A 56,126-nucleotide genomic window follows, 5' to 3' on the forward strand; every position below is an offset into this window, starting at 1 on the left:
TTGCGTTCTTCCCACTGCAAACTGGGCCAGCGACATCGAAGCACGGCCTTTGGCCTCCAGGTCGGTGCGGTTGATGTAACTGAAACGTTCACCCCGCCATGTTTTGTCGAAGACCACGATAGCGCCAGCAAAAAATGCGCTGGTGGGCTGCTGCTTTTCGTCTTTCGGCACGAACCATGTAGGAAGATCGAAACCAATTCGGCCACGGATGAATGTGACGTGATCTGCCTCTTCCGGCCACCACGTTTCACTCGTTGCAGACTTAATGAGAAAAACGTACCGACCACCCTTTTCTCGCATTGCCATAGCGTGGTTAATGATGTGGGTCATTCCGGTGACGGCCTGCTTGTCGTGGTACTGAGAGCGGCTGTAAGGCGGGTTGCCAAACCCGGCACCGCCAAGTTCTGCCAGACGCTCTGACCAATCCTGTGTCAGGGCATTATCTTCAGCCGTGTACCATGCTGGGCACTTCGCGTTGCTGTCGTCGGCAAAAAGGTCCAACACCAGAGGGCCGAACATCGCATTGATCCCCCAGAACAACAGATCCGGAGTGCGCCATTGATCGCCGACCTCTTTCAACTCGTGGGTTGGTTTAGAGCGCAGTTGAGCCAGCGCGCGGCAATATTTGTTATCAGCATTCATGCTCATCATTTCGCTCCCCTGAAGCCAGCTGGAATGGCTTTATCTGGTCCACCAAATTTCATCGGATCATGCTTACGGATTGAGCCCCAGTACTGTCGTTCTGGACGTCCTGCTGCGTTCCACTTATTTGCGGATTGCAGGTAACCAGGGAATTTTGATGGCAGAAACAGCGTTGTAGGGCGCAGATATTCGGCCATTTTCAGATCCTCGCCCCACTTCTCGACGCTGTAATCCACCACCAACAGCAGCTCATCGGGCGTAAACCCATCAGCCAGGCGAGCCCGGATGTTTTCCAAGGATGATTTGCAGACCTGATACCGTGATCCGGTGGTCTTGTTCAGATGTGATAAAACCTGCTTCGCCTGATCGGTGATAACCACCACAGGGTCGGGTTGCGCAGCAACCGGACAAGAATGTTTTTTATCTGATGGATCAGTAGTTGTATTTACTGACGGATCCCCCCCAGATTCTGACGGGTGAAAACCGCCTTTCTCATCGTTTTTTGATGCCTCAGATTTTGATGCGTCGGTTTTTGAGGCATCAGATTTTGATGCGTCAGAATCTGACAGGTGAGAAAAGGCAGCAGCCTGCAATTTCGCAACATTGAGCTGGTAAACGTTCGATGCATTTCGGTTGCCTTTACGGCGCTGCTGGCGGGTTAACCAACCATCTTTTTCCAGCTGAGATATGGCTGTGCGAACCGTGCTCTCACCTGCACCAATCTGGCGCGCGATGGTAGCGATGGAAGGCCAGCTAACCCCTTCATCACTGCTGAAGTCTGCCAGACGCGCCATGATGGCAACGCTGGATAGCTTCATACCAGAAGCGGCACAAGCATCCCAAACGTAACCCGTTAATTTAGTGCTCATGGTCGTCCTTTAACTCTGTAAACTTGCGCTTGAATTGTTCGAGCGGGCTGAAACATTCGTGGATATAACCATCCCGCAGGTAGATAACTCGTTGAGTCTCTGGCTCCCACCGGATAACCCGAACGGGGATCCCTCTGTGGTCTTTGAACCTTCGGTTAACTTCGCGCATAAGCGTTTCGCCTTCCTGTAGTAAACCCCCACAATTGCGACCGCCCGACTGTGGTTACATGGCACCCAGCGGTTTGCTATTCTGCGTTCATACCGAAACAACGGAGCGCCCGGTACCGGGATCATCCTCAGTTGCGGTAAACGGTTAAAAGCCGTTAAACTGGTCATGCGGATTACTTCTCCATACAAGATTTGTCTGCCACGACGCCCGGAGCTGCACACTCGCGGGCGTCACTCTTTTCCGGCGCACAAAACACACGGAAAAGCAGCGTCAAATGTTCCTGCCACTTAGCCATCACCTGATAGCTGTTCTCTTCGATCTGGGCGCGTTCCTGAGCATCAATAACGCCGTCAGCGGTAGCTTTACGAACGTATTGTGAATGCCTGCCGATCCACTCAACTGACTCCATGAGACGCTGGTTGATATCGCCGTTCTCAATCTCTTCAACATCAGCCAATGGCACAAAAACACCGTTCGAGTGACGTGCAATAGCGTTCGCTATGTGGTTTGAACCACCAGCACGTTGAAGCACCATCGCCCAACCGAGCGGGAAGATCTGATCGCCATCGGTACGCAGCCGGTTAAACAGCGCGTTCTCGGTCACACCCAACCACTCAGCAGCTTCTGAATATCCGCCAGGAAGCTCGGTGATCGTTTTTTTGATTGCGGCCACCAGCCAGGCTGGCTGCTTATCTACTTTCCATTCAGGTTCTATACCCACGGCTAGGTCCTCCCTTCTGTGGTTATTTCTGATCGTTAGGCGTTGTATTCTTGCCATAACGTTCTGGGTTGAATTCCAGTTCACCAGCAGTTCGATACGCAGCTTCAGCAGCTCGTCCTTTAGGGATTAAGCGTCCGGGGCGATTACGCCACTGGTAAACGGCCTCACTGGTGATGCCAAAAAATTCGGCAACTTTCTCAGTGCTGCCGAAATGTTGTTCAATCTCGTCGGTTGTCATGAAGCCTCCTTAGCTAAGTTTGGTTAGATATTAATAACCAATCTAACTTTGGTCAATAAAAACTAAGATTACTTAGTCTTTTTTAAATTTGGTGCTTTCATGGAAACGGTTGGTCAGCGCATTAAAGCCCTACGCAGGGTTACAAAAACCTCTCAAAAAGAACTGGGTAAGTTCTGCGGGGTTAGTGACGTAGCGGTGGGTTATTGGGAAAAGGATGTGAATATCCCAAACGGAGAATCGCTGGTTAAGCTGGCTAAATTCTTCAATACATCAATAGATTACATTCTTTACGGCACTGAATTTGAAGGTACCCTCATAACTAAAATGAGGCGTGTGCCCGTGATTTCCTGGGTTCAAGCTGGGCAGTTTACGGAATGTAAGGCCGCTGATTTATTCAGTGATGTTGATAAATGGGTTGAAACATCACTACGCATTGGGGATAGCTCGTTCGCTTTAGAGGTCAAAGGGGATTCAATGACCAATCCAAATGGCCTCCCAACAATCCCTGAAGGGGCAACCGTTATTGTTGATCCAGATGCCGAACCCCTTCATGGCAAGATTGTTGTTGCGCGTATTGATGGCACTAACGAAGCGACTGTTAAAAAACTGGTCATTGATGGCCCACAAAAATTTTTAGTCCCACTAAATCCTCGCTACCCCAACATACCGATCAATGGTAACTGCCTCATTATTGGCGTAGTTAAAGGCGTTCAGTACGAACTCTAATCCCTTCCCGCTCTTCCTCTAAGCATCAAGCTAAGTTTAGTTTGATGTTTTCACTTGACCAATAAACTAAGTTAAGTTAGATTTTTTTCTGTCGACACCAAACCACCGCGCCTGATGTGGTTAAAAGCAGGCCAAAGCAATAAGACGTGATCCCTGTTCTGGCTGCTCACTTTCCCCTTGAGGGTGACAGCCAGCTTTTTAAGGGCACAACAGGCGAGAGCATTGCTGATTATCGGACTGCGTGAGACGCGACGCGGTAAAGCAGGTAAACAGTGCTCTCACCGTTGTGGTGAATGCACAGGCTGATGTGCAGCGGACTATTAACCCGCGCGGGGCAATGGCAAAACCATCCCGAAAGTTGGAGATCAGCACCGACCAGCACAACACAACATGAAAGCGCATTCCTCTTTTCCTGATGGGGATCGGTTTGTTACCTGGTGGAGTGCGCTTCCAGTTGTGGTAATGCGGCTCTGCGCACGTGACGAGGCCAACAAGTTTTTATTTCAACTATTGAAATGAATACGTTTCTTGAGGTGTAGCGTCGCCGGTTCTGGCCGGGCCGGCAGGTGGAGGCACCACCGCCACAACAAAATCATTGCTGTGTGTAGTCTTTGCCCATCACATCGGTGGGCACCTTTTTTACACAAGAGACAAGGGCATCACCGGGCGACGGGCTCATTCCCCAATCCACCCGGGCGCTATGGAAATGGACCTCCTACCCATAGCCAAAGCGCAGGTGCCCTTTTCTGTTGTGTATGGAGAAGTTCCACTGGCGGTGGCAGCCGCCTCACAGAGGGTTAAACCATGAGTAATGACCGCATGACTGTAGTGCCCGATTTCCTGGGCGAACTGGATGCCGGCGTGTTCATGAACAAGATCGCGGCAGCTTTAAACACTACCGCGCTTGGCGTTCTGAACAACGGTACCAAAGGCAAAGTAGTCCTCACCTTTGATATTGAGCGTATGGGTAACTCCGTCGAAGAGAAGCGCGTCAAGATCAAGCACAAGCTGAACTACGTCACCCCAACCCCGCGCGGTAAAGCCTCCGAAGAAGACACCACCGAAACACCAATGTGGGTTAACAAAGGCGGCAAGCTGACCATCCTGCAGGAAGATCAGGGGCAGCTGTTCGGGATCAACGGCGGCGTTGACGGAAAGCTTAAAGCGGCACAGTGATCCGCAGCAGACAAATCACTGACATCCCTATGACCACATATTAAGGAAATTTTATGTCCCAGATTTTAGACGGCAATGCCCTGCAGCAGGTGAAAGACCTGGTTCTTTCCGGTTACCACCTGGATGCAGCAAAAGTTACGGCATGCCCGACAGCCCTGCTTCCTGAAGGGATTCACGTAGAAAGCCTCGAGCGTTTCGAGTTTGAGCGTTTTCGCTTCCGTGGCGCCATGACCACAACCAGTATTCCTGACTTTGTGCGTTATGCAGCTGGCTATGCCAACGAAGCTGAACCAGCGCGATGCTTTATCGATGCTGACAACATGACCGCACGCTCCGTGTTCAATATCGGTACGCTGGCTAACCCTGGCCATGCTGATAACGTCGCCTCAATCACACTCAAAAAAACAGCACCATTCCGAGCCCTGCTTCAGGTGAACGGTGATCGTCTGGGCCAGAAAGAAATTGCTGAATGGCTGGAGGACTGGGCCGACTTCCTGAGCGCATTTGATGCCGAGGGGAATGTGTTGTCCATCGCGCAGGCAGCTGGTGCTGTTCGCCGCGTCAACATTAAACAAGTCTCAGAATCAGCTCATGAAGACGAAGATTTTGGCGGCAAAAAGTCCCTGATGCAGAGCGTTGAAGCCAGCAGTAAAGATGTCATGCCAGTGGCCTTTGAGTTCAAATGCGTGCCATATGAAGGCCTGGGCGAACGCCGCTTTAGCCTTCGTAACAGCCTGCTTAAAAGCGGGGAACCGGTGTTTGTACTTCGCATCGTTCAACTGGAAGCCCAGGAAGAAGCTATCGCCAACGAGTTCCGTGACCTGCTGATCGAGAAGTTCACCGACAAGGCGGTTGAAACCTTTATCGGTAACTTTAAAGCGTAATTTCTCTGCATTAAATCCCCGGCGCCGCGGGGATTTATTGAAGCGTAATTCCCTTTATTAATCGCCAATGGCGAGGGATTCGTACAACCAAAAACTGGCGCAGGTGCAGCTGCCAAATATGGAGAAGAAAATACGATGAGTTATATCCAGACACTTTCAGGTAAGAAATTCGATTACCTCAATTCAACCACTGACGACGTAGAGATCGAGGATATTGCGACCGCACTTTCCCACATCTGCCGCTTCAGTGGTCATCTGCCGGAATTTTACAGCGTGGCCCAGCACTCGGTACTGTGCAGCCAAATTGTGCCGCCAGAGTTTGCCTTTGAAGCTCTGATGCATGACGCAGCTGAAGCCTATTGCCAGGACATCCCTGCCCCCCTGAAAGCATTGCTTCCAGATTACCGTCGCATTGAAGAGCGGGTAGAACAGCTGATCCGGGCCAAATTCAGCATCATCCCTGATATGTCAGCGTTAGTGAAATACGCCGATCTGGTGATGCTTGCCACGGAACGCCGCGATCTGGATATCGACGACGGCTCACTCTGGCCTTGCCTCGAAGGTATTCCGGCCAGCGACATTATCCAGATCGTTCCTCTTCGCCCAGGCCAGGCATATGGCTTGTTCATTAACCGTTTCAATGAGCTTACGGAATCACGCGCATGCCTCGCATGAAGATAAAAGAACTGGTAGCCGCAGCCCATGCTGCGGCGGGGAAACTGCCACCAGCAGAAGCCTCTCTGATGCGTGAGGTAGCCACTCGCCTGGACGTTACATTTGCCGCCTTGACGGAATCGATGGACCAGCGAATGAGCCTTGACGCCGAAATTAACCATCTTCGTCAGGAGTCCGTCCAATGACCACCAACAAATATGCGACTCTGCGCGGCACAATCGCCAGAGCCAAACGCCACGACTGCCAGAAGGTAGTGATGCGCGTGACGTTAGCTGAAGAGGTCCTCGATCAGCTGTCAAATGCTGAAAAGCAGATAGCGGCGCTGGCTTCAGAGAATGCGGGGCTGAAAAAGTACATCTGCGATGAGTGCTACGTCGAGAACATCAAAACTGGTGCAAAAAAATGCGCCGGGCTTGGTATGCCTGATACCCCAGCAACCGACGCTTTCCTAGATGAAATGCGTGCCGACGCTATCAAATCCGCCCTCAACGCTTGTTCGGAGTGCCTCGATAGAGACTGCATCATGGATTCGAACGGCATCAGTTATGAAGATTCTGCACTCCGTGAAGCGGGTGCTATGGCACTGCATGATGCGTTACTTCGCCAGGAGCGTGCCGTATGAGTTCAGACATCATCGATCAGGCAAACGAGCTGGTAGAGCACCGCCTGCAGCTGGCCATACAAAAACACCGTATTGATCAGAATGCAGTCTCTGCAGAGCACTGTTCTGAATGCGGAGAGGACATTCCTGAGGCGCGCCGGGTTGCAATGCCTGGCTGCAAAACGTGCGCCAGTTGCCAGGAAGTTTTAGAGCTCATGATTAAGCAGCGTAAGGGGTAATCGACAATGGCGATAAACCAGAAAATAAAAACCCATACCGGAACCATCATCACCAAAGATGGCGAGAAAACCGTGCAGTTGCGCGAGACTCCAACGACCTGGTGTGTTGGCCGCACTGAAACCTACCGGAAAGAAGATGGCCGCCGCAGCGGTGCACCGCTGACATCACGCCGTTTGATTCTGAGCAGCATTAAGCCGATCGAAGGTGGTGCAGCATGAGCAAATCACTAAATGCACGCTGTATTCGCCGCTGGAAAGTTGAGTTTAAAGGCCGTTGCGATTCTAAGGTGAGCCCGTGGTGGCGAAAACGCGATCTGCGCGGTTATATCCGCGAGTGCGCGCTGACAACAGCTGACTGTATGGTTGAGAGCCGGGCTGAAGATAATGCCAGGATTGCTTTTTACGGTTACACACATGGCTGGTCGCCTGAATTCTCCTCCTGGTACGATGAACGCCGGGAGGCATTCCAGAAAGAAGCTCGCCGTCATCTTAATGAGACCGCCACCAATGACGAAATCGACGAAGAAATTCAGAACGAGCTGGAGGCCTGGAATGACTAACAGCCCAATGAGTAACATCGACAAACAGGCGCTGCGTGAAGCGGCAGCGACCGCAAAAATCGCTGGAGAAGCACCGATTATGCCGTTCGACCAGCGAATCACTGCGCTGAACGACTTTATGAAGCATTGCACTCCCGACACCGTGCTGGCGTTGCTGGAAGCCGCAGAGAAGCAGATAGTGCCAGAAGAAATGCCAAAAGGTCTGGCTGGTCAGATTGTCAGTCTGCTGGCGCATAACATCGGGGATAAATTTTTGGCACAGAAAATCTGGAACGCCTGCCGCACCGCCATACATCAAAGTGCCGAAAACACCGAGTCGCGCTGCACCATGCAGCCCGCGTCAGCATTGGATTCTTTGCCCCAAAATGCCGATTCGCGCTGCAGCAACTCTCCGGTGTTTCCGGATGGTTGGGTAATAGTGCCTGTCGAGCCGACAGAGGAAATGCTTGCAGAACTCTGCCTAGTTAAAGGTTGGACGGCCCGAGCGCTTAATGCCCGGTACCAAGCAATGCTCGCCGCAGCCCCCAAGCCGGAGGCCTGATGCCCAGTAAACTCAAACAGCGGCGCCTGCGCCGCCTTAAGGCCGACCTGGCCTGGTGGCGAGACGAGGCAGAGGATTGCCGCTCCCGCCTGCTGGAGCTGGCAGGGGAAATCGATAGAGTACGAGCACAGATCGTCAGAGTACCAATGCCGGTGGTTGTCCCCTCGGCTTTAATCGCAGAATTAGCAATGGAGAAAGCAGTTGAACGACTTAATGATTGACCTCGAATCAATGGGTAAAAAGCCAAACGCGCCGATCGTCTCAATTGGTGCCGTCTTTTTTAACCCTCATACAGGTGAGCTTGGCCAAGAATTTTATACGGCCGTCTCGCTTGAAAGCGCAATGGATCAAGGGGCGGTACCGGATGGAGAAACGATTCTTTGGTGGCTAAAACAAAGCCCTGAAGCGCGCTCAGCTATTTGCGTTGATGATGCGATGCCTATCACTGATGCACTGTCGGAACTTAGCCATTTCATTCACCGGCATGCATATAATCTCAAATACATGAAGGTCTGGGGTAACGGGGCCACCTTTGACAATGTGATTCTGCGCGGAGCTTACGAACGCGCCGGACGAATTTGCCCGTGGGAATTTTGGAACGATCATGATGTACGCACGATTGTTACCCTCGGTCGCAGTGTTGGTTTCGATCCGAAGCGTGACATGCCTTTCATTGGCGATGTTCACAACGCCCTGGCTGATGCGCGCCATCAGGCAAAATATGTGTCAGCAATTTGGCAGAAACTTATCCCTGCCACCAGCACCAACGAGTAAACCACTCAGCCCGGGTGCAGCCGGGCTTTATGGAGAAGGAAACCATGGCAAAGCTAATGAAAGCGAGTCTCTGGAGTAAGCGCGAATTTACCAAAGACTCCATTCCTGACAACCGTACAATTAAACGTTGGGTCGAAAACGGATTACTCATGGGAAGGATTGTAGATGGTTCAGTTTTTGTCTATGAAACCGAAAAGTGGGGAATTGACTCAATTGTTAATCAGGCGGTACGTCAGTTAATAATTGAGGGTTGACCATGGCAGCAAGGCCACGAAAAAAAGAATACCGCCACCTTCCTGATTATCTTTTTTTTGATAAAGATCGTGGCGTGTATAAGTTCACGCTTATAACTGGGAAAAAGAAAACTCTCGGTTCGGATCGAGTAATGGCTATCGCCATCGCCCGAGAATATAACCTGAGGATGCGCCCTGAAAATACACCATCGATAGATTCATTAATTCGGGAATCTGGAGGGCTGAATGGTGAAGCCCACCCGTTTTCTGAACATGTTGATCGCATTATGGAGAGAGCGATCAAAGATGAGCAGCCGTCAAAAAGCACACTTGACGATTGGAATAATGATGCCACCAGGGTTAAAGAATTTTTTAATAACATACCCGCATGCGACATTGAGCTTGAGCACGTAAATGCCTACATACGAAATTACCATTCTGAATCGTCGGCCAATGTTCAGAACCGAAAAGTTAGCTTCCTGAAAAAGCTATTCTCTTATGCTGTTGATGAATCGCTAATGATGGATAACCCTGCAACACGGAAAAAAATGCGGCGTGTCGATAAAAAGGTCCGCCGGCGACTTACTTTGGAACAGTTCCTGGCCATACATGCAGCTGCTGAACCTTGGCTGAAGACTGCAATGGACCTTGCAATACAAACTACGCAAGCGCGCCTGGAAGTTTCCCGGATCCGGTACTCGATCAAGGAACCTAAAGAAGGGGTTTGCGGCTGTGTATGGTTCGATCAGGAAGAGGCTGGCATATTCGGAACGCTTTACATTCATCGGCAAAAAGTGCAGCACAAAGAGGCCTCACACGTTGCAATTCCGATCGGCAGGGCCCTGAAAGAGATCATCGACAACAGCAGAGACAATGTGGCCAGTCCTTATGTTGTTCACCGACTTCTGGAAAAGAGAAGCAATCCGATAAGCAAGGAAGTTAACCACCCAACACAGGTGGCCCCTGATTATTTGAGCAGGGCATTTTCAGAGCTGCGGGACCGGATAGGTGTAGCGGCAGAATTACCTATCAAAGAAAGGCCAACTTTCCACGAGATTAGAGCGCTGGCGGCTCATATTTTCGAAAGACAAGGTATCGATCCGCAGGCAAGGATGGCCCATAGTGATGCAAAATCGACAAAAATTTATACCCAGAACCATGTTGAATGGGTAGAAGTTCCTCATGCTGAAATTGTCTTTAAAGCCGGGTGATGTATGGGGAAAAACCTACCCGTAACTCATTGATGTATATAGTGCGGATTTTGCAAAAAATGCACTGTTTGCATATACAGTCAAACATGCCGTAGCACCAGTATTTACAAGGGTTGCAGCGGCTTTAACGCAGTGACATGGGGTGTCGGGGGTCGGAGGTTCAAATCCTCTCGTGCCGACCAAAAACACACTGAAAACCAGCCTGATGGCTGGTTTTTTATTTCGCCTCGTCCGGCGTTTTGCGCAGATACACTAGCGTAGTCAGACAAATCACCGCTCCGGCATAAAACGTATATTCCGCGCCAAACGATTCCCATATCGCGCCGGCTCCCACGCTGGCGATTAATAATCCCACGCCGCTTACCAGACTAAAAATACCGAAAGCCGTGCCGCGCAGATCGGGCGGTGCGGTTTTAGCGATCATTGCCGCCAGTAATCCCTGGGTCATACCCATATGTATTCCCCAAAGCGCGACGCCTAAAATGACTCCCATCCAGTGGCTGCTCAGCGCCAGAACAACATCTGCACCAATCAGCACCATTAGCCCCCACTGCAGAAGTCGGGTGTGGCTCATGCCATCAGAAAGTTTGCCAAAAGGGTAAGCCGAGAGGGAATAGAGTACGTTCATGACCACCATCACCAGCGGAATAAGGGCCAGAGGAACGCCCGACTGCTGCGCGCGAAGTACAAGAAAAGCCTCGCTAAACCGGGCAAGCGTGAACACTGCACCAAGGCCAATCACCCACCAGCACGCTTTCCCCAGCCGCCTTAAATTCTCTCGTTTAATGGGATTAGTACGTTTATGTTCGAGGGGAGTTTTCGGCTCCTGAAGGCCAAAATAGAGCAAGGCAACTGAAAGCAGACCGGGGATAAGAGCTATCCAGAAAACAGTGCGAAATTCATTGTCCAGCAACAGCATTAAGCTCACGGCCAATAATGGACCAAGAAATGCGCCTGTGGTATCCATTGACTGACGCAGACCATATGCCGCACCGCGCATTTCCGGCGGCGTGACGTCTGCAACCAGCGCATCCCGCGGTGCACCCCGTATTCCCTTCCCCGTACGGTCCATGAGACGTGCGCCTAAAACCATCCCGGAAGAGGACGCTAATGCGAAAAGAGGTTTGCTTAGCGCCCCCAGTCCATACCCTAACAGGGCCAGCCCCTTACGTTGACCCAGGTAGTCGCTGATCGCCCCCGAAAAGACCTTAATAAAAAGCGCAGTGGCCTCCGCCAGCCCTTCAATCAGGCCGATAAACAGCACGCTCGTACCGAGGGTGGTCATCATAAAAAGTGGCAGCAGGCTGTGAATACTCTCTGACGAGATATCCATCAGCATACTGACGCCCCCCACAACCCAGACGCCTTTGGGGATCTGACTGAGCACTGGAAATCTGGAACGCATCTACCGCTCCTGCTTTAAAAACAGTTGCCTGAATGCTTACAGGATAGAATATCGCGGATTAAAAAAACCTGAGGAGAGTGGGATGAGACCATAAAAAAAGCCATCCGGCAGGATGGCTTAGCTATTGCGAGTCCGCGCTTAATGCTTCTCACGTCCGCCCAGGAAGAAAATGCCCAGCGGGATGGCCAGCAGAACGGTGAACACCAGGCTGTAGACGAAGATCATCGCCGACTGCAGGACATACATGCTGGTTGTCCAGGCAGAGAGGGGGATATTGTACTGTTCGATAACGCCAACAATGGTTGCCCGCCCCACGCACGCGGCAGCAATCATAAATACGACCAGCAGCGCCAGGAGGAACTTGCGGCCTTCAGGCGTTTTCAGTTTTGCATGAACCATCTCTCTTCCCTTTTACAGATGAATAACAATATATAGGGTCTAAAATAACACGAACTGGCACCCGACTCCATACCAGCATAAACAACCACTAAAAAGGCAAATTAAAAGCGCATAACGCTACTGATAGTGAAAATGTAAGTAAATAACACCGGTCATTCATCGTTGTTATGTTAACCTGCGCAGGATCGTTTTGACATAAAGGAATGACAATGAAAAACGCACCTAAATTTGCCATCGCCCTCATCGCCGCCGCGTGCGTCAGCAGCAGCGCTTTCGCCAGCGAAACCCCAAAACAGCAGCCGCTGGAAAAAGTGGCTCCGTACCCGCAGGCGGACAAAGGGATGAAGCGTCAGGTGATTCAGCTGCCGGTTCAGCAGGATGAAGCGAACTTTAAAGTGGAACTGTTAATTGGCAAGACGCTGGAAGTGGACTGCAACCAGCACCGTCTGGGCGGTCAGCTGGAAAGTAAAACCCTGGAAGGCTGGGGTTACGACTATTACGTCTTTGACAAAGTGACCTCTCCGGTCTCCACCATGATGGCCTGCCCGGACGGGAAGAAAGAGAAGAAATTTGTGACGGCGTATCTGGGCGACAACAGCCTGCTGCGCTACAACAGCAAGCTGCCGATCGTGGTCTATACGCCTGAAAACGTGGAAGTGAAGTATCGCGTGTGGAAGGCGGACGAGAACGTCGGACAAGCGGTAGTACGTTAAAAATAAGTCGGGTGGCGGCTTCGCCTTACCCGACCCGGAAAGGGTGCGCTCTGGTGCCCTCACCCCACCCCTCTCCCACCGGGAGAGGGAGAAAACACTAAAAACGGTAACGGATGTTACCGTTTTGCTTTTACCTTACAGCGCGATATCCGCAACCGGTTTGTTTTCCGGCTGAGGCTTCAGCTCCGCTTTTGGCGCAGCATCCGCAGCCTGTGGCTTGATGTATTGCAGCTGCAGTACGCGGCTGGTGTATTCAAGCTCCTGCTCCGTGGCGCTCACGTTGCCGTTCAGCTTCGTGCCGTAGGATGGAATAATGGTTTTCAGCTTCGCCTGCCATTCCGGGCTGGCGACTTTGTCTTTAAACACTTTTTCCATCAGGTGCAGCATGATTGGCGCAGCGGTAGACGCGCCCGGTGACGCACCCAGCAGCGCGGCGATGGTACCATCCTTATCGCTCACCACTTCGGTACCCAGACGCAGCACGCCGCCCTCTTTCGGATCGCGCTTGATGATCTGTACGCGCTGACCCGCCTGCCACAGACGCCAGTCTTCTTTTTTCGCCTGCGGATAGTACTCTTTCAGCGCCTCGAAGCGGTCGTCGTCAGAGAGCATCACCTGGCTAATCAGGTATTTCACCAGGTCGAAGTTATCCAGACCCACGTCCATCATCGGCTTGACGTTAGAGGTGGTTGTGGCGCTGAGCAGATCCCACAGGGAGCCATTTTTCAGGAACTTCGTGGAGAAGGTCGCGAACGGCCCAAACAGCACCACGCGTTTGCCGTCAAGCATACGGGTGTCGATATGCGGAACAGACATCGGCGGTGCGCCAACGGAAGCCTGGCCGTACACTTTTGCCAGATGACGATTCACCACTTCCGGGTTATCGGACACCAGGAACTGGCCGCCCACCGGGAAGCCCGCGTAGTCGTCCGCTTCCGGAATACCGGACTCCTGCAGCAGCTTCAGCGCCGCGCCGCCCGCACCGATAAAGACAAACTTCGCCTTGATGACGTGCTCGGCTTCGTTGTTTTTCAGATCGGCGACGGTCACGCTCCAGCTGTTATCCGCGTTGCGCTTGAAACCGCGCACTTCGGTGCTGAGCTGCAGGTTGAAGTTCTCTTTTTTCTTCAGAGACGTCACCAGCTGACGGGTAATTTCACCGTAGTTAACGTCGGTACCAATTTCGGTACGGGTCGCCGCCACTTTCTGGTTCGGGTCACGACCTTCCATGACCAGCGGAGCCCACTCTTTAATCTGCGCGTGGTCTTCAGAGTATTTCATCCCGCGGAACAGCGTGCTCTGCTGCAGAGCGGCGTAGCGCGCGCGCAGGAAGTTGACGTTCTGCTCACCCCATACAAAGCTCATGTGCGGCACGGTGTTGATGAAGGAGTGCGGGTCGTGCATCACGCCGCTGTTGACCTGATGAGACCAGAACTGGCGAGAAACCTGGAATGCTTCGTTGATCTCTACCGCCTTCTCGATACTAATGGAACCGTCCTTTTTCTGCGGCGTATAGTTCAGTTCCATGAGTGCCGAATGTCCGGTACCGGCGTTATTCCATCCGTTCGAACTCTCCTGCGCCACGCCATCAAGGCGCTCGACCATGGTCATAGACCAGTCCGGCTGCAGTTCTTGCAGATAGGTTCCCAGCGTGGCGCTCATGATACCGCCACCAATTAAAAGGACGTCCGTTTCCTGCTCTTTTGGTGCGTCAGCTTTCGCCGCCATGGAGACGGTGTTAAGCCCCACGGCCAGAGAAAAGAGCATGGCAGTCATTTTTTTCATAATTTATGCCTTAGTGTAAAAGTGCTTGATGCGTGGAAATTGCAGGTGAAAAAAGCTGCGGGGGCACGGTAACAACTTTTAAATATTGTTTAAAGGTTACGAAATTATTGTAATTGTGAAATTTAATGATGGATTGTTTGTGAGGAATTATCGATGCGTCTGGTAAAGCACGGTTTTACTGGCTAGTATGTTGCGTTTTGCGATCGCGCGCACGGAAGCCTGCCCTAACCAGCGAACTGTTATGTCCTTACCCCATTCTGCCGTATCCCCCGAAGACCGCGTAGCCAACGTGCTGCGTTCCCCAAAGCAGCTGACGCGTGAAACGCTGGCAGGCGTAATTACCGCCCTGGCGCTGATCCCCGAAGTCATCTCATTTTCGGTGGTGGCGGGCGTTGACCCGAAGGTCAGCCTGATCGCCTCCGTGGTGCTGTGTCTTGCCCTGTCTGTACTCGGTGGTCGCCCGGCGATGGTCACGGCAGCGGCCGGTTCCGTGGCGCTGGTCATTGGCCCGATGGTGCATCAGCACGGCGTACAGTACATTCTTCCTGCCGTGCTGATGGCGGGCGTGATTCAGATTCTGTTTGGCGTGCTGGGCATGGCAAGGCTGATGCGCTTTATTCCCCAGTCGGTCATGACGGGGTTTGTTAACGCCCTGGGCATTTTGATCTTCTTCGCTCAGGTGCCGCATTTCTGGAGCCGAAGCCCGCTGATTGTGGGCCTGTTCGTGATTACGCTGCTGATCGTGCTGTGGGTGCCGCGCTATCTCAAAAGCATCCCTTCCCCGCTGATTGCGATTGTTGTGCTTACCGTGTTCACCGTTTCAACCGGTCAAATCCTGCCGACCGTGGGCGATGAAGGCTCCATGAGCGGCGGTTTGCCGGGTCTTACCGAGCTGCTGGTCCCGCTCAATGTGCAGACGCTGAGCATTATCTGGCCGTGCGCGCTGAGCATCGCGTTTGTCGGCCTGCTGGAATCCCTGCTGACGGCAAAGCTGGTGGATGAGCTGACTGCGACACCGTCAGGTAAACGCCGCGAAAGCATTGGATTAGGCGTCGGCAATATTCTGGCCGGATTTTATGGCGGGATTGCAGGCTGCGCGATGATCGGACAAACCATCGTCAACGTGGAGATGGGGAAAGGTCGAAGCCGCATTTCAACCTTTGCGGCGGGCATTGTGCTGCTGATCCTGGTGACGGCGCTCAGCGACGTGATGGCCAAAATCCCGATGGCGGTGCTGGCAGGTATTATGGCAATTGTTGCCGTCAAAACCTTCAGCTGGCACAGCCTTCAGCCAGCCACGGTGAAAACGGCCCCGATTGCAGAAACGGTCGTCATGCTGGTCACCGTTGCCGCCACGGTATCAACCGGCAATCTGGCGATTGGCGTGCTGGGCGGGATTATCGTCATGGCACTCCTCCCCGCCCGTATTAAGCGTCGGCTTAAAGCAGAAAAATCGTCGCCAGCCCAAGAAAAATAAAGAAACCACCGGTATCGGTGATGGCGGTGATCATCACGCTCGACCCCACCGCGGGGTCGCGCCCCAGTTTGGTCATCGTCAGCGGGATAATCACGCCCATTATCGACGCTACCAGCAGGTTCAGCACCATCGCCAGCATCATCACGCCGCCCAGGGCCATATCGTCGTACAGCCACCAGGTGATGCCGCCCATAATCCCGCCCCACACCAGGCCGTTAATTAGCGCGACGCCCATCTCTCTAAAAATGAGCCACGAAAAGTTACCTGGCTGAATATTTTCCAGCGCAAGGGCGCGGACGATCATGGTTATAGTCTGGTTTCCGGTGTTGCCGCCAATTCCGGCCACAATCGGCATCAGCGAGGCCAGCGCCACCAGCTGAGAAATGGTGTGTTCAAACCCGTCAATCACCCGGGAGGCGATAAACGCGGTACACAGGTTAATGGCCAGCCACGCCCAGCGCGTTTTCACCGCCTTGCCGACGGAGGCATGGACGTCATCTTCGGCGCTGATCCCGCCGAGCGCGCGCAGGTCGTTGTCGGTTTCTTCGTAGACCACATCAACGATCTCATCGATGGTCAGACGCCCCATCAGTTTGCCGACAGAATCCACGACGGCGGCACTCACCAGGTCGTCACGCTCGAAGGTACGCGCCGCTTTCTCCGCGTCGTCTTCCGGGGAGAAGACCATCGGCTCGTTTTCCATCACCTCGCTCACCTTCCGCTGAGTGCTGTTGAGCAGGATGGTTTTCAGCTCCAGCTCGCCGAGCAGGGTTTTATCCCGGGAGGTGACAAACAGCTTATCGGTGTTGTCCGGCATTTTGCCCAGGCGACGCAGGTAGCGCTGCACGGTGCCGAGCGTCACGTCCGGTCGCACCGTGATAACGCCGAACTCCATGATCGCGCCGACGCTGTTTTTCTCGTAGTGCATCACCTGACGCACGCGCGCCCGCTCCTCCGCAGGCAGCGACGCCAGCAGGCGACCGGTCAGGTTTCGCGGCAGGTGCTGAACGAGGTAAATCTGCTCGTCGATATCCAGGGTTTGTACCGCGTCGAGAATATCCCGGTCGCTCATCTCGTCGATCAGGTCGTCCCAGACGTTTTCGGAGGCCTCAAGCAGCACCTGCCCGCGCTCGTGATCCTGCACCAGACGCCACAGGGCGTGACGTTCTTCTGAGGGAAGCGCTTCAAGGGTATCCGCCAGATCCGGCGGGGGTAAATGAGCAACCAGCGCACCTACCTCAGCAATATCGTCGGCCAGGGTGCCGACATCATATTGCTCAGCCAGGGTGAGTTTGCCTAATAGCGTAGAAGTGACCGCTTTATCGGTCGTGAGAAGCCAGATGAGTCGCGCGCGCTCCTGGTCACGCTGTCTGGCGCTGTTTTTCTTTAATACCGACATCAATCATAAATCCATTAAATGAGTTGGGGTTAAGCATAGCGCGGGGATATGTAAATAAGAATAAACAACGGGACGGGATGGAGAAAAAAGCGTCATTACGACCACGATCTATCCCCTCTCCCTGTGGGAGAGGGTTAGGGTGAGGGTGAGGGCATCAGGCCGTACGCGCTACCGCGTCACGCGATGCCGCGTCGCGCTCTTCACCGGTCAGCTCGCTCAGCTTGCCGTCGCGCATCTCCAGCAGGCGGTCAGCATGTATGAAGTAGTGATCGTCATGGCTGATGGCGAAAATGGTTTTGCCCATCTCCTGCATCAGCGGCAGCAGCACCTGATAAAACTCGCGGCGGAAATGCGGGTCCTGATCGGCCGCCCACTCGTCCAGCAGGATGATGTCACGCTCTTCCGCCAGCGCCAGCAGCAGCGCCACGCGCTTTTTCTGCCCTTTGGAAAGCTTCAGATTGAGGATCTTCCCATCCTGTAACTCCAGCTTGTGCGACATCTGCAGCTGCGCCAGCCATTTTTCCACCAGCGCAGGATTGGCCTGTTGCCCTTCCGGCCCCAGCAGCCGATCGAACAGCCAGACGTCGGTAAACACCGCCGAGAAAAGCTTGCGGTAATCCTCGGGCTTCTCCGCGCTCAGCGCCTTGCCGTCCAGCAAAATCTCGCCCGACTGCGGCTGATAGAGTCCGGTCAGCAACATCGCCAGCGTAGATTTACCGCTGCCGTTGCCGCCGATGAGGAACAGCAGTTCACCGCGCCGGATCGTCAGGTTGACCGGCCCCACGGAGAAGGCGCTGTCCTGATAGCGGAACGTGACGTTACGCAGCTCCAGCGTCTGCCAGTTCGGGAAGGCCTGCGGGCGCGGGAATTCGGCTTTAAACGGCGCGAGATCGAATTTTTTGAGCTTATTAAATGCCACCTGCGCACTCAGCAGGGTGGGCAACGCGCCGACCGCCGAGAGCAGCGGCGTGCGCAAAAACAGCAGCGTCAGCGAGTAGGTTGCCGCGACGTTGGTGTCCGCCCAGCCTAGGCCGTTTGCCATCCAGAATACCAGGCCAATGGCACCCAGCATCATAATGTTTGACCAGTTCACCGCGCTCAGGTGGAAGGTATCGGCGCGAATAATATGATGGCGGTACTCGCGCGCGTCCGGGATATAGAGATGATTAAAGATATGCTCGGCGCGCTCGCGGTTCAGGGTGAGCTCTTTGCGTCCTTCCAGTACCGTCTGGTAATCGTTATAGAGCTTATCTTCGGTTTCGCGCAGCACCGCCATGTGTTTGTAGACGCGCGACACCAGCATAAAGCCGCCCCAGATGGTAATGACAATCCACAGCGCGGTCACCGCCAGCATTTTGCTGGAGAGCCAGGCGAGATAAGCGGCCGAGCCAAAGGTCAGAATGATCCCCTGCACCAGCTCCGGCAGACGAACGAACGCAATGGTAATGGCGCGAACGTCGCTGGTCAGCCCCGCCAGCAGGGAAGCGCTGCCGAGCTGCTCAACGCGCTCTACCTGAGTATCGAGGATCCGCTTGATAAACTCACTGCGCAAACGGAAAACGAAATGGTGCCCGAGCGCGGTCAGCGCCAGCTGGGAACCGAGCGTAACCGCCATCAACAGGAGCAGCAGGCCGAGAAACTCCGGCAATACGGAGAGCGAGGTGTCGACCATTTCAATCAACCGCACGTTAATAAACGCGATCAGGCCAATACCCAGCGCGGCGCTGGCAAGGCTTAACGCCATTACTGCGATGAAGGGCCAGCGATACTGACGCCAGACAAGGAGAAGTAGTTGCATGCAGGCAATCCGGACAATAAAAATCAGCCAGCAGTGTAAACTGCCCTGCGCGGACATCAAGAATAATTCTTATTTTAGTTTACTGTACCCCGCCTGACGGAAGGTCAGGTTAAAACGATACTCGCCCGTGAGCGGGTGGACTCCGGGCTTCAGCGGCTGAATGCCGTGATAGTAAAGCCGCGACGCCCTGCCCCACACCACCACATCGCCATGTTCCAGCATGATGCGCTTGAGCGGGTCGTTGCGGCGCAATCCCCCAAACTGGAAGACGGCAGGCAGACCTAACGATACCGAGACGATAGGCGCGCGCAGATCGGGTTCATCCTTGTCCTGGTGCAGCGAGAGCTTCGCGCCGACGGCGTAGCGGTTAATCAGGCAGGCATCCGGCCGAAAGTCAGGATACTCAGCTGCTACGGCGGCCTCGTGGCAGAGCGCCTGAAAAATAGCAGGCATCGGGGGCCACGGCTGGCCGGTAGCGGGATCGTTCGGGGCATAAAGATAGCCCCGCTCATTCGTCGCCCAGCCCAGTTCGCCGCAGTTGGCCATGGCCACCGACATGGTATAGCCGCCCGGCGTCACCATATGGCGAAACGGCGAAACCGCCGTCACCTCGTCGATACCGGCAAGCAGCGCCGCCGCACGGGAGGTTGCAAAGCGGCGTAGGATCACCGCCCCCGGCGCAAGCGGCTCCTGCCAGGGTTCAGCATCCGCAAAAAGATCGAGCATTATCCCTCCTGGCGTTTCGCCTCACGTTTCAGTAATCGCGCTTTTCGCGCCGTCCCCCAACGGTAACCCGACAGCGCGCCGTCGTGACGAACCACGCGATGGCAGGGGATCACAATCGCCAGCGTGTTTGCCGCACAGGCTCCGGCAACGGCGCGTACCGCATTGGGTTGACCAATCGCCTGCGCCACCTGCTGGTAACTTGCCGTTTCGCCGCAGGGGATGTTGCGAAGGGCCTGCCAGACGCGCTGCTGGAACGCGGTTCCGCGAATATCCAGCGGCAGCGCAAGCGGTACATCGCGGTTATCAATACTGGCAATCACCTGCTGGATCCGCCGCGCGAAATCCTCTTCCAGCGGCGCATGCGCTGCTTTTGGAAAATGCGCGGCAAGCTCTTCGGCTAATTCCGCATCGCTGTCACCCAGCAGGATCGCGCAGATCCCCCGCTCGCTTTCTGCAACCAGACAGCGTCCTAACGAACAGTCGCTGATGGCATAACGCACTGCCGCATCCCCTTTGCGGTACTGCCTGGCCGTCATGCCCAGCGCATCGTTGGCTTTGCGATAATAGCTGCTGCTGTCGGGAAACCCCGCCGCCAGCACGGCGTCGGTAACTTTGTCTCCCTGTGCAAGCGCGGTGCGCAGGCGCTGGCCTCGCGCCGCCTGCTGCCAGGCCTTTGGCGTCATGCCGGTCACGGACTTAAACAGACGGTGGAAATGGAAAGGACTCATGGCCACCTGCTGCGCCAGCCCCTCCAGGGTTAGCGTGGGTTCCTGCTCAAGAAGACGGCAGGCGTGTTCCACTTTTGCCAGCTTCTGCGCCTGCGGATCGCGTTTGTCCGGCATGCAGCGCTTGCACGGGCGAAACCCTGCCTGAACGGCATGGCGGGCATCGGGATAAAAGCGGACGTTTTTACGCAGCGCGTGGCGGGCGCGGCATGACGGGCGGCAGAAAATACCCGTGGTCTGCACGGCGAAGACAAACTGTTCGTCAGCGAGCGGATCGCGGGCCAGCACGGCCTGCCAGCGATCCTCATCGGTAATAAAGGTTGAGTTTCTCATTATCGGCTCCTCTTGTAAGCATACATAGAGCCTGCCTGAGTGCCACTGATAAAAAACCCGCAACCTTGCTTTTTAATTTTTGTCGCGCACCAGGAAGCTATTGAACTGCGGCGAGCTCCAGGTTTTAAACCCGTCGCCCTCTTTGGTGATCATATAAACCGCCAGCCCTTCCTGACGGACCACCTCTTTGGCTTTTTCCGGGCCGAGAACCATTAATCCGGTATCCCAGGCATCCGCTTCCAGCGCGGTGGGGGCAATGACCGTCACCGAGACCAGGTTATGCGTGATGGGACGGCCGGTCTGTGGATCGATAACGTGCGATATACGCTTCCCCTCAAGCTCGTAATAGTTACGGTAGCTTCCGGAAGTACTGATCCCATGTCCGTTGATATCTACTATCGCCTGCACGGCATTTTGCCGATCGGTCGGCTTTTGAATCGCTACGCGCCACGGCTTATCGCTGGCGTTCATCCCCCGGCTGACTAACGCGCCGCCCACGGAGACCAGATAGCGGGAAATGCCTTCCTGGGCCATCAGCGCTGCAAGATGATCCGCCGCATAGCCTTCCCCTACCGTCGACAGATCGACAAACAGATCGGGGATATCTTTTTGCAGGTACTGTTGCCCGTACTGATTGATCACCGTCAGATGCTGCAGCCCTGTCCTGGCGCGGGCGTCATCAATGGCCGCCTGCTCAGGGATGGTCACCGGCTGTTTGTTAGGGCCAAATCCCCAGAGGTTTACCAGCGGTCCGACGGTCACATCCATCGCGCCGTTGGTTTTATAACCCACGCGTATAGATTCGGTCACGATATCGGCCATCGCCTCGCTCACCGGCCACAGGGAGGTGCTGGTGGAGAGGTTAAAGCGCATCAGCGCCGAGTCATTTTTATAGGTTGAGAGCAGCTGATCGTCGGCGTCCAGCTGCGACTGGATTTTGCCGCGAAGCTCATCTGTGCGTGTTTTATCGAGGTTCATCACGCTGACGCGCCAGAAGGTGCCCATCGTTTTGCCTTCGAGCACCGTTGCGGCGGGTGCGTCGGCTTTCGCCACGGGCGCGGAATCGTCACACGCGGTCAGGAAAAAAAGCATAGCCAGAAAGCTGGCGCGTAAAAAAGTCATGTCCATTCATTATTATCCTCATGCCAGGGCGGCAAGAGTACACCAAAACGGGTGAGTTGTGAGAATCTGCGAGACACAAAAAAGGGGCCATCAGGCCCCTTACGTCACACGATGAAGCGATTAGAACTGGTAAACCAGGCCCAGCGCGACGATATCGTCAGTACCGATACCCGCCTGACGGGTGAATTCATTTTCATCAACCAGGTTGATTTTGTAATCCACGTAGGTGGACATGTTTTTGTTGAAGTAGTAAGTCGCACCAACATCAACATACTTCAGCAGATCCTGATCGCCGTAACCTTCGATGTCTTTCCCTTTAGACTGCAGGTAAGCCACGGATGGGCGCAGGCCGAAGTCGAACTGGTACTGAGCAACCACTTCGAAGTTCTGCGCTTTGTTAGCGAAGCCGTAAATGTCGCTGCTGCTCTGAGAGTTGCCGAAACGCGTTGCGTTGTAGGTCTGGGAGTATTGCGCCGCAAGGTAGATGTTGTTGGCGTCGTATTTCAGACCACCAGAATAGACTTCAGCACGATCGCCTTCGCCCTTCAGCGCCAGGTTAGCGGTGTTGTTCTGGTCAGCGGTACGTTTGGAAGAAGACATAGCACCACCGATGCTGAAGCCTTCACCCAGGTTATAGGTCACGGATGCACCGTAGCCGTCGCCGTTCTGTTTCAGCAGGCTACGACCGGTGTCGTTTTCACCGCTTACGCTGCCGTTTTTACCCTGATACTGCAGGGCAAAGTTCAGGCCATCCACCAGACCAAAGAAGTCCTGGTTACGGTAGGTCGCCACGCCGTTAGCACGGGACTGCAGGAAGTTGTCCGCACCGTAAGTATCGCCGCCAAATTCTGGCAGAACGTCGGTCCAGGAGGTTACGTCGTAGATTACGCCGTAGTTACGACCGTAATCGAAAGAACCCGCGTCAGCGAATTTCAGACCCGCGAACGCCACACGCGTCCAGGCCTGGTTGTCACTTTCAGAGGTATTGCCCTGGATCTGGTATTCCCACTGGCCGTAACCGGTCAGCTGATCGTTAACCTGAGTTTCGCCTTTGAAGCCAAGACGCATGTATGTCTGGTCGCCGTCGGCACTCTTGTCGTCAGAGAAATAGTGCAGACCATCGACTTTACCGTACAGATCTAATTTGTTGCCATCTTTGTTATAAATTTCGGCCGCATTTGCTGCGCCTGCCACCAGGAGTGCTGGTACCAGGAGGGACAGTACTTTAACTTTCATTTTATTAACCCTCTGTTATATGCCTTATAATTGCCACTGCTTACTGGTTAACCCTCATTAACCAGTCGGCAATTTCATTCTCCGCAAAATTACAGAATAATCCAATGCGAATATGATACGAAAACTTTGAAGATGTTTCATTTACCCATCAACATGTTTCGAAATGTGAATATCAAGGAACTTTTACAAAGCACAAATAGCTTAGAAAATTAGCACTTATAATCAAACAGGAAAATCACCACATAAACATCAATTAGTTACAATAAAATCCGTTACAGCACTGAATGACAAAACAAGATCTCGCCTAATCTCTAAAATAACTCTCGCTATCATCATTAACTTTATTTATTACCGTCATTCAGTTTTGAATGTCTGTTTATCCCTAATTGAACCGGATGCTCCGCATTCGGTTTTTTTTTACCTTTCTTTACGTAAATTCTCTTTTTTTGTGCTACCGCCCCGTAATTGTAACGACTATTAACTAAATTCACGTCGGGTATCTTTCGAAATCCATCCATTGGTACAAAACTTAATTTCTTGTTAATTCGTGCTATTCTTTGATTGCGCGGGCTGATTATTTGTACGCGTATGGCGAGTTTGTACATGTTTACTGCATGCATCACCGCCGATATTGTCCCGTGAAAAAGTCGCCTCATCCCGGACAGTCGCGCTGGAAATTCAGTTATTACCCTTTATACTGCCCTATCGCCACAGAGCACGACCATAACGGGTTAAAGATATCAATGAGTCAGACTGAAACTACCGCCCCGAGCAAATTCTCCCTTCTTCCCGGGAGCATCACCCGTTTCTTTCTTCTTTTGATCGTTGTGCTGTTAGTCACCATGGGGGTGATGGTACAAAGCGCGGTTAACGCCTGGCTGAAGGATAAGAGCTATCAGGTCGTGGATATCACCCACGCCGTGCACAAGCGCATAGATACCTGGCGCTACGCCACCTGGCAGATTTACGACAATATCGCGGCAGCCCCGACCTCCTCGTCCGGAGATGGACTTCAGGAGACGCGGCTTAAGCAGGATGTCTATTATCTCGAAAAACCGCAGCGTAAGACCGAGGCCCTTATCTTTGGCTCTCACGACAGCGCGACGCTTGAGATGACGCAGCGTATTTCGACCTATCTGGATACCCTCTGGGGGGCCGAAACGGTACCGTGGTCGATGTACTATCTGAACGGTCAGGACAACAGCATGATCCTGATCTCAACGCTGCCGTTAAAAGATCTCTCATCCGGCTTTAAAGAGACAACCGTGGGCAGCATCGTCGATTCCCGCCGGGCAGAGATGCTGCAGCAGGCGAACGCCCTTGATGAGCGTGAGAGCTTCTCTTCCCTGCGTCGTCTGGCCTGGCAAAACGGCCATTATTTTACCCTGCGCACCACGTTCAACCAGCCGGGGCATCTGGCGACGGTAGTGGCCTTCGATTTACCGATTAATGATTTAATCCCGCCGGATATGCCGCTCGACAGCTTCCGCCTGGAGCCAGACAGCAGCACCCAAAACATGCGTGCGGCGTCCGACAAAGAGGCCGCAGAGAGCGTATCGATCTCCTTTAACGGCTCGAAAATCGAAATTGCCTCATCGCTGAACTCGACCGGCATGCGTCTGGTGTGGCAGGTGCCGTTTGGCACGCTGTTGCTAGATACCCTGCAAAATATTCTGCTGCCTCTGCTGCTGAATATCGGTCTGCTGGCGCTGGCGCTGTTTGGCTATAGCACCTTCCGTTTCCAGACGGGGCGTCAGAGCGACGCCTCTGCGGTTCCGGCCGGCACCAGCAATGAGCTGCGCGTATTACGTGCACTGAATGAAGAGATTGTTTCCGTGCTGCCGCTTGGGGTCTTGGTTCACGACCAGGAGGCGAATCGTACGGTGATGAGCAACAAAATTGCCGACCATCTGCTGCCGCATCTTAACCTGCAGAACATCACCACCATGGCGGATCAACATCAGGGGGTGATTCAGGCCACCATCAACAATGAACTGTACGAGATCCGTCAGTTCCGCAGCCAGGTGGCTCCCCGCACGCAAATCTTCATTATTCGCGACCAGGATCGTGAAGTGCTGGTCAATAAAAAGCTCAAGCAGGCGCAAAGGCTGTATGAGAAAAACCAGCAGGGGCGCGCCGCATTTATGCAGAACATTGGCGATGCCTTCAAGCAGCCGTTAAAAACGCTGGCGACCCAGGCGGCGGCGTTAAACACCTCTGAAAGCCACCAGCTTGCCTGCCAGGCCGATTCGCTGGTCAGAATGGTTGATGAGATCCAGCTGGCAAACATGCTGGAAAATGATTTCTGGAAGGGAACGCCAGCCCTCTTCTCCATTCAGGACCTGATCGATGAAGTGGTGCCGGAAGTGCTGCCCGTTATTAAGCGCAAAGGGCTGCAGCTGCTGATCAATAACAATCTCCCTGCGAATGACGAACGCCACGGCGATCGCGAAGCGCTGCGCCGCATTCTGCTGATGATTATTCAGTACGCCGTGACCACCACGCAGATCGGCAAGATCACCCTTGAAGTCAGCACCGAGGAGTCAGCAGAAGACCGTCTGACGTTCCGCATCCTGGACACCGGGGAAGGCGTCACAACAAGTGAAATTGATAATCTGCACTTCCCGTTCCTGAATGACACGCAGAGCGATCGCTACGGCAAGGCCAATGCCCTGACCTTCTGGCTGTGCGATCAGCTGGCGCGTAAGCTCGGCGGCCACCTGAATATCAAAGCCCGTGAATCCCTCGGCACCCGCTATTCTCTGCATGTGAAAATGGCGGCCAATCCGCAGGAAGAAGATGAAGAACGTCTGCTGGATGACGTCGTGGTGATGGTCGATGTGACCTCGAACGAGATCCGCAATATTGTCGTTCGTCAGTTAGAAAACTGGGGAGCAGCCTGCATCACCCCGGATGAAAGACTTGCAAGTCAAGAATTTGATCTGTTTTTAACTGATAATCCGTCTAATCTTACTGCCTCCGGCTTGCTTTTAAGCGATGATGAGTCAGGCGTGCGGAAAATCGGCCCTGGCCAGCTGCGCGTCAACTTTAATATAAACAATGCGATGCAGGAAGCTGTACTACAACTAATAGAAGAGCAGCTGGCGCAGGAAGAGATAACGGAGTCACCGTTAGGCGGCAACGAAAATGCCGAGCTTCACGCCAGCGGATACTATTCACTCTTTGTTGATACAGTACCAGATGATGTTAAGCGGTTGTATACTGAGTCCGCTGCGAATGATTTTGCAGCGCTGGCACAGACAGCACACCGGCTTAAAGGGGTGTTTGCCATGCTTAATCTGGTTCCCGGCAAGCAGTTATGTGAAACGCTGGAACATCTAATTCGTGAGAAAGATGCCTCTGGCATTGAAAAATACATCAGCGACATTGACGCCTACGTCAAAAGCTTGCTGTAGCAAGGTAGCCTTATACATGAACAATATGAACGTAATTATTGCCGATGACCATCCGATTGTACTGTTCGGTATTCGCAAATCACTTGAACAGATCGAGTGGGTGAATGTAGTCGGTGAATTTGAAGACTCTACAGCACTGATCAATAACCTCCCAAAGCTTGATGCACACGTGCTCATTACCGATCTCTCCATGCCTGGAGACAAATACGGTGATGGGATCACGCTCATCAAATACATTAAACGTCACTTCCCGGATATCTCGATCATTGTTCTGACCATGAACAACAACCCGGCGATCCTGAGCGCGGTGTTGGATCTGGACATCGAAGGGATTGTGCTGAAACAGGGCGCCCCGACCGATCTGCCAAAAGCGCTCGCTGCGCTGCAGAAAGGCAAGAAGTTCACGCCTGAGAGCGTCTCTCGTCTGCTGGAAAAAATCAGCGCGGGTGGCTACGGTGACAAACGCCTGTCCCCGAAAGAAAGTGAAGTTCTGCGCCTGTTCGCAGAAGGTTTCCTGGTGACCGAGATTGCCAAGAAGCTGAACCGCAGCATTAAAACTATCAGCAGCCAGAAGAAATCAGCGATGATGAAGCTGGGCGTGGACAACGATATTGCCCTGCTGAACTATCTCTCCTCCGTTACGCTGAGCGCAACGGACAAGGATTGATCCCGGACGGGTGTGCGGCCTGATGCCCTCACCCCGTCCCTCTCCCACGGGGAGAGGGTGAAAAGCGAAAAGGCCCTTGCGGGCCTTTTTTATATTCTGGTTTTTCTCACGCGATCCGCGTAAATCGACAACGTCTGCTTCAGCACGTCCAGCGTCACCGGTTTCGACAGACAGCTGTCCATGCCTGACTCCAGACAACGCTGTTTCTCTTCCGCCAGCGCGTTCGCCGTTACGCCCACTACCGGCAGCGTCAGGCCAAGCTGTCGGATGCGCTGCGTCAGACGGTAGCCGTCCATGTTTGGCATGTTGACGTCGCTAAGCACGATATCAATATGATTTTTACTCAGCACGTTCAGCGCATCCACGCCGTCATTAGCGGTTTTGCACTGGTAGCCCAGCGATCCAAGCTGGTCAGCCAGCAGGCGACGGTTAATCGGATGGTCATCCACCACCAGAATCATCATATCGTCATTTACCGACGCCAGAGACTCCGGTGACGGCAATCCACCCGCGCCGTCGCGCTCTTCCAGCTCCACTTTGTAGATGCGCGCCAGCAGGCTCAACAGCTCGTGCGGCGTTGCAACGCTGTGTACCCATTCCCCAGGCGCACGCTCGACAGGAATACCGATGTGGCGACGGCAGAAGAGCACCGACCCTCTCCCCTGCCACGGCTGCTCCGGCATCTCGTCAGCGATCAGCACATCGTCCACGTCCGGCGTTTGACCTTCATAGCGACACACCCTCACGCCGCTGTGGGCAAGCAGCGCCGTCAGGTAGTCATTCAGCGAGGCGTTATGCACCGCCAGCCAGCAGCGCTTATCGCTCAGCCCGTCCACCGTCGCTTTTGCCGGATACTGCGCCGAATAGAGCGGAATACGGATGGTGAACTGGCTGCCCATGCCGGGCTCGGTATCCACGGAAATATCACCGTCCATCATGCTGACGAGCTTCTCACAAATCGCCAGCCCCAGTCCGGTACCCTGGAAGTTACGCTGCACGCCGGTCCCGACCTGGAAGAACGGGTCAAACAGGCGAACCACTTCCTTCGCCGGGATGCCGACGCCCGTGTCGCGAACGCGAATGCTCAGGTAATCCCCCGCCCGGCAAACGTGCAACACGATACAGCCAACGTCGGTGAATTTGATGGCGTTGCTGAGCAGGTTAGAGATGACCTGCTGCAGGCGCATCGGATCGCCGTGCAGCGTCAGCGGCACGTCCGGTTCGATAAAGCAGTAGAGCCCCAGCTGTTTACGCACCACCAGCGGCAGATAGTTGGCGCTGATGTGGTTCATGACCTCGCGCGGCGAGAACTCCCGCGGCTCGATTTTCAGCTGTTCAGACTCGATTTTAGAGAAGTCGAGAATATCGCTGATGATTTTCAGCAGCAGGCTGGAGGAGTTGTTCATTGCCGTCACCAGCCTGTCGACTCCTTTCGGTAATTCTTTCGTCTGCAGCAGATCGAGGTTACCGATGATCCCGTACAGCGGCGTTCGCAGCTCGTGGCTGACGGTGGCAAGGAACATGGATTTCGACTGGCTGGCCTGCTCCGCGGCCTGCGCCATCTCCTGCAGCGACTCTTCCATCTTCACGCGCGCGGAGACATCCACCAGCACGCAAATCGCCACGTTTTCATTGCGATAGCGGGAATGCACAAAGCTGATCTGCAGGTTGGTGTGCGTGCTGGTGAGCACGTCGACAAAGTTAACCTGCTGACCGCAGATAATTTGCGTCAGCCTCTGGCGGTCTTCGTGCGTCAGCATGTTCAGGTAGTTATGCGCCAGCTCGTTACTCAGGATGTTGGTTCCGTCCTGGGTACGCAGAATACAGATCCCCACCGGCGCCGACGCGACAATCTTCCGGTTAAACTGCTCGTGCTCCTCCAGCCGCTGGGCGTCGCTTTCGGCCGGAATAAAGATTTTCCGCTCGTACATGCGCGCCAGGGTGAACAGCGCCCCACCCGCGATCAGGTTCAGCAGAATGGCATTCATGATGAGAATGCGTATCCGCTCAAGCACCATATCCACCGGCAGTGAATAGACAATACTCAGCGACGAAGGCGGCAGGCTCTTCTTCAGCACCAGTTCGCGGAAGCCCGAGGTATAGCCAAACCACGACCGCTCCTGCATCCAGTGCGGTTCGACGTTTAACCGGTTATCCGGCCCGGCGAGTGAGATCAGCTGATGACCGTTTTCATCCAGAATGGTCACCCCCATAGGCAGGCTGCCCGGGGTGAAAAAGTTTTCCATGCGAATGGTCTGCTCAATCCCCAGCAGCGCCTGCAGGCGATTGCCCAGATACACCGGCGTCAGGGCGTAGAAATAGCCCACGCCCGGGCGCGGGCCCTGGCTAACCCAGAAGATGTTATTCCCGCGCTCGTCCTGCGGCGCATTGCGGTATTTCACAATACGTTCATGCAGGCTTTTCAGCGCATCGTCACGCTCAACGGGCACATCCCGCAGGCCAAAGTCAGCCATGCAGAGATTTTCACTGCCAATCAGGAATACGCGGTTCAGGTCATAGGCGGCGGAGAAATTGTCGCGCCAGTAGCGCATAAACCAGGCAAGGGATTCCAGCGACCCGCGCCAGGTATTGCTCATGGTAGAGCAATCGGAGTCCGGGAACAGCGGCTGGAAGTCCGGGACTTCGGTATTGTCATTCCGCCCGCGAAGCGCAAGGATGCCGTTTTCCGCCGTCAGGCGATTTTCGGCGATATACTTCAGCTCCTTCATCACGTCAGACGTTCGCTGAATGTAGCGCTGGGCCTGGTCGGAGCTTAAGTTAAACTCCTGGCGGATCTCCGCTTCTTTCTGGTGCAGCGCGTTAACGATGTAAAACACCGAGAACAAGGCCACCAGCAGCCAAAGCAGGAGCGCCAGCGCCCGAAACAGATAGCGTGAAACTTTCAGCGTAGTACGAAAGGAGACGAGGTATTTCAAGGGGGCGAGGCTCCGCCGTCGGGGTAAAAAGAATGTGGTTAAGGTAGCGGTAAACGCGCCAGGTCGCAACGTTGACTTATCTGCTTGTGCAAAAGAAAAGGGCCGGAAACCGGCCCTTTTTTGCATCAGGAGACATTACTCGTCAGCGTCATCCGCTACGTCATCGTCGGTGTCGGCTTCCGGCGCGATATCATCATCGCCTTCCGCAACGCTACCGTCGATGGAATCGAGCTCTTCGTCATCCACCGGCTCAGCAACACGCTGCAGACCCACCACGTTTTCATCTTCCGCTGTACGGATGAGGATCACGCCCTGGGTGTTACGCCCCACCACGCTGATCTCAGACACGCGGGTACGCACCAGCGTACCGGCATCGGTGATCATCATGATCTGGTCGGCATCGTCTACCTGCACCGCGCCCACAACGGAACCGTTGCGCTCGGTCACTTTGATAGAGATAACGCCCTGCGTGCCGCGAGACTTGGTTGGGTATTCCCCTTCCGCCGTACGTTTACCGTAACCATTCTGCGTCACGGTCAGGATAGCCCCTTCACCGCGCGGAATAATCAGAGAAACAACGCTGTCTTCGCCAGCCAGTTTGATACCACGAACGCCCGTAGCGGTACGACCCATCGCACGGACAGCGTTCTCTTTAAAGCGCACCACTTTACCGGCCGCAGAGAACAGCATCACTTCATCAGAACCGGAGGTCAGATCTACGCCGATCAGCTCGTCGCCTTCGTTCAGGTTCACCGCGATAATACCGGCGGAACGTGGGCGGCTGAACTCGGTCAGCGCGGTTTTCTTCACGGTACCGCTGGCGGTCGCCATAAAGACGTTCACGCCCTCTTCGTACTCGCGTACCGGCAGGATGGCGGTGATTCGTTCGTTCGCTTCCAGCGGCAGCAGGTTAACGATTGGACGGCCACGCGCGCCGCGGCTCGCTTCCGGCAGCTGATAAACTTTCATCCAGTACAGACGACCGCGGCTGGAGAAGCAGAGGATCGTGTCATGGGTGTTCGCCACCAGCAGGCGGTCAATAAAGTCTTCTTCTTTAATACGAGCTGCAGACTTGCCTTTACCGCCACGACGCTGTGCTTCGTAGTCGGTCAGCGGCTGATACTTCACATAGCCCTGGTGAGACAGGGTGACCACCACGTCTTCGCGGTTGATCAGATCTTCAATGTTAATATCAGAGCTGTTCGCGGTGATTTCGGTGCGGCGTGCATCGCCGAACTGATCGCGGACCAGCTCCAGCTCTTCACGGATCACTTCCATCAGGCGCTCTGCGCTGCCCAGGATATGCAGCAGTTCAGCAATCTGTTCCAGCAGCTCTTTGTATTCGTCGAGCAGTTTTTCGTGCTCAAGGCCGGTCAGTTTCTGCAGACGCAGATCCAGAATCGCCTGAGCCTGCTGTTCAGTCAGGTAATACTGACCATCACGCACGCCGAATTCAGGTTCCAGCCACTCTGGACGCGCTGCGTCATCGCCCGCACGTTCCAGCATCGCGGCGACGTTACCCAGATCCCACGGACGGGAAATCAGGCCGACTTTCGCTTCCGCCGGGGTCGGCGCACGACGAATCAGTTCGATGATCGGGTCGATGTTGGCCAGCGCAACCGCCAGCGCTTCAAGGATGTGCGCACGGTCGCGCGCTTTGCGCAGTTCGAAGATGGTACGACGGGTCACCACTTCACGGCGGTGACGCACGAACGCGCTCAGGATCTCTTTCAGGTTCATGATCTTCGGCTGACCATGGTGCAGTGCAACCATGTTGATACCGAAGGAGACCTGAAGCTGAGTCTGGGAATACAGGTTGTTCAGCACAACCTCACCCACCGCGTCGCGTTTGATCTCAATCACGATGCGCATACCGTCTTTGTCAGACTCGTCACGCAGCGCGCTGATGCCTTCAACGCGTTTTTCTTTTACCAGCTCGGCGATTTTTTCAATCAGACGCGCTTTGTTCACCTGATACGGGATCTCGTGAACAATGATGGTTTCACGGCCGGTTTTAGCGTCCGCTTCCACTTCGGCGCGGGCACGGATATAAATCTTGCCGCGGCCGGTGCGGTACGCTTCTTCAATACCGCGACGACCGTTGATGATCGCCGCCGTCGGGAAGTCCGGGCCCGGGATGTGTTCCATCAGCCCTTCAATGCTGATGTCTTCATCGTCGATATAGGCCAGGCAGCCGTTAATCACCTCGGTGATATTGTGCGGCGGAATGTTGGTTGCCATACCGACCGCGATACCGGACGAACCGTTAACCAGCAGGTTCGGGATCTTGGTTGGCATCACATCTGGGATGCGCTCGGTGCCGTCGTAGTTATCGACGAAATCAACGGTCTCTTTTTCCAGGTCGGCCATCAGCTCATGAGCGATTTTCGACATACGGATTTCCGTATAACGCATCGCCGCAGCGGAGTCGCCGTCGACTGAACCAAAGTTACCCTGACCATCTACCAGCATGTAGCGCAAGGAGAATGGCTGCGCCATACGAACGATGGTGTCATAAACGGCGGTATCACCATGCGGGTGATATTTACCGATAACGTCACCGACGACGCGGGCAGATTTTTTATAGGCTTTATTCCAGTCATTGCCCAATACGTTCATGGCGTATAGTACGCGACGGTGTACCGGCTTAAGGCCATCGCGGACGTCCGGCAGCGCACGGCCAACAATGACCGACATCGCATAGTCCAGATAGGAGCTCTTCAGCTCTTCCTCGATGTTAACCGGTGTAATTTCTCTCGCAAGGTCGCTCATCTAACCGCTATCCCTCTACTGTATCCCGGATTCAAAGGTCGCAAATTATAACACAGCCGAGGTGATTGAGGTAAACCTATACGCTTTATTCACGGGGATTGCCTGATATACTCCTTTGTCTTGCTAAATAAGGAGTAAAAGCGCCCATGAATGCCGAAAAATCCCCGGTGGCTCACAACGTTGACCACGAAGAGATTGCCAAATTTGAAGCGGTGGCGTCCCGCTGGTGGGATCTCGAAGGTGAGTTCAAACCGCTGCATCGCATTAACCCGCTGCGTCTGGGCTATATCGCGGAGCGTTCCGGCGGTCTGTTCGGTAAGAAAGTGCTCGACGTCGGCTGCGGCGGCGGCATCCTGGCTGAGAGCATGGCGCGCGAAGGGGCGAATGTTACGGGCCTGGATATGGGCTTTGAACCGCTGCAGGTTGCCCGCCTTCACGCGCTGGAGTCCGGCATACAGGTGGAATATGTGCAGGAAACCGTGGAAGAGCACGCGGCAAAACACGCCCATCAGTACGATGTGGTGACCTGCATGGAGATGCTGGAGCACGTTCCCGATCCGCAGTCGGTGGTGCACGCCTGTGCAAAACTGGTGAAACCGGGCGGCCAGGTCTTCTTCTCAACCATCAACCGTAACGGTAAAGCCTGGCTGATGGCCGTCGTCGGCGCGGAGTATGTGCTGCGCATGGTGCCGAAAGGGACGCACGACGTGAAGAAATTCATTAAGCCTGCGGAGTTGTTAGGCTGGGTTGACCAGACGTGGCTCAAAGAGCAGCACATCACCGGCCTGCACTACAATCCGCTGACCGATAAATTCAAACTCGCACCGGGCGTTGATGTTAACTATATGTTGCACACAACCGCCAAAAACGACTAACGTCATTCGTTATTCTTATAAAGATTGCGCGACATCATGTTGCGCAATTCTGACCTCCCGTTGAAGAAATCAGCACTCGATCAAATTTTGAATTTTTTTTCTTAATTATTGACATGTCTTCCAGGCCTTACAGTACGAGGACTTAGCCTTTTTTACCCTTTCACAACCTCAATTTAACGTCAAAATCAACCCTTGTGCTGAAATGATTCGATACTAGAATACTCACCATATAGCGTTTATCTTATCGCAAACCCCCTATATGTAGTATTTATCCACAGAGTTAGTCACAAGACGGATCTGTGGATAAGCGGGGGATATTTTTTATTTCACGGACAGGTAAAACCCACATGAATCAGAGTCTGCTGGTGACAAAGCGCGACGGTACTACCGAGCGTATCAATCTGGACAAAATCCATCGAGTTCTCGACTGGGCAGCAGAAGGACTGAACAACGTATCTATCTCCCAGGTTGAACTGCGTTCTCACATTCAGTTCTACGACGGTATCAAAACGTCTGATATCCACGAAACAATCATTAAAGCAGCGGCAGACCTCATCTCCCGCGAAGCACCGGATTATCAGTACCTCGCTGCACGTCTGGCGATTTTCCATCTGCGTAAAAAAGCCTACGGCCAGTTTGAGCCGCCGAAGCTTTACGATCACGTAGTCAAAATGGTTGAGCTGGGCAAATACGACACGCATCTGCTGGAAGACTATACGGAAGAAGAGTTCGAGCAGATGAACGGGTTTATCGATCACTGGCGCGACATGAACTTCTCCTACGCGGCGGTGAAGCAGCTCGAAGGCAAATACCTGGTTCAGAACCGTGTAACCGGTGAGATCTACGAAAGCGCCCAGTTCCTCTATATTCTGGTGGCCGCCTGCCTGTTCTCTAACTACCCGCGTGACACCCGTCTGGAATACGTGAAGCGTTTCTACGATGCGGTATCCACGTTCAAGATTTCTCTGCCGACGCCAATCATGTCTGGCGTGCGTACCCCAACCCGTCAGTTCAGCTCCTGCGTACTGATCGAGTGTGGTGACAGCCTGGATTCCATCAACGCCACCTCCAGCGCCATCGTGAAATACGTTTCCCAGCGTGCCGGTATCGGCATCAACGCCGGTCGCATTCGTGCGCTAGGCAGCCCGATTCGCGGCGGTGAAGCGTTCCACACCGGCTGTATTCCGTTCTATAAACACTTCCAGACGGCAGTAAAATCCTGCTCTCAGGGCGGCGTGCGCGGCGGTGCTGCGACCCTGTTCTACCCGATGTGGCACCTGGAAGTGGAAAGCCTGCTGGTCCTGAAAAACAACCGCGGCGTTGAAGGCAACCGCGTGCGTCACATGGACTACGGCGTGCAGATCAACAAGCTGATGTACACCCGTCTGCTGAAAGGCGAAGACATCACGCTGTTCAGCCCGTCCGACGTTCCGGGCCTGTATGACGCGTTCTTTGCCGATCAGGACGAGTTCGAGCGTCTGTACACCAAATACGAAAAAGACGACAGCATCCGTAAGCAGCGCGTGAAGGCGGTAGACCTCTTCTCCCTGATGATGCAGGAACGTGCCTCTACCGGCCGTATCTACATCCAGAACGTGGACCACTGCAACACCCACAGCCCGTTTGATCCAGTAGTTGCGCCAGTGCGCCAGTCTAACCTGTGCCTGGAGATCGCCCTGCCGACCAAACCGTTGGAAGACGTGAACGACGAAAACGGCGAAATCGCGCTGTGTACGCTGTCCGCGTTCAACCTGGGCGCGATTAAGAGCCTGGACGAGCTGGAAGAGCTGGCCGTGCTGGCGGTTCGCGCACTCGACGCCCTGCTGGACTACCAGGATTACCCAATCCCGGCCGCTAAACGCGGTGCGATGGGCCGCCGTACCCTGGGTATCGGCGTGATCAACTTCGCCTACTGGCTGGCGAAAAACGGCAAGCGTTACTCTGACGGCAGCGCTAACAACCTGACGCACCAGACGTTCGAAGCCATTCAGTACTACCTGATGAAAGCCTCTAACGAGCTGGCGAAAGAGCAAGGCGCGTGCCCGTGGTTCAACGAAACCACCTACGCGAAAGGCATTCTGCCAATCGACACCTACAAGAAAGACCTGGATGCAATCGTCAGCGAGCCGCTGCATCTCGACTGGGAAGGCCTGCGCGAGTCCATCAAGACCCACGGCCTTCGTAACTCTACGCTCTCTGCCCTGATGCCGTCCGAGACCTCTTCGCAGATCTCTAACGCCACCAACGGTATTGAACCGCCGCGCGGACACGTCAGCATTAAAGCGTCGAAAGACGGCGTGCTGCGTCAGGTCGTACCGGACTACGAAACGCTGGGCAACAACTACGAGCTGCTGTGGGAAATGCCAAACAACGACGGCTACCTGCAGCTGGTAGGTATCATGCAGAAGTTTATCGACCAGTCGATCTCTGCCAATACCAACTATGACCCGACTCGCTTCCCGTCCGGCAAGGTACCGATGCAGCAATTGCTGAAAGACCTGCTCACCGCCTACAAATTTGGCGTGAAAACGCTGTACTATCACAACACCCGTGACGGTGCAGAAGACGCGCAGGACGACATGGTACCGTCAATTCAGGACGATGGCTGCGAAAGCGGCGCATGTAAGATCTAATGAAGGGCGGGGATATCCCCGCCTTTATTTCGTAAGACAGGACACACTCATGGCATATACCACCTTTTCACAGACGAAAAACGACCAGCTCAAAGAGCCGATGTTCTTCGGCCAGCCGGTCAACGTGGCACGCTACGATCAGCAAAAATATGACATCTTCGAAAAGCTGATCGAAAAGCAACTCTCCTTCTTCTGGCGCCCGGAAGAAGTGGACGTTTCCCGCGACCGTATTGATTACCAGTCGCTGCCGGATCACGAAAAACATATCTTCATCAGCAACCTGAAGTACCAGACGCTGCTGGACTCCATTCAGGGTCGTAGCCCGAACGTGGCGCTGCTGCCGCTGATCTCCATTCCTGAGCTGGAAACCTGGGTGGAAACCTGGGCGTTCTCCGAGACGATCCACTCCCGCTCTTACACCCACATCATCCGCAACATCGTGAACGATCCGGCGGTGGTGTTTGACGATATCGTCACCAACGAGCAGATCCAGAAGCGCGCGGAAGGCATTGCCCACTACTACGACGAGCTGATCCAGATGACCAGCTACTGGCATCTGCTGGGCGAAGGCACCCACAACGTGAACGGTAAAACCGTTACCGTTAACCTGCGCGCGCTGAAAAAGCAGCTGTACCTGTGCCTGATGAGCGTCAACGCGCTGGAAGCGATCCGCTTCTACGTGAGCTTTGCCTGCTCCTTCGCCTTTGCCGAGCGCAAGCTGATGGAAGGCAACGCCAAAATCATTCGTCTGATCGCCCGCGATGAAGCCCTGCACCTGACAGGTACCCAGCACATGCTGAACCTGCTGCGCAGCGGTACGGACGATCCGGAGATGGCGGAAATCGCCGAAGAGTGCAAGCAGGAGTGCTACGACCTGTTCGTGCTGGCGGCTCAGCAGGAGAAAGAGTGGGCAGACTACCTGTTCCGCGACGGCTCCATGATTGGCCTGAACAAAGACATCCTGTGCCAGTACGTTGAGTACATCACCAACATCCGCATGCAGGCCGTCGGTCTCGACCTGCCGTTCCAGACGCGCTCTAACCCAATCCCGTGGATCAACACCTGGCTGGTGTCCGATAACGTGCAGGTTGCGCCGCAGGAAGTGGAAGTGAGCTCTTATCTGGTCGGTCAGATTGATTCTGAAGTCAACACCGACGACCTGAGCAACTTCCAGCTCTGATGTCACGCGTCACGTTAAGTCTTTCCGGCACTGAGGTGCTGTGTCGGGAGGAGCACCCTTCTCTGCTGGTGGCGCTTGAGGCGCATCAGGTAGAAGTAGAGTACCAGTGTCGTTCCGGCTACTGCGGCTCCTGCCGCTGCCGTCTGGTCGCCGGCCAGGTGGACTGGCTGACCGAGCCGCTGGCCTTTATCAACGAAGGGGAAATTTTGCCCTGCTGCTGCCGGGCAAAAGGCGATATTGAGATCGAAATGTGATGTTGTCCGTATCCCCTCTCCCGGTGGGAGAGGGTTAAGGTGAGGGCATCAAGCCGCAGAGCCTGAATGTCGGGTGGCGGCTTCGCCTTACCCGACCTGCCAAACCTACTTCCGGTGAATGAATTCGACCGCTTTATCCGGGAAATCCGTAAACAGTCCGTCCACGCCCGCCTGGTTATACAACACCTCATAAAGCTGATTCACGTCCGTGGCATACGGCGGCAGCTGGTCTGCACGCACGGTATACGGATGCACCTGCATCTTGCTGGCGTGCGCCTCTTTCACCATCGCCGTCAGCTTCACGTGGCCCGGCGCTGAGCCTTCCGCCACCAGCATGTGGTAATCCGGCCCGATGCCATCGGCGTACTGCGCAATCTGCTTCATCGCGCCCGGCTTAAACATCCAGTCGTAGCTGTAGTTCACCCACTTGCCGTTCGGCTGCTTCTCCTGGGTTTCATTCCAGTCGGTATAGGCAATCAGCTGCACCAGATTGAGGTTCATGCCCATCTTCGGCTCCAGCTCGGTTTTGATGCGCTTCAGCTCGGCGGCGTCAAAACACTGCAGGTAGACTTTATCCTTCTTGCTGGTGTAGCCGTACTGTTTCAGCACCTCCAGCGCCTTCGCGGCAATGTCTTTCCCTTCCTGATGGTGGAACCACGGCGCTTTGATCTCCGGGTAGATGCCGATATTTTTACCGGTTGAGTGGTTCAGCCCCTGAACAAACTCAATCTCTTCCTGGAAGGTATGGATCCGGAAGTCAGATTTGCCCATCGGGAAACGTCCCGGATAGACCTGCACCTTCTTGCCGTTTTCAATCTCGAAGCCCTCGGTAAACTTCAGGGAACGGATCTCCGCCAGGGTGAAATCAATGGCGTAGTAGCGGCCATCTTTTCGCGCGCGGTCCGGGTATCGCTCCGCCACATCCGTCACGCGGTCCAGATAGTGGTCATGCAGGACGACCAGCTGGTCGTCCTTCGTCATCACCAGATCCTGCTCCAGATAATCCGCGCCCTGGGCATAGGCCATCGCTTTCGCAGGTAGCGTATGCTCCGGCAGATAGCCGCTGGCGCCGCGGTGGGCGATAACGATTTTATCCGCCGCCAGCGCGGAACCTGTCATCAGGCCCGCCAGCAGCAGGCCGGTTGTTACGTAAGATAATTTCATCGCAATGCTCCTTATTGACGACGAGCCTGCACTTCCGCGTGGTGGCGTTTCTCACCGATCATCACAACAATCAGCAGCAGTACCGCCAGCACGCTGCCGCCGATCATCACCATAAAGCCGCCGTCCCAGCCGAAGAAATCAACGGTGTAGCCCACTATGGCGCTCGCCGCGACCGAACCGCCCAGATAGCCGAACAGACCGGTAAAGCCTGCCGCCGTGCCTGCCGCTTTTTTCGGTGCCAGCTCCAGCGCGTGCAGACCGATCAGCATTACCGGACCATAAATCAGGAAGCCAATGACGATCATGCAGGCCATGTCTACTGATGGGTTGCCCGGCGGGTTGAGCCAGTACACGACAGTCGCGATAGTGACCAGGGTCATAAAGAACACGCCCGTCGCGCCGCGGTTACCTTTAAACACCTTGTCCGACATCCAGCCGCAAAGCAGCGTGCCCGGGATCCCGGCATATTCATACAGGAAATAGGCCCACGAGGATTTATCCAGCGCGAAGTGCTTCACCTCTTTCAGGTAGGTCGGGGACCAGTCCAGAATGCCGTAGCGCAGCAGATAAACGAACACGTTCGCTACCGCGATGTACCACAGCAGCTTGTTCGGCAGGACGTACTTCATGAAGATCTGTTTTGCGGTCAGCTCTTCTTCGTGCTCTTTGCTGTAATCATCCGGATAGTCGTTTTTGTACTCTTCAATCGGCGGCAGGCCGCAGGACTGCGGCGTATCGCGCATCAGCGCGAAGGCGATAATCGCCACGACGATGGCGCCAAAGGCAGGCATATACAGCGCAGCGTGCCAGTCATTGAACCAGGCCATCCCCAGCAGGAAGAGCAGCGGCGGAATACCGCCCCCCACGTTATGCGCGCAGTTCCACACCGACACGATGCCGCCGCGCTCCTTCTGCGACCACCAGTGCACCATGGTGCGTCCGCACGGCGGCCACCCCATCCCCTGGAACCAGCCGCAGAGGAACAGCAGGACGAACATAATCGCAATACTGGACGTCGCCCACGGCACAAAGCCCATGAACAGCATGACCGCGGCCGCCAGGATCAGGCCGGCGGGCAGGAACACGCGCGGATTCGAGCGATCCGATACGGAACCCATGATGAATTTGGAAAAACCGTAGGCGATTGAGATCCCCGACAGCGCGAACCCCAGATCGCCGCGGGAGAAGCCCTGCTCCACCAGATACGGCATGGCGAGCGCAAAGTTTTTACGTACAAGGTAGTACGCCGCGTACCCGAAGAAGATCCCCAGGAAAATTTGCCAGCGCAGACGGCGGTATAGCGGATCAATTTCTGCCTCTGGCAGACGCGCCCGATGCGGCGCAGGTTTGAAGATACTGAGCATAACAGCCTCCGTGGCCTTGAATTGAATGAGCAGGTGGCTCGCACCTGAATTCCAGAGGCGGGGATGTTAAGAAATCACGGTGATTGTTACTGTGAATCAACGCACAAATTGTTACAGAAATATGACAGAATGCGCAAAAAAGCGCATGAAATCACGTTTCACTTTCGAATTTCGCGCGTTTATGTTCGAAATCAAACAAACCACACTATTGATATGGCTAAATGATAAAAAACGAACATAGAGGGTAAACAATGACCATTCACGATCCTCGCTACAGCGATGTGATAATCATTGGCGGTGGCGCAACCGGCGCCGGGATCGCACGCGACTGCGCCCTTCGCGGCTTAAGCGTCACGCTGCTGGAGCGCCACGATATTGCCACGGGCGCTACCGGGCGTAACCACGGCCTGCTGCACAGCGGCGCGCGGTACGCGGTGACCGACGGTGAATCCGCGCGCGAATGTATTGCTGAAAACCAGATCCTCAAGCGTATCGCCCGCCACTGCATTGAGCCAACCGACGGCCTCTTTATTACTCTTCCCGAAGATGACCTCGCCTTTCAGGACACCTTTATTACCGCCTGCACTGCGGCGGGCATTCAGGCGGAGGCAATGGACCCGGCGCTGGCGCGGCGGCTGGAACCGTCTGTTAACCCGGCGCTTATCGGCGCGGTGAAAGTGCCTGACGGCACCGTTGACCCCTTCCGCCTGACCGCCGCCAATATGCTGGACGCCCGCGAGCATGGCGCGCGCATCCTGACCGGGCACGAAGTGACCGGGCTTATCCGCGAGGGGAATCGCATCTGCGGCGTGCGGATCCTCGATACGCAATATAACGAACACAGCGAGCTGTATGCCGCCGTGGTGGTCAACGCGGCGGGGATCTGGGGGCAGCGCATCGCGGAATACGCGGATCTGTCGGTGCGCATGTTCCCGGCAAAAGGCTCGCTGCTGATCCTCGACCACCGCATCAATAACCACGTGATCAACCGCTGCCGCAAACCGTCCGACGCCGATATCCTCGTCCCGGGCGACACCATTTCGTTAATCGGTACCACCTCAAACCACGTGGACTACAGCGAGATTGACTACAACCGCGTGACCGCCGAAGAGGTCGACATCCTGCTGCGCGAAGGGGAAAAACTCGCGCCGGTGATGGCCCAGACGCGTATTCTGCGCGCCTACGCGGGCGTGCGTCCGCTGGTCGCCAGCGATAACGATCCGAGCGGGCGTAACGTCAGCCGGGGCATCGTGCTGCTCGATCACGCCGAGCGCGACGGCATGGACGGGTTTATCACCATCACCGGCGGCAAGCTGATGACCTACCGCCTGATGGCCGAGTGGGCGACCGATGCCGTCTGCCGCAAGCTGGGCAATACCGAACGGTGCGTGACGGCAGAGCAAGCCCTGCCCGGCTCGCGGCAGTCCACCGAAAAAACGCTGCAAAAAATTATCTCCCTGCCCGCGCCGCTGCGCGGGTCCGCGATTTACCGCCACGGCGACAGAACGCCGCAGTGGCTCGGTGAAGGACGCCTGAGCCGCAGCCTGGTGTGCGAGTGCGAAGCCGTCACCGCCGGTGAGGTGCAGTACGCGGTGGAGAGCCTGACGGTCACAAGCCTGCTCGATCTTCGCCGACGCACCCGCGTGGGAATGGGGACCTGTCAGGGCGAGCTGTGCGCCTGTCGTGCCGCCGGGCTGCTGCAGCGTTTTCACACCACTACCGCCACCCAGTCGCTCGATCAGCTCAGCGCGTTTTTAAACGAGCGCTGGAAAGGCATTCAGCCTGTCGCCTGGGGCGATGCCCTGCGCGAAAGCGAATTTACCCGCTGGGTCTACCAGGGGCTTTGCGGTCTTGAGAAGGAGCAACGCGATGAAATTTGATACCGTCATCGTCGGCGGCGGGCTGGCAGGCCTGCTCTGCGGCATCAAGCTCTCGAAGCAGGGGCTGCGCTGCGCCATTATCACCCGGGGCCAGAGCGCCCTGCACTTCTCGTCGGGCTCGCTGGATCTGGTGGACGAAGCGTACCGCGATAAGCTGCCGCCGGAGCACCCGTATCACCTGATTGGCGCCCAGCATATTGACCGCTTTGCGCTGGAAACCGAAGCGCTGCTGGCGGACTGCGGCGCGCGTCTGAAGGGAAGCGCCCGGCTCAATCACCAGCGCGTCACGCCGCTCGGCACCCTGCGCTCTGCCTGGCTCAGCCCGGAGGAGGTACCCGTTGCACCCTTCAATGCCGCGCGCGTGCGGGTCGTGGGTATTAGCGGTTTTCTGGATTTTCAGCCCCATCTCGCGGCGGCGTCGCTCTGTCGCCAGGGCGTTAACGCCGAAACGGCAGAGATAGAGCTGCCTGAGCTTGATGTCCTGCGCGATAACCCGAGCGAGTTTCGCGCGGTGAATATCGCCCGTTTTCTGGATAACGAGGACAAATGGCAGCTGCTGTATGACGCGCTCAGGCCGCTCAGCGACGGCTGCGACGCCCTGCTGATGCCCGCCTGCTTTGGTTTACGCGACAACCGGCTCTGGCGCTGGCTCTCGGATCGGCTGCCCTGCTCGCTCGGCCTGCTGCCCACGCTGCCCCCTTCCGTGCCCGGCATTCGCCTGCATACCCAGCTCCAGCGCCAGTTTGTCACGCAGGGCGGCGTGTGGATGGCGGGCGATGAGGTGAAAAAAATCACCCTGACCGACGGCGCGGTGAGCGAGATCTGGACGCGCAACCACGACGATATTCCGCTTCGTGCCCGCTATACGGTGCTGGCAAGCGGCAGCTTCTTCAGCAACGGGCTGCTGAGCAGCCGGGAGGGCATCCGGGAAGCCATTATGGGGCTGGATGTTCGCCAGCGTGCCTCCCGCGCGGACTGGTATCAAAGTGATTTCTTCTCGCCGCAGCCATGGCAGCAGTTCGGCGTGATTGTCGATAGCCAGCTGCATCCGCAACTTTCCGGTAAGCCCGTCAGTAATCTCTTTGCCATCGGCTCGCTGCTGGGCGGGTACGATCCCATTGCTCAGGGATGCGGTGGCGGGGTCTGCGCCGTCACGGCGCTGTATGTGGCAGAGCAGATTAGCCAGCGCACGGAGGCTGAACAATGAACGACACCCGTTTTGAAAGCTGCATTAAATGCACGGTGTGCACCACCGTCTGCCCGGTCAGCGGCGTGAACCCACGCTATCCTGGCCCGAAACAGGCCGGGCCGGACGGCGAGCGTCTGCGTCTGAAAGACGGCAAGCTGTACGACGAGGCGCTGAAATACTGCATCAACTGCAAACGCTGCGAAGTCGCCTGCCCGTCGGATGTTAAAATCGGCGATATCATCCAGCGCGCCCGGGCGCGCTACAGCACGCAAAAGCCGACGCTGCGGGACGCGATCCTGAGCCATACCGATCTGATGGGCAGCGTCTCGACGCCGTTTGCCCCGCTGGTGAATGCCGCAACCTCGCTCAAGCCGGTGCGCCAGCTGCTGGATGCCACGCTGAAGATAGACCATCACCGCAGCCTGCCGAAATATTCTCACGGCACCTTCCGCAGCTGGTACAAGTCCGTCGCGGCGGAACAGGCGCAGTACGCCGACCAGGTGGCCTTCTTCCACGGCTGCTATGTGAATTACAACCATCCGCAGCTGGGTAAAGACCTGCTGAAAGTGCTGAACGCCATGGGAACGGGCGTTCAGCTACTGAACAAAGAGAAGTGCTGCGGCGTACCGCTGATCGCCAACGGGTTTACCGATAAAGCGCGCAGGCAGGCTCAGAGCAATGTCACCTCCCTGCGCGAAGCGATTGTCGATAAAGGCATTCCGGTACTGGCGACCTCGTCCACCTGTACCTTCACCCTGCGCGACGAGTACCCGCATCTGCTGGACGTGGATAACGCCGGCCTGCGCGAGCACATCGAGCTGGCGACGCGCTTCCTGTGGCGCAAGCTGGACGGCGGACAGACGCTGCCGCTGAAGACATTACCGCTGAAAGTGGTGTATCACACGCCGTGTCATATGGAGAAGATGGGCTGGTCGCTCTATACGCTTGAGCTGCTGCGATTAATTCCAGGCCTGGAGCTGACGGTGCTGGATTCGCGCTGCTGCGGGATTGCGGGGACCTACGGCTTTAAGCGTGAAAACTACGAAACGTCACAGGCGATTGGCGCCCCGCTGTTCCGTCAGATTGAAGAGAGCGGCGCGGATATCGTGGTAACGGACTGCGAAACCTGCAAGTGGCAGATTGAGATGTCCACCAGCAAGCGCTGCGAACATCCAATCACCCTGCTGGCGAAGGCGCTGGGCTAAACAGTGCCGGGGCGAAAGGCCCCGGCACAGGTTTTACTCGATGAACAGCGACTCGACAACGTTAATCCAGCCGTGCTCGCTGGCAACCTCTTTGCCATTCAGCCAGCGGCGCAGCATGTTCAGCGCCATCATGGCGCAAACCTCCTGACGCACCGCCAGGCTGTGGCGGGTGATGCTCATTTTTACCCGCAGGGCCCAGGTGCCTTCCGGCGTCGCCAGCGCGAAGTTAAGGTATTCCTCGTCCAGCCCCCCGACGAACAGCGCCAGACCGGCAAAATGCTTCACCCTTCTCTCTGAAGCCCAGCGGGCGGTCTGCGCCAGCGTCTCCTGCTGGAACGGCACCACTTCGCTGGCCAGCAGCGGCGCGTTGACGCGCGACAGCTGCAGCGCCAGCAGGCCACCGGTGAACTGCTCGCTTAAGGTCACGCTCAGCTGACGCGACTGCAGATGCGTCGCAATCTGCGCGGGCAGCCCTTCCGTCCCTTCAAAGATCAGGCTTTCGCCCGCTACGCGCTGCACCTCGGGCCACAGGGCCAGCATCGCCTCTTTCTGCTCGGCCGGGCCTGTCAGCTTGAGTTCAATGATCGGCATGGAGGAGCGGTAGCCCATGGAGACGCCCGGCGGCAGCGGGAGAGGGTCAAGGCTCTGGGCCAGATCGCTTTCCGAGCGGCCAAAGGTGGTCAGACGCAGGCACAGCGGCGGTTCAGGCAGGGTAAAACGATCGCGAAGGCGCGGCAGGATCTGCTGCTCGACCATCACTTTAAATTCTGAGGGCACGCCCGGCGTGAAGAACATCAGGCAGCGGTTCAGCTGCATGGCAAACCCGCACGCGGTACCCACCGGGTTATCGACCAGCTCGGCGCTGGCGGGAATTTCAGCCTGTTTGCGGTTGCTGGGGGCCATGACGCGGCCACGTTCGGAGAAAAAGCGCTCCATCTGCGAAAGCCACGCTTCGTGCAGCACCAGCCCTTCGCCTTTTGCGGTGGCGGCGGCCAGCGCGCTGAGATCGTCACCGGTGGGGCCGAGCCCGCCGTTCACAATCAGCACGTCGCACTGTTCGCTGCGCTCGCGCAGAATAGCGACCAGCGACTCAAGATTGTCGCCCACGGTATTGCGGCGCGTTAACGGTAATCCTTGCTCAAAGAAAAGATCGGCAAGCCAGGCAGCATTGGTATCGATAATTTGTCCATGCAGCACTTCGTCGCCGGTGGATAACATCTCCACGTTAATCATTATGTTCTCCCGCTTATTTGGTCAAAACACTATAGCGCAAACGCGGGGTGGAGAAGAGAGAAACTGGCGCGACAGAACGCCGCGCCGGAGTGATTAGAAGCCTGCGCTGACGCCCACGTACGGGCCGTCGGCCAGCGCGTTGTCGCGGTTGCCGTCTTTACCGGCCAGGTTCAGATAGCGATAGCCCGCTTCGATGGTAATCGGACGCATGATGGTCCAGCGCGCGCCGGCGTTGGCCTCTTCATAGCTCTCGATACCGCTTGAGAGGGAATCCGGCGAATAGTAGTACTCACCAAACAGGCCGAAGCTGTCGCCAATTTTCCACTGCAGGCCGCCGCCCACTGCCGCCGCGTACCCTTCGTCACCGTCATTTGGGTTGGTATAGATACCTTTACCGCCGACGGTTGCCAGGAACGGGCCAAGAGGAACGTTCAGACCCAGGCCGAGGCTCGCCGCGTCGCCGTCGTCATCGTTATGCGTCCAGCCGCCGGTCATCGCCAGACCGGATGTCTCGGTACCCATGCCAAAGCCCAGGTGGGTATAATCCTGACCCGCCGAGCCGTTAATGCTGATGGCGTTAGCCGCCGCAGATACAACCATCAGGCCGAAGCCCACTAATGCCACTTTTTTCATTGTCGTGATCCCACACAATTATTATAAAGAAGTCCCAAAACCGCGAGATTTTAACCGGAGTCTCCCGGGGATCAAGCACTCTGCGTGCGGCAGGTCAGTAGATTGTAATTATTTGAAACGGCTATTATCCCTTCAGCGAGGCGTTCACCCATTGCTGCAACGCGCGGCGCGAGACTTTAATGCCGCCATTTTTGAGTTCGGTCGGCAACAGCAGCCAGCGGACGGGTTGCTCAAAACGCGCCACCTTATCCCTGACCCAGTCAGGTAAACAGCTGATATCCGTTCCCGGCTCGCACTCCACCACCGCCACCGGACGCTGTCCAAACTCGGCGTCGTCCAGCGGGACGATAAACACCTGGTTAATCTGCGGATGGCGGGCGATAACGCGCTCAAGGCTCTCCGGCTGGATCCCTTCTCCGCCGCTAAAAAAGAGGTTGTCCATGCGGCCCAGGATCGTCAGGCGACCGTCATGCCATTCACCGCGATCGCGGGTGGCGAACCATCCCTGCGCGTTGGTCAGCGGAACTAGTTCGCCGTCCCGCCAGTAGCCTGAGGCCATACTCTCTGCCCGGATCCAGACTTCACCGTCAACCACCTGCACCTCTCTGCCCGGCAGCGCATAGCCTACGTCCGGCTCGCCGTCCGCCGCTTTCGCGCAGACGGTAGAGGCAAACTCGGTCAGGCCGTAGCCGCAGAAGGTGTGAATCCCCTGCTCGCGCGCCTGCTGCGTCAATTCAACAGGGATGGCGGCCCCGCCCAGCAGCACCGCTTTCAGTGCGACAGGCTGGTGGGTATTAAGCAGGCGCCAGAGCTGGGTCGGCACCAGCGAGGCGTGGGTACAGCCGCGCAGCGCCTGCGCCAGCGGCTGTTTCTCGCGCACGGTTAACCGCGCGCCGGCCTGCAGCCAGCGCCATAAAATCCCCTGCCCGGAAACGTGAAACAGCGGCAGCGAAAGCAGCCAGTCGTCATCTTCGCCGTAGGGCATCAGCGCCAGCACGCCGCGCGCGCTGGCGAGATGGGCGTCGCAGGTATGCACCGCCGCTTTCGGCAGCCCGGTGGAGCCGGAGGTTAGCGTCATCGACGCCAGCCGCGCCGGCTGCCACGCAACGCAATATTCCCCCGCATGCTCGCGCATGCTCAGACCAGGAAGACCGTCAAAGGTACCGTCCAGCACCAGCGCAAAGCGCAGCGTCATCTGCGGAAGCAACACGTCCAGCAGCGGGCGAGGCAGCTGCGGATTAACGGGAAGAATACGCGCCCCGCACTGGAGCAGCGCGAGCCACGCCAGCAGGGTTTGCGGGTAATTATGGGCCAGCAGCAGCACGCCGTTGCCCTCCTCCACGCCCTGCAGGTGAAACTCTGCCGCAAGGCGGTCGACGCGGGCGCACAGCTGTTGCCAGCTGAGCACCTCGTCGTTCAGCCTCAGGGCCGGTTTATCAGCAAACTGCGCGCGCCAGTGCCGCCACGGCCAGTCGGTAAAACTCATAACAACGGCTCCAGCGCCGTGACGTCGAGGCACGGCAGCGCGCTGTCCGGCCACGTGCGGATAAGCTGGGCCTGCATCAGGTTCAGCGTGTCGAGGCCGGGGATCGTATCCGGCGTTAACCAGGCGGCAATGCGCGCCAGCTGGGTCAGCCCAAGGCTGGACTCAATCGACGAGCTGATGACAGCCGTCAGCCCCGAGGCGTGCGCTGCCGCGACCTGCTCGCGCACCTTCGCCAGGCTGCCGGTCAGCGTCGGTTTAATCACCACCGCGCTGACGCCGGGCTCGGCGATAAATTCAAAATCGTCCTCTCGCAGGCTTTCATCCCAGGCGATGGCTATCCCCGTTTCGCGGGCAAACGCGCGCGAATCGTCGCGGGTTTTGCAGGGTTCTTCGAGAAAGGCAATGCGGCTGCGGTACGCCGGGTTGACGTACTTTGCAAACTGCTGCGCCTTGAGCGGCGTCCAGGCGCGGTTAGCGTCCAGACGCAGATGAAGGTCGGGGATCGCCTCCAGCAGAAGGTTAGCGACCATTCCGTCGCGCACCGCTTCGTAGAGACCGACTTTAATTTTCGCCACTTTCTCGCCCGGCATGGCGGAGAGCAGCGCGAACAGCTCGTCAGGATCGCCCGTGCAGAGCGGTGCCGCGCGGTAGTTAGCCTCTTCAGGCAGGCTACTGTCCAGCTCCGCCAGCGCGCAGCTGATGCCAAAAGCTGCAGAAGGCACGTCCGGCAACGCCGGATCCGCGCCCTCACGCCACGCGTCAGCCCACGCCAGCAATGCTAACTGCGCGTCATCCAGCGACTCCAGGCTAAAGCCCGGCAGAGGCGAAATCTCGCCCCAGCCTTCCCGCTCGTCCTGCTGCAGATGCACGAATAAGCCGTCACGGTTTTTTAACCGCCGTTCACGCAGCACCACGCCCGCGTCCATCGGTATCTGCCAGCGGTAAACCTGCGCGCGACGCATTACGGATTCCGTTTGTATTTGCTGAAGTCCGGCTGGCGTTTTTCGTTAAACGCGTTGCGCCCTTCCTGACCCTCTTCGGTCATGTAGAACAGCATGGTGGCGTTGCCCGCCAGCTCCTGCAGACCCGCCTGACCGTCGCAGTCGGCGTTGAGAGCGGCCTTCAGGCAGCGCAGCGCCATCGGGCTGTTTTGCAGCATTTCGCGGCACCAGCGAACGGTCTCTTTTTCGAGATCGGCAATCGGTACCACGGTATTCACCAGGCCCATATCCAGCGCTTCCTGAGCGTTGTACTGACGGCACAGGAACCAGATTTCGCGGGCTTTTTTCTGCCCGACGATGCGTGCCATATACGAGGCGCCCCAGCCGCCGTCGAAGGAGCCTACTTTCGGACCGGTCTGGCCGAAGATGGCGTTCTCGGCGGCAATGGTCAGATCGCACATCATGTGCAGCACGTGACCGCCGCCGATGGAGTAGCCCGCCACCATCGCCACCACCGGTTTTGGACAGGTGCGGATCTGACGCTGGAAATCGAGGACGTTCAGGTGGTGGGTACCCGCATCGTCCTGGTATCCGCCGTAGTCGCCGCGCACTTTCTGATCGCCGCCGGAGCAGAACGCTTTATCGCCTTCGCCGGTCAGGACAATCACGCCGATGTTGTCGTCGTAGCGCGCATCCGCCAGGGCCTGAATCATCTCTTTCACGGTCAGCGGACGGAAGGCGTTACGCACCTGCGGACGGTTGATGGTGATTTTGGCAATGCCGTCGGCGGATTTGTGGTAACGAATGTCGGTGTAGCCTTCGGAGCAGTCCTGCCATTCAACCGGGGCGTAAAGCATGTTTTCATCAGGATAGATCATAGAGTGTCCTTTATTCGATAACGCAGTATCTGAGCCAGACTCGCGATAACCGCATCGGGGTTTTCCCGGTGGGCGTTGTGTCCGGCATTGGGAATGGCATGGCGAACGGCGTTCACTTCCGCGGCAAGGGCCGCGAACTTCTCATCCCGTTCGCCATAGAGATAGTCAAAAGAGAAATCGCGTGCGCTAAGCGCGGCACGCAAATCCGGCTGCACGGCCAGCGAGGTCGCCTCGAGCATCATAGCCAGCGTCTCGCCGTTGTTCTGGCTGCGCAGGGTAATCAGCGCCTCGCGATGGGCGTCCGTAAGGGAGGCGAACACGGGCTGTTGGTACCAGTCAGCGAACACTTTATCCAGCGGTTCGGTGCGAAAACGCGTTGCCCAGCGGCGGTCAGACGCCAGCCGCGCATTTCGCGCATCGGCATCCTGCAGGCCCGGATGTCCACCTTCAACAATCATCCCGAGCAGCCCCTTCGGCTGCTGGGAGGCATGAAACATCGCAATGCGGCCGCCGAGGGAGTACCCGATGAGCCAGAATTTAAGTATGTTGTAACTAAGAAGGGTTCGGGTGAGCAACGCGCTCATCTCGTCAAACCCCGTCACGCCCAGATTTCGGGATCCACCGTGACCCGGCAAATCCAGATACAGCCGGGGATAATCGCTGAGCCCTTCACCGACCCTCTGCCACTCGCGGCGGTCGCCTGAAAAACCGTGCAAAAAGACCAGCCAGGGATAGCCTGGTTTGCCAGCCTGCTGCACGCCAGAGAGGATCACAGGTGGCTCACCTGCGCCAGCAGGCTTTGCAGGGCCTGCGCACCGTCAGCCTCGTTCACCACCAGCTCAATCAGCGTTGCGCCCGGCTGTTTCCAGGCGCTGCTTAACGCCGCGTCCAGCTGTTCCCAGCTTTCCGGGCGATGGTATTTCAGGCTAAACATCGCCGCGGCGTGTTCGAACTGCACGTTCTGCGGCATCAGATAGAAGCGCTCGCGCTCGCTCTGGGGCGTTGGCAACAGGGAGAAAATCTGCCCGCCGTTGTTGTTGACCACAATCAGCACAAACGGGGCTGACGCCTGACGCAGCAGCGCCAGCGCGTTGAGATCGTAGAGCGCGGAGAGATCGCCCACGATCGCCAGCGTCGATTTCGCGCTGGCGCGCTGCACGCCCGCCGCCGTGGAGATCAGCCCGTCGATGCCGCTGGCACCGCGATTGCTGTACACCGGGTAGCCCGCGGGCAGCTTCGAAAACGCGTCAATCAGCCGCACGACAAGGCTGTTGCCGACAAACAGCTGCCCCTGTTCAGGCAGGCACTGGCGAATGCGGTGCGCCAGCCCGGCTTCGCTAAACGCTTCACAGTGCGCTTTGGTCAGTTCCCACGCCTGGCGCGAAAGGTCCGGGATGGCCACAGCCCAGGGCTTGCGTTTTTCAGCCGGATGAAGCGTCAGCCAGGCGTCGATGCTGCTGACCAGACGACGGCCGCGGTGGTGCGCCGGGTCAAGCCGCCCTTCCAGGGAATCCACCAGCCAGTACTCTTCCGGCATGCAGGTGGCCTGCCACTGCAGTAAGCGTTTGCCGGTCAAACTCGATCCAAGCTGGACCACAATCTGCGCCTGCGCAAGCTCGGTGACCGCTTTGGCATTACCCAGCCAGAGGTCGGCGCACGGCAGCGGCTGGCCAGTCTGGGAAAGCACGTCGCCTATCAGCGGCCAGCCAAGGGTTTGCGCCCATTCGGCAACCAGCTTGCCTTCGGCAGCGCTCATGCGCCCGGCAATCACCACGCCGCGCTTCTGCCGCCAGAAGAACCAGTCACGCTGTTTCGCGCTCTCAAGATGCGTCTGCTCGCGCAGCCACGGTTTTTCACTCTGCCACCAGTCGCCGAGAGACTGCTGCCAGTCAAGACCCGTGTCGTCCATCTCGCCGTACAGCGGCTCGGCAAACGGGCAGTTGATATGCAACGCCCCGCTGCGCAACGTCTCCACGGCGTGATCGACGGTGGAGACCAGCCAGCTTGCCGGAATATCCTGGGTGGGACGCGGTAACGAAATCGTCTGCGAAGGATGCGAAGAAAAGAGCCCCGGCTGGCGAATGGCCTGATTGGCACCGCAGTCGATAAGCTCAGGGGGACGATCGGCCGTCAGTAAGATCACTCTTTCACCCGTTAACCCGGCTTCAATCAGGGCCGGATAGAGGTTCGCCACGGCGGTACCGGAGGTGACGATCACCGCCACTGGTTCTTTGCTGACTTTCGCCAGACCCAGCGCAAGATGCCCGAGGCCGCGTTCATCAAAGTGGGTGTGGTGAATGAACGCCCGGTTTTCTGCGGCCGCCAGCGTCAGCGGCGTTGAGCGAGAACCCGGTGCAATACACACGTGCCTGACGCCATGGCGCGTCAGGGCTTCAAGGATCACCGCCGCCCAGCGTCGGTTAAAAGAACTTACTGACATGAGATTGTCCGGTATCAAGAATGCGACACAGTATAAATAATAGAAAAAATTGGAATTTTGATATGAATCGGGATTGCGCGAATCTGTATTAATCCCTTAGGAGCAGAGAGCGCAATCCGGCTGCTTTATTTTCAATCTCCTGCCACTCCTGCTCCGGGTCAGATCCGCTGACAATACCGGCGCCGGCGTAGAGCCGCAGGGAGTCCTCCTGAACGCGCGCGGAGCGCAGCGCCACGCAGAACTCACTCTGTTCGGGGGATAAATACCCGGCCGAACCGGCGTACCACTCGCGGTTAAAGGGTTCAACCTTCTGGATAAACTCGCGCGCGGGCTGTCGGGGTAATCCAGCAACGGCCGCGGTCGGCTGTAACATGAGCAGACACTGCTCGTCATCGGCCTGTTTGAGCTCGGTCCAGATACAGCGGCGCAAATGCTGCACCTTACGCAGGCGTACCACCTGGGGGGGCAGTACCTCAAGCGTCTGCGTAGAGCGCTGAAGACGCTGGCAGATATCTTCCACCACCAGCATATTTTCGCGCTGGTTTTTATCATCATTCAGCAGCCACTCGCCGAGACGCTGCGCCTGGCTATCTTCGGTATGGCTGGCGACGGTGCCAGCAAGCGCTTCCGTGCGCAGCAGCTTGCCGCGCCGTCGCCAGAGACGCTCGGGCGTAGAGCCGAGAAACGCGTTGCTGGCGTTGAACACCATGCAGAAATGGTAGCAGTGTAAATTCAGGGCGCGGCTGGCCGCCATCAGCGCAACGGGGTTAACGCGCTGCGTGAACTGCAGATCGGTTGCCCGGGCGAGAACCACTTTTTCAAAATCACCGCGCGCGATGGTCTCCGTCGCCCTGCGGATAAGCTTCAGCCATTCGGCCTGCTGCGGCTGATGGGTTTCGTGCTCAACCTGCACGGAGAGCGGACGGATAGATCTCGCAGGACGGAGCTGCTGTAAAAAATCCAGCGCGACGCGGGCATCCTCCACAAGCGAGCGGTCGCTCCAGAGCTGCAGGCGCAGCGTGGCGTTGCCGGCGGTGCGTCGCCAGAGCAGTCGCGGTAAAAAGAGGCTGCCCTGCTCCGGATTAAAGGCGTTCAGGCCGCAGATGCGGGTATCACTTGCCGCGTTTTGCTCGCGCAAAAACTGCGAGGCTAATGCCAGAGAGGAAAATTGGGTGACCGCCCCCAGCGCGGCCAGCTCTTCATCACCGTTACGCTGCTGCCAGTAAAACTGCGGATAACACTGCTGCTCGCCCAGCCAGGCGAGGGGATCGAAGGCGTCGTTTAACGGGAAAGAGACGTCGAAATGACGTATGCCGGGTGCTGCGGGTAACGCTTGCGATAGCTGGGTACGCAGTTGCTCCAACGCGAGGAAAATCGAATTCACGCGAACCTCTCCCTGTTAAAACCTCGTATTATACGGGGTACTGACCATAAATAGCAGTACCCACGTATAGGGAGTGGTTAAGCGGCTTAACGACGGGCTAACAGCAGCCCCAGTACCAGCCCCACGGCGGCACCCACCCCAATGCCCTGCCACGGTTTTTCATGCACATAATCATCGGCACGATACACCGCTTTTTTGGCACGGTAATAGTAAGTATCAGACGCATGGCTGACCCGGTTTTTCACTTCATGCAGCGCCTGCTCGGCACGGGCTTTTAGCTCAATATATTTCTGATCGGCAGGGTCGCCCGAGGAACGTAACACCTCTTCCAGCGTTTCGCTCAGTAAGGCCAGGTCGTCGTCGATACGGGTATCCCAGGATTGAAATGACATATTTTTCTCCATGTTAGTACACCAGTCCGCTAACTATAGCCAACGACTCGCCATTACGCCTGCTTCGTTTCCCGCGCCATACCGATATGCGGAATGCCATCTTCGTCATACACTTCCGTTACCGGCGTGAAGCCAAAGTGGGCATAGAACGACTGCAGGTGCGCCTGCGCGCCGAGGTATAACGCCTTGTCAGGCCACTGTTTATGGCACGCCTCCAGCGTTTTTTCCATCAGCTGATAGCCCAGTTTTTCACCGCGCGCCTTGCCGCTGATGATGACGCGACCGATCGCCACGGGCTCAAAATCGTCTTCGCTTTTCAGAATCCTCGCATACGCCACCAGCTCGTTATCCCGCCAGCCGAGGATATGGCGGTTCTCACCGACAAGGTCATCGCCGTCGATGTCCTGATATGGGCAGGTCTGTTCTACAACAAACACTTCACAGCGCAGTTTCAGCAGCGCATAAAGTGAATGAACGGTGAGGTCGCTATGATGTAAATCTTGCCACTGGATCATGTCAGTCTCCTTCCTGGGGTTCATCACGTTATACTAAACCCCTCCCCGTTCGGCAAAGGGCTGATTGCGTTATGGAACTGATTTTTCTGGGTACGTCCGCTGGCGTGCCAACCCGCTCACGAAACGTGACGGCGATCCTGCTGGATCTTAAGCATCCCACCCGCGGCGGGCTGTGGCTGTTTGACTGCGGTGAAGGGACACAGCATCAGCTGTTACACACCGCTTACCACCCCGGCAAGCTGGATAAAATTTTTATCACCCATCTGCATGGCGACCATCTGTTTGGCCTTCCCGGCCTGCTGTGCAGCCGCTCGATGGCCGGTAACGCCAACCCGCTGACGATTTACGGGCCAGCGGGTATTCGTGAATTTGTTGAAACTACGCTACGCCTGAGCGGGTCATGGACAGATTATCCGCTGGAGGTCGTTGAGATTGCCGAAGGCCTGGTTTTTGATGACGGGGATTACCGGGTTACCGCTCAACCGCTCAATCATCCTATGGAGTGCTATGGCTACCGTATTGATGCGCATGATAAACCCGGCGCGCTGGATGCCGCCGCGCTGATGGCCGACGGCGTAAAACCCGGGCCGCTGTTCCAGCGTCTGAAGCACGGAGAGACCGTCACGCTGGATGACGGACGCGTCATTAACGGTCAGGATTATCTCTCCGCACCGCAGCCCGGCAAAAAACTGGCGATTTTTGGCGATACGGCCCCGTGCCCGGCGGCGCTCACGCTGGCTCAGGGCGTGGACGTCATGGTGCATGAAGCGACGCTTGAAACGGCGATGGAAGAGAAAGCCAACAGCCGGGGCCATAGCTCCACGCGTCAGGCGGCGCAGCTTGCCCGTGACGCGGGCGTAGGGCGGCTCATCGTCACCCATGTCAGCTCGCGCTACGACGTGCGGGGATGCGCAAGCCTGCTGGCAGAGTGCCGCGCACTGTTCCCGGAATGTGAGCTGGCCGAAGATTTCGCTCAGGTTAGCGTTTAGTCCTTCATTTTTCCCTCAGGATGCCGATAACGATTAAAAGGTCAGCATTTCTCTCGAGGGTAGAATGGATAATTTCCAGAAAGATATTGATGACAGGGCGAATCTGACCCTGTCGAACCGTTTTGAACTGTTGCTGTTCCGTCTTGGCACCTCTCTGAACGAAAATAAATCCGAGCTGTTTGGCATTAACGTCTTTAAGCTGCGTGAAATTGTGCCGATGCCGGAGTTCACGAAACCCGCCGGGATGAAGTCACCGCTGATGGGAATGGTGAATATTCGCGATCAGGTGATCCCGGTGATTGACCTGGCCGCCGTGGCGGGCT

The 56,126-nt window shown here is 56.2% G+C and carries 55 protein-coding genes (2 of these 55 running past the window's edge); 27 read left to right on the forward strand and 28 right to left on the reverse strand.

Features of this window, described 5'->3' with window-relative positions:
- The 5 genes from ACJ69_RS11425 to ACJ69_RS11445 all read right to left on the reverse strand — a co-directional run.
- On the reverse strand, positions 1–651 hold the beginning of the coding sequence (locus ACJ69_RS11425) for a phage N-6-adenine-methyltransferase (RefSeq protein WP_071886569.1). 696 nt of this gene lie to the left of the window's left edge; 651 of the gene's 1,347 nt are visible here — the first part of the coding sequence; it begins with the start codon at positions 649–651; the stop codon falls past the left edge of the window.
- Positions 648–1,511, reverse strand: a complete 864-nt coding sequence (locus ACJ69_RS11430) for a conserved phage C-terminal domain-containing protein (RefSeq protein ID WP_020690688.1) — start codon at positions 1,509–1,511, stop codon at positions 648–650. The genes ACJ69_RS11425 and ACJ69_RS11430 overlap by 4 nt, the downstream gene beginning before the upstream one ends.
- A complete protein-coding gene (locus ACJ69_RS11435) occupies positions 1,501–1,680 on the reverse strand; it encodes a DUF4222 domain-containing protein (RefSeq protein ID WP_054829657.1) in 180 nt (59 codons plus the stop codon). Before ACJ69_RS11435 ends, ACJ69_RS11430 begins: the two co-directional genes overlap by 11 nt.
- 172 nt (positions 1,681–1,852) lie before the next feature.
- Complete coding sequence (locus ACJ69_RS11440) at positions 1,853–2,401, reverse strand: YmfL family putative regulatory protein (RefSeq protein WP_023294083.1); 549 nt, start codon at positions 2,399–2,401, stop codon at positions 1,853–1,855.
- A 22-nt stretch (positions 2,402–2,423) separates the two neighbouring features.
- A complete protein-coding gene (locus ACJ69_RS11445) occupies positions 2,424–2,639 on the reverse strand; it encodes a Cro/CI family transcriptional regulator (protein ID WP_020324431.1) in 216 nt (71 codons plus the stop codon).
- 99 nt (positions 2,640–2,738) lie between these two features.
- Between ACJ69_RS11445 and ACJ69_RS11450 the strand changes: the two genes are divergently transcribed.
- The 14 genes from ACJ69_RS11450 (at position 2,739) to ACJ69_RS11515 (ending at position 10,259) form a co-directional block, all read left to right on the forward strand.
- On the forward strand, positions 2,739–3,365 hold the full coding sequence (locus ACJ69_RS11450) for a LexA family protein (protein WP_001515607.1): 627 nt from the start codon (positions 2,739–2,741) through the stop codon (positions 3,363–3,365).
- An 804-nt stretch (positions 3,366–4,169) separates the two neighbouring features.
- Complete coding sequence (locus tag ACJ69_RS11455) at positions 4,170–4,541, forward strand: hypothetical protein (protein ID WP_016247397.1); 372 nt, start codon at positions 4,170–4,172, stop codon at positions 4,539–4,541.
- Positions 4,542–4,594: 53 nt separating this feature from the next.
- Entirely contained in the window at positions 4,595–5,425 is an 831-nt protein-coding gene (locus ACJ69_RS11460) for a YfdQ family protein (protein WP_054829658.1), read from the forward strand.
- A gap of 135 nt (positions 5,426–5,560) precedes the next feature.
- Positions 5,561–6,100, forward strand: coding sequence for a hypothetical protein (locus ACJ69_RS11465; protein WP_059347071.1), 540 nt, complete (start codon positions 5,561–5,563; stop codon positions 6,098–6,100).
- On the forward strand, positions 6,088–6,285 hold the full coding sequence (locus tag ACJ69_RS11470) for a hypothetical protein (protein WP_016247400.1): 198 nt from the start codon (positions 6,088–6,090) through the stop codon (positions 6,283–6,285). The genes ACJ69_RS11465 and ACJ69_RS11470 overlap by 13 nt, the downstream gene beginning before the upstream one ends.
- Positions 6,282–6,722, forward strand: coding sequence for a hypothetical protein (locus tag ACJ69_RS11475; RefSeq protein ID WP_059347072.1), 441 nt, complete (start codon positions 6,282–6,284; stop codon positions 6,720–6,722). Before ACJ69_RS11470 ends, ACJ69_RS11475 begins: the two co-directional genes overlap by 4 nt.
- Complete coding sequence (locus ACJ69_RS11480) at positions 6,719–6,940, forward strand: TraR/DksA family transcriptional regulator (RefSeq protein WP_020690681.1); 222 nt, start codon at positions 6,719–6,721, stop codon at positions 6,938–6,940. Before ACJ69_RS11475 ends, ACJ69_RS11480 begins: the two co-directional genes overlap by 4 nt.
- Positions 6,941–6,946: 6 nt before the next feature.
- On the forward strand, positions 6,947–7,159 hold the full coding sequence (locus ACJ69_RS11485) for a hypothetical protein (protein ID WP_016247403.1): 213 nt from the start codon (positions 6,947–6,949) through the stop codon (positions 7,157–7,159).
- Positions 7,156–7,500: a hypothetical protein gene (locus ACJ69_RS11490; RefSeq protein ID WP_054829661.1), complete on the forward strand. Its 345-nt coding sequence runs from the start codon at positions 7,156–7,158 to the stop codon at positions 7,498–7,500. The genes ACJ69_RS11485 and ACJ69_RS11490 overlap by 4 nt, the downstream gene beginning before the upstream one ends.
- 7 nt (positions 7,501–7,507) lie before the next feature.
- Entirely contained in the window at positions 7,508–8,041 is a 534-nt protein-coding gene (locus ACJ69_RS25745; protein WP_232248735.1) for an ead/Ea22-like family protein, read from the forward strand.
- A complete protein-coding gene (locus tag ACJ69_RS11500; RefSeq protein ID WP_054829663.1) occupies positions 8,041–8,262 on the forward strand; it encodes a hypothetical protein in 222 nt (73 codons plus the stop codon). The genes ACJ69_RS25745 and ACJ69_RS11500 overlap by 1 nt, the downstream gene beginning before the upstream one ends.
- Positions 8,243–8,815: a 3'-5' exonuclease gene (locus ACJ69_RS11505; protein ID WP_048029701.1), complete on the forward strand. Its 573-nt coding sequence runs from the start codon at positions 8,243–8,245 to the stop codon at positions 8,813–8,815. Before ACJ69_RS11500 ends, ACJ69_RS11505 begins: the two co-directional genes overlap by 20 nt.
- A 44-nt stretch (positions 8,816–8,859) precedes the next feature.
- Positions 8,860–9,069, forward strand: coding sequence for a hypothetical protein (locus ACJ69_RS11510; RefSeq protein WP_054829678.1), 210 nt, complete (start codon positions 8,860–8,862; stop codon positions 9,067–9,069).
- 2 nt (positions 9,070–9,071) lie between these two features.
- On the forward strand, positions 9,072–10,259 hold the full coding sequence (locus ACJ69_RS11515; protein ID WP_059347073.1) for a phage integrase Arm DNA-binding domain-containing protein: 1,188 nt from the start codon (positions 9,072–9,074) through the stop codon (positions 10,257–10,259).
- Positions 10,260–10,476: 217 nt separating this feature from the next.
- Here the strand turns inward: ACJ69_RS11515 and ACJ69_RS11520 are convergent, their stop codons facing one another.
- Together ACJ69_RS11520 and ACJ69_RS11525 are read right to left on the reverse strand one after the other, a co-directional pair.
- The gene (locus ACJ69_RS11520; RefSeq protein WP_059347074.1) at positions 10,477–11,664 is read right to left on the reverse strand and encodes an MFS transporter; all 1,188 of its coding nucleotides are present in this window, start codon (positions 11,662–11,664) and stop codon (positions 10,477–10,479) included.
- Positions 11,665–11,802: 138 nt separating this feature from the next.
- Positions 11,803–12,063: a DUF2534 family protein gene (locus ACJ69_RS11525; RefSeq protein WP_054829664.1), complete on the reverse strand. Its 261-nt coding sequence runs from the start codon at positions 12,061–12,063 to the stop codon at positions 11,803–11,805.
- Between the two features lie 209 nt (positions 12,064–12,272).
- On the opposite strand from ACJ69_RS11525, the gene eco reads away from it, so the two are divergent.
- Complete coding sequence (gene eco, locus ACJ69_RS11530) at positions 12,273–12,776, forward strand: serine protease inhibitor ecotin (protein WP_054829665.1); 504 nt, start codon at positions 12,273–12,275, stop codon at positions 12,774–12,776.
- 135 nt (positions 12,777–12,911) lie between these two features.
- Here the strand turns inward: eco and mqo are convergent, their stop codons facing one another.
- Positions 12,912–14,561: a malate dehydrogenase (quinone) gene (mqo, locus tag ACJ69_RS11535; RefSeq protein ID WP_032646585.1), complete on the reverse strand. Its 1,650-nt coding sequence runs from the start codon at positions 14,559–14,561 to the stop codon at positions 12,912–12,914.
- A 187-nt stretch (positions 14,562–14,748) separates the two neighbouring features.
- On the opposite strand from mqo, the gene ACJ69_RS11540 reads away from it, so the two are divergent.
- On the forward strand, positions 14,749–16,038 hold the full coding sequence (locus tag ACJ69_RS11540) for a SulP family inorganic anion transporter (RefSeq protein WP_059347075.1): 1,290 nt from the start codon (positions 14,749–14,751) through the stop codon (positions 16,036–16,038).
- Here the strand turns inward: ACJ69_RS11540 and mgtE are convergent.
- The 6 genes from mgtE to ACJ69_RS11570 all read right to left on the reverse strand — a co-directional run bounded on the left by mgtE (position 16,001) and on the right by ACJ69_RS11570 (position 23,377).
- Positions 16,001–17,437, reverse strand: coding sequence for a magnesium transporter (mgtE, locus tag ACJ69_RS11545; RefSeq protein WP_023312503.1), 1,437 nt, complete (start codon positions 17,435–17,437; stop codon positions 16,001–16,003). The two genes, ACJ69_RS11540 and mgtE, sit on opposite strands and share 38 nt — an antisense overlap.
- 154 nt (positions 17,438–17,591) lie before the next feature.
- Positions 17,592–19,235 carry a multidrug ABC transporter permease/ATP-binding protein gene (locus ACJ69_RS11550; RefSeq protein WP_059347832.1) on the reverse strand — a complete coding sequence of 548 codons (1,644 nt, stop codon included), beginning with the start codon at positions 19,233–19,235 and terminating at the stop codon, positions 17,592–17,594.
- A gap of 69 nt (positions 19,236–19,304) precedes the next feature.
- Positions 19,305–19,961, reverse strand: coding sequence for a DNA oxidative demethylase AlkB (alkB, locus tag ACJ69_RS11555; RefSeq protein WP_054829666.1), 657 nt, complete (start codon positions 19,959–19,961; stop codon positions 19,305–19,307).
- A complete protein-coding gene (gene ada / locus ACJ69_RS11560) occupies positions 19,961–21,019 on the reverse strand; it encodes a bifunctional DNA-binding transcriptional regulator/O6-methylguanine-DNA methyltransferase Ada (protein WP_054829667.1) in 1,059 nt (352 codons plus the stop codon). Before ada ends, alkB begins: the two co-directional genes overlap by 1 nt.
- Positions 21,020–21,091: 72 nt before the next feature.
- A complete protein-coding gene (gene apbE / locus ACJ69_RS11565) occupies positions 21,092–22,147 on the reverse strand; it encodes an FAD:protein FMN transferase ApbE (protein ID WP_059347076.1) in 1,056 nt (351 codons plus the stop codon).
- A 114-nt stretch (positions 22,148–22,261) separates the two neighbouring features.
- Positions 22,262–23,377, reverse strand: a complete 1,116-nt coding sequence (locus ACJ69_RS11570) for a porin OmpC (protein ID WP_045354264.1) — start codon at positions 23,375–23,377, stop codon at positions 22,262–22,264.
- A gap of 743 nt (positions 23,378–24,120) precedes the next feature.
- On the opposite strand from ACJ69_RS11570, the gene rcsD reads away from it, so the two are divergent.
- A complete protein-coding gene (rcsD, locus tag ACJ69_RS11575) occupies positions 24,121–26,793 on the forward strand; it encodes a phosphotransferase RcsD (RefSeq protein ID WP_059347077.1) in 2,673 nt (890 codons plus the stop codon).
- Between the two features lie 16 nt (positions 26,794–26,809).
- Positions 26,810–27,460 carry a response regulator transcription factor RcsB gene (gene rcsB / locus ACJ69_RS11580; RefSeq protein WP_003859405.1) on the forward strand — a complete coding sequence of 217 codons (651 nt, stop codon included), beginning with the start codon at positions 26,810–26,812 and terminating at the stop codon, positions 27,458–27,460.
- An 89-nt stretch (positions 27,461–27,549) separates the two neighbouring features.
- Here rcsB and rcsC read toward each other — a convergent pair whose 3' ends face one another.
- Both rcsC and gyrA read right to left on the reverse strand, forming a co-directional pair.
- Positions 27,550–30,396 carry a two-component system sensor histidine kinase RcsC gene (rcsC, locus tag ACJ69_RS11585; RefSeq protein WP_029740917.1) on the reverse strand — a complete coding sequence of 949 codons (2,847 nt, stop codon included), beginning with the start codon at positions 30,394–30,396 and terminating at the stop codon, positions 27,550–27,552.
- A gap of 135 nt (positions 30,397–30,531) precedes the next feature.
- The gene (gene gyrA / locus ACJ69_RS11590) at positions 30,532–33,168 is read right to left on the reverse strand and encodes a DNA topoisomerase (ATP-hydrolyzing) subunit A (RefSeq protein ID WP_032659126.1); all 2,637 of its coding nucleotides are present in this window, start codon (positions 33,166–33,168) and stop codon (positions 30,532–30,534) included.
- Positions 33,169–33,314: 146 nt separating this feature from the next.
- On the opposite strand from gyrA, the gene ubiG reads away from it, so the two are divergent.
- The 4 genes from ubiG to yfaE all read left to right on the forward strand — a co-directional run bounded on the left by ubiG (position 33,315) and on the right by yfaE (position 38,110).
- The gene (gene ubiG / locus ACJ69_RS11595; RefSeq protein ID WP_029740919.1) at positions 33,315–34,043 is read left to right on the forward strand and encodes a bifunctional 2-polyprenyl-6-hydroxyphenol methylase/3-demethylubiquinol 3-O-methyltransferase UbiG; all 729 of its coding nucleotides are present in this window, start codon (positions 33,315–33,317) and stop codon (positions 34,041–34,043) included.
- 347 nt (positions 34,044–34,390) lie between these two features.
- Positions 34,391–36,676, forward strand: coding sequence for a class 1a ribonucleoside-diphosphate reductase subunit alpha (nrdA, locus tag ACJ69_RS11600; protein ID WP_023312513.1), 2,286 nt, complete (start codon positions 34,391–34,393; stop codon positions 36,674–36,676).
- Between the two features lie 49 nt (positions 36,677–36,725).
- Complete coding sequence (gene nrdB, locus ACJ69_RS11605) at positions 36,726–37,856, forward strand: class Ia ribonucleoside-diphosphate reductase subunit beta (protein ID WP_029740920.1); 1,131 nt, start codon at positions 36,726–36,728, stop codon at positions 37,854–37,856.
- Positions 37,856–38,110: a class I ribonucleotide reductase maintenance protein YfaE gene (yfaE, locus tag ACJ69_RS11610; RefSeq protein WP_008500234.1), complete on the forward strand. Its 255-nt coding sequence runs from the start codon at positions 37,856–37,858 to the stop codon at positions 38,108–38,110. The genes nrdB and yfaE overlap by 1 nt, the downstream gene beginning before the upstream one ends.
- A gap of 105 nt (positions 38,111–38,215) precedes the next feature.
- Here the strand turns inward: yfaE and glpQ are convergent, their stop codons facing one another.
- Positions 38,216–39,274 (reverse strand): glycerophosphodiester phosphodiesterase, encoded by a 1,059-nt coding sequence (gene glpQ, locus ACJ69_RS11615; RefSeq protein WP_054829669.1) that lies wholly within the window; start codon positions 39,272–39,274, stop codon positions 38,216–38,218.
- Between the two features lie 11 nt (positions 39,275–39,285).
- On the reverse strand, positions 39,286–40,638 hold the full coding sequence (gene glpT, locus ACJ69_RS11620) for a glycerol-3-phosphate transporter (RefSeq protein WP_029740922.1): 1,353 nt from the start codon (positions 40,636–40,638) through the stop codon (positions 39,286–39,288).
- Between the two features lie 251 nt (positions 40,639–40,889).
- Between glpT and glpA the strand changes: the two genes are divergently transcribed.
- Genes glpA through glpC form a run of 3 tightly spaced genes read left to right on the forward strand, consistent with a single transcriptional unit; the run spans position 40,890 to position 44,912 of the window.
- Positions 40,890–42,518 carry an anaerobic glycerol-3-phosphate dehydrogenase subunit A gene (glpA, locus tag ACJ69_RS11625; protein ID WP_059347078.1) on the forward strand — a complete coding sequence of 543 codons (1,629 nt, stop codon included), beginning with the start codon at positions 40,890–40,892 and terminating at the stop codon, positions 42,516–42,518.
- Complete coding sequence (glpB, locus tag ACJ69_RS11630) at positions 42,508–43,725, forward strand: glycerol-3-phosphate dehydrogenase subunit GlpB (protein ID WP_059347079.1); 1,218 nt, start codon at positions 42,508–42,510, stop codon at positions 43,723–43,725. The genes glpA and glpB overlap by 11 nt, the downstream gene beginning before the upstream one ends.
- Entirely contained in the window at positions 43,722–44,912 is a 1,191-nt protein-coding gene (glpC, locus tag ACJ69_RS11635; RefSeq protein ID WP_054829670.1) for an anaerobic glycerol-3-phosphate dehydrogenase subunit GlpC, read from the forward strand. Before glpB ends, glpC begins: the two co-directional genes overlap by 4 nt.
- Positions 44,913–44,945: 33 nt before the next feature.
- Here the strand turns inward: glpC and ACJ69_RS11640 are convergent, their stop codons facing one another.
- The 10 genes from ACJ69_RS11640 to ACJ69_RS11685 all read right to left on the reverse strand — a co-directional run bounded on the left by ACJ69_RS11640 (position 44,946) and on the right by ACJ69_RS11685 (position 54,814).
- Positions 44,946–46,145, reverse strand: coding sequence for a nicotinamide mononucleotide deamidase-related protein YfaY (locus ACJ69_RS11640; protein ID WP_023312520.1), 1,200 nt, complete (start codon positions 46,143–46,145; stop codon positions 44,946–44,948).
- Between the two features lie 93 nt (positions 46,146–46,238).
- Positions 46,239–46,778 (reverse strand): YfaZ family outer membrane protein, encoded by a 540-nt coding sequence (locus ACJ69_RS11645; RefSeq protein WP_029740927.1) that lies wholly within the window; start codon positions 46,776–46,778, stop codon positions 46,239–46,241.
- A gap of 124 nt (positions 46,779–46,902) precedes the next feature.
- Positions 46,903–48,264, reverse strand: coding sequence for an o-succinylbenzoate--CoA ligase (gene menE / locus ACJ69_RS11650; protein ID WP_059347080.1), 1,362 nt, complete (start codon positions 48,262–48,264; stop codon positions 46,903–46,905).
- Positions 48,261–49,226, reverse strand: a complete 966-nt coding sequence (gene menC, locus ACJ69_RS11655) for an o-succinylbenzoate synthase (protein WP_059347081.1) — start codon at positions 49,224–49,226, stop codon at positions 48,261–48,263. The genes menE and menC overlap by 4 nt, the downstream gene beginning before the upstream one ends.
- Positions 49,226–50,083, reverse strand: coding sequence for a 1,4-dihydroxy-2-naphthoyl-CoA synthase (gene menB / locus ACJ69_RS11660; protein WP_029740930.1), 858 nt, complete (start codon positions 50,081–50,083; stop codon positions 49,226–49,228). Before menB ends, menC begins: the two co-directional genes overlap by 1 nt.
- Complete coding sequence (gene menH, locus ACJ69_RS11665; RefSeq protein WP_054829672.1) at positions 50,080–50,856, reverse strand: 2-succinyl-6-hydroxy-2,4-cyclohexadiene-1-carboxylate synthase; 777 nt, start codon at positions 50,854–50,856, stop codon at positions 50,080–50,082. Before menH ends, menB begins: the two co-directional genes overlap by 4 nt.
- On the reverse strand, positions 50,853–52,523 hold the full coding sequence (menD, locus tag ACJ69_RS11670; protein WP_059347082.1) for a 2-succinyl-5-enolpyruvyl-6-hydroxy-3-cyclohexene-1-carboxylic-acid synthase: 1,671 nt from the start codon (positions 52,521–52,523) through the stop codon (positions 50,853–50,855). The genes menH and menD overlap by 4 nt, the downstream gene beginning before the upstream one ends.
- 88 nt (positions 52,524–52,611) lie before the next feature.
- Positions 52,612–53,907 (reverse strand): isochorismate synthase MenF, encoded by a 1,296-nt coding sequence (gene menF / locus ACJ69_RS11675; protein WP_059347083.1) that lies wholly within the window; start codon positions 53,905–53,907, stop codon positions 52,612–52,614.
- 86 nt (positions 53,908–53,993) lie between these two features.
- The gene (gene elaB / locus ACJ69_RS11680; protein WP_008500219.1) at positions 53,994–54,299 is read right to left on the reverse strand and encodes a stress response protein ElaB; all 306 of its coding nucleotides are present in this window, start codon (positions 54,297–54,299) and stop codon (positions 53,994–53,996) included.
- A 53-nt stretch (positions 54,300–54,352) separates the two neighbouring features.
- Positions 54,353–54,814, reverse strand: a complete 462-nt coding sequence (locus ACJ69_RS11685) for a GNAT family N-acetyltransferase (protein ID WP_059347084.1) — start codon at positions 54,812–54,814, stop codon at positions 54,353–54,355.
- Between the two features lie 71 nt (positions 54,815–54,885).
- Here ACJ69_RS11685 and rbn point away from each other — a divergent pair, with 71 nt between their 5' ends.
- Together rbn and ACJ69_RS11695 are read left to right on the forward strand one after the other, a co-directional pair.
- Entirely contained in the window at positions 54,886–55,803 is a 918-nt protein-coding gene (rbn, locus tag ACJ69_RS11690) for a ribonuclease BN (RefSeq protein ID WP_059347085.1), read from the forward strand.
- A gap of 64 nt (positions 55,804–55,867) precedes the next feature.
- Positions 55,868–56,126 carry the beginning of a chemotaxis protein gene (locus tag ACJ69_RS11695; RefSeq protein WP_054829673.1) on the forward strand. The gene runs 746 nt beyond the window's last position, so 259 of the gene's 1,005 nt are visible here — the first part of the coding sequence; its start codon is at positions 55,868–55,870; its stop codon lies beyond the right edge, outside the window.

The organism is Enterobacter asburiae, from assembly GCF_001521715.1.
Lineage (GTDB): Bacteria > Pseudomonadota > Gammaproteobacteria > Enterobacterales > Enterobacteriaceae > Enterobacter > Enterobacter asburiae.

What these genes read in the sequence shown, in the direction of transcription:
- ACJ69_RS11430 (WP_020690688.1), bottom strand. Translation starts at nt 1,511, where the DNA reads ATGAGCACTAAATTAACGGGTTACGTTTGGGATGCTTGTGCCGCTTCT.
- ACJ69_RS11435 (WP_054829657.1), bottom strand. Translation starts at nt 1,680, where the DNA reads ATGCGCGAAGTTAACCGAAGGTTCAAAGACCACAGAGGGATCCCCGTT.
- ACJ69_RS11445 (WP_020324431.1), bottom strand. Translation starts at nt 2,639, where the DNA reads ATGACAACCGACGAGATTGAACAACATTTCGGCAGCACTGAGAAAGTT.
- ACJ69_RS11450 (WP_001515607.1), top strand. Translation starts at nt 2,739, where the DNA reads ATGGAAACGGTTGGTCAGCGCATTAAAGCCCTACGCAGGGTTACAAAA.
- ACJ69_RS11455 (WP_016247397.1), top strand. Translation starts at nt 4,170, where the DNA reads ATGAGTAATGACCGCATGACTGTAGTGCCCGATTTCCTGGGCGAACTG.
- ACJ69_RS11460 (WP_054829658.1), top strand. Translation starts at nt 4,595, where the DNA reads ATGTCCCAGATTTTAGACGGCAATGCCCTGCAGCAGGTGAAAGACCTG.
- ACJ69_RS11465 (WP_059347071.1), top strand. Translation starts at nt 5,561, where the DNA reads ATGAGTTATATCCAGACACTTTCAGGTAAGAAATTCGATTACCTCAAT.
- ACJ69_RS11470 (WP_016247400.1), top strand. Translation starts at nt 6,088, where the DNA reads ATGCCTCGCATGAAGATAAAAGAACTGGTAGCCGCAGCCCATGCTGCG.
- ACJ69_RS11475 (WP_059347072.1), top strand. Translation starts at nt 6,282, where the DNA reads ATGACCACCAACAAATATGCGACTCTGCGCGGCACAATCGCCAGAGCC.
- ACJ69_RS11480 (WP_020690681.1), top strand. Translation starts at nt 6,719, where the DNA reads ATGAGTTCAGACATCATCGATCAGGCAAACGAGCTGGTAGAGCACCGC.
- ACJ69_RS11485 (WP_016247403.1), top strand. Translation starts at nt 6,947, where the DNA reads ATGGCGATAAACCAGAAAATAAAAACCCATACCGGAACCATCATCACC.
- ACJ69_RS11490 (WP_054829661.1), top strand. Translation starts at nt 7,156, where the DNA reads ATGAGCAAATCACTAAATGCACGCTGTATTCGCCGCTGGAAAGTTGAG.
- ACJ69_RS25745 (WP_232248735.1), top strand. Translation starts at nt 7,508, where the DNA reads ATGAGTAACATCGACAAACAGGCGCTGCGTGAAGCGGCAGCGACCGCA.
- ACJ69_RS11500 (WP_054829663.1), top strand. Translation starts at nt 8,041, where the DNA reads ATGCCCAGTAAACTCAAACAGCGGCGCCTGCGCCGCCTTAAGGCCGAC.
- ACJ69_RS11510 (WP_054829678.1), top strand. Translation starts at nt 8,860, where the DNA reads ATGGCAAAGCTAATGAAAGCGAGTCTCTGGAGTAAGCGCGAATTTACC.
- ACJ69_RS11515 (WP_059347073.1), top strand. Translation starts at nt 9,072, where the DNA reads ATGGCAGCAAGGCCACGAAAAAAAGAATACCGCCACCTTCCTGATTAT.
- ACJ69_RS11520 (WP_059347074.1), bottom strand. Translation starts at nt 11,664, where the DNA reads ATGCGTTCCAGATTTCCAGTGCTCAGTCAGATCCCCAAAGGCGTCTGG.
- ACJ69_RS11525 (WP_054829664.1), bottom strand. Translation starts at nt 12,063, where the DNA reads ATGGTTCATGCAAAACTGAAAACGCCTGAAGGCCGCAAGTTCCTCCTG.
- eco (WP_054829665.1), top strand. Translation starts at nt 12,273, where the DNA reads ATGAAAAACGCACCTAAATTTGCCATCGCCCTCATCGCCGCCGCGTGC.
- mqo (WP_032646585.1), bottom strand. Translation starts at nt 14,561, where the DNA reads ATGAAAAAAATGACTGCCATGCTCTTTTCTCTGGCCGTGGGGCTTAAC.
- ACJ69_RS11540 (WP_059347075.1), top strand. Translation starts at nt 14,749, where the DNA reads ATGTTGCGTTTTGCGATCGCGCGCACGGAAGCCTGCCCTAACCAGCGA.
- mgtE (WP_023312503.1), bottom strand. Translation starts at nt 17,437, where the DNA reads ATGTCGGTATTAAAGAAAAACAGCGCCAGACAGCGTGACCAGGAGCGC.
- ACJ69_RS11550 (WP_059347832.1), bottom strand. Translation starts at nt 19,235, where the DNA reads ATGCAACTACTTCTCCTTGTCTGGCGTCAGTATCGCTGGCCCTTCATC.
- alkB (WP_054829666.1), bottom strand. Translation starts at nt 19,961, where the DNA reads ATGCTCGATCTTTTTGCGGATGCTGAACCCTGGCAGGAGCCGCTTGCG.
- ada (WP_054829667.1), bottom strand. Translation starts at nt 21,019, where the DNA reads ATGAGAAACTCAACCTTTATTACCGATGAGGATCGCTGGCAGGCCGTG.
- apbE (WP_059347076.1), bottom strand. Translation starts at nt 22,147, where the DNA reads ATGGACATGACTTTTTTACGCGCCAGCTTTCTGGCTATGCTTTTTTTC.
- ACJ69_RS11570 (WP_045354264.1), bottom strand. Translation starts at nt 23,377, where the DNA reads ATGAAAGTTAAAGTACTGTCCCTCCTGGTACCAGCACTCCTGGTGGCA.
- rcsD (WP_059347077.1), top strand. Translation starts at nt 24,121, where the DNA reads ATGAGTCAGACTGAAACTACCGCCCCGAGCAAATTCTCCCTTCTTCCC.
- rcsB (WP_003859405.1), top strand. Translation starts at nt 26,810, where the DNA reads ATGAACAATATGAACGTAATTATTGCCGATGACCATCCGATTGTACTG.
- gyrA (WP_032659126.1), bottom strand. Translation starts at nt 33,168, where the DNA reads ATGAGCGACCTTGCGAGAGAAATTACACCGGTTAACATCGAGGAAGAG.
- ubiG (WP_029740919.1), top strand. Translation starts at nt 33,315, where the DNA reads ATGAATGCCGAAAAATCCCCGGTGGCTCACAACGTTGACCACGAAGAG.
- nrdA (WP_023312513.1), top strand. Translation starts at nt 34,391, where the DNA reads ATGAATCAGAGTCTGCTGGTGACAAAGCGCGACGGTACTACCGAGCGT.
- nrdB (WP_029740920.1), top strand. Translation starts at nt 36,726, where the DNA reads ATGGCATATACCACCTTTTCACAGACGAAAAACGACCAGCTCAAAGAG.
- yfaE (WP_008500234.1), top strand. Translation starts at nt 37,856, where the DNA reads ATGTCACGCGTCACGTTAAGTCTTTCCGGCACTGAGGTGCTGTGTCGG.
- glpQ (WP_054829669.1), bottom strand. Translation starts at nt 39,274, where the DNA reads ATGAAATTATCTTACGTAACAACCGGCCTGCTGCTGGCGGGCCTGATG.
- glpT (WP_029740922.1), bottom strand. Translation starts at nt 40,638, where the DNA reads ATGCTCAGTATCTTCAAACCTGCGCCGCATCGGGCGCGTCTGCCAGAG.
- glpA (WP_059347078.1), top strand. Translation starts at nt 40,890, where the DNA reads ATGACCATTCACGATCCTCGCTACAGCGATGTGATAATCATTGGCGGT.
- glpB (WP_059347079.1), top strand. Translation starts at nt 42,508, where the DNA reads ATGAAATTTGATACCGTCATCGTCGGCGGCGGGCTGGCAGGCCTGCTC.
- glpC (WP_054829670.1), top strand. Translation starts at nt 43,722, where the DNA reads ATGAACGACACCCGTTTTGAAAGCTGCATTAAATGCACGGTGTGCACC.
- ACJ69_RS11640 (WP_023312520.1), bottom strand. Translation starts at nt 46,145, where the DNA reads ATGATTAACGTGGAGATGTTATCCACCGGCGACGAAGTGCTGCATGGA.
- ACJ69_RS11645 (WP_029740927.1), bottom strand. Translation starts at nt 46,778, where the DNA reads ATGAAAAAAGTGGCATTAGTGGGCTTCGGCCTGATGGTTGTATCTGCG.
- menE (WP_059347080.1), bottom strand. Translation starts at nt 48,264, where the DNA reads ATGAGTTTTACCGACTGGCCGTGGCGGCACTGGCGCGCGCAGTTTGCT.
- menC (WP_059347081.1), bottom strand. Translation starts at nt 49,226, where the DNA reads ATGCGTCGCGCGCAGGTTTACCGCTGGCAGATACCGATGGACGCGGGC.
- menB (WP_029740930.1), bottom strand. Translation starts at nt 50,083, where the DNA reads ATGATCTATCCTGATGAAAACATGCTTTACGCCCCGGTTGAATGGCAG.
- menD (WP_059347082.1), bottom strand. Translation starts at nt 52,523, where the DNA reads ATGTCAGTAAGTTCTTTTAACCGACGCTGGGCGGCGGTGATCCTTGAA.
- elaB (WP_008500219.1), bottom strand. Translation starts at nt 54,299, where the DNA reads ATGTCATTTCAATCCTGGGATACCCGTATCGACGACGACCTGGCCTTA.
- ACJ69_RS11685 (WP_059347084.1), bottom strand. Translation starts at nt 54,814, where the DNA reads ATGATCCAGTGGCAAGATTTACATCATAGCGACCTCACCGTTCATTCA.
- rbn (WP_059347085.1), top strand. Translation starts at nt 54,886, where the DNA reads ATGGAACTGATTTTTCTGGGTACGTCCGCTGGCGTGCCAACCCGCTCA.